This window comes from Kitasatospora sp. MAA19 (assembly GCF_029894125.1).
In the GTDB taxonomy this organism is placed as follows: domain Bacteria; phylum Actinomycetota; class Actinomycetes; order Streptomycetales; family Streptomycetaceae; genus Kitasatospora.
The window spans coordinates 1-57,671 of the sequence record NZ_JARXYZ010000014.1 but is presented as its reverse complement, the minus strand read 5'-3'; the positions used below and the strand labels follow the sequence as shown (position 1 = coordinate 57,671).

47 protein-coding genes and 2 pseudogenes are annotated in these 57,671 nt (G+C 74.3%); 26 read left to right on the top strand and 23 right to left on the bottom strand.

What is annotated here, in order from left to right:
• Window positions 1-82: 82 nt before the first annotated feature.
• The 5 genes from P3T27_RS21850 to P3T27_RS21830 all read left to right on the top strand — a co-directional run bounded on the left by P3T27_RS21850 (window position 83) and on the right by P3T27_RS21830 (window position 5,351).
• Entirely contained in the window at window positions 83-1,351 is a 1,269-nt protein-coding gene (locus P3T27_RS21850) for an acyl-CoA dehydrogenase family protein (protein WP_280681208.1), read from the top strand.
• A gap of 472 nt (window positions 1,352-1,823) precedes the next feature.
• Window positions 1,824-3,911 (top strand): ATP-binding protein, encoded by a 2,088-nt coding sequence (locus P3T27_RS21845; protein WP_280680945.1) that lies wholly within the window; start codon window positions 1,824-1,826, stop codon window positions 3,909-3,911.
• Entirely contained in the window at window positions 3,911-4,342 is a 432-nt protein-coding gene (locus tag P3T27_RS21840; RefSeq protein ID WP_280680943.1) for a roadblock/LC7 domain-containing protein, read from the top strand. The genes P3T27_RS21845 and P3T27_RS21840 overlap by 1 nt, the downstream gene beginning before the upstream one ends.
• Window positions 4,339-4,719, top strand: coding sequence for a DUF742 domain-containing protein (locus tag P3T27_RS21835; RefSeq protein ID WP_280680941.1), 381 nt, complete (start codon window positions 4,339-4,341; stop codon window positions 4,717-4,719). The genes P3T27_RS21840 and P3T27_RS21835 overlap by 4 nt, the downstream gene beginning before the upstream one ends.
• Before the next feature lie 56 nt (window positions 4,720-4,775).
• Complete coding sequence (locus tag P3T27_RS21830; protein WP_280680940.1) at window positions 4,776-5,351, top strand: ATP/GTP-binding protein; 576 nt, start codon at window positions 4,776-4,778, stop codon at window positions 5,349-5,351.
• A 45-nt stretch (window positions 5,352-5,396) separates the two neighbouring features.
• Here P3T27_RS21830 and P3T27_RS21825 read toward each other — a convergent pair whose 3' ends face one another.
• From P3T27_RS21825 to P3T27_RS21785, 9 genes and pseudogenes are all read right to left on the bottom strand, one after another.
• The gene (locus tag P3T27_RS21825; protein ID WP_280680939.1) at window positions 5,397-5,894 is read right to left on the bottom strand and encodes a MarR family transcriptional regulator; all 498 of its coding nucleotides are present in this window, start codon (window positions 5,892-5,894) and stop codon (window positions 5,397-5,399) included.
• A gap of 224 nt (window positions 5,895-6,118) precedes the next feature.
• On the bottom strand, window positions 6,119-8,170 hold the full coding sequence (locus P3T27_RS21820) for a hypothetical protein (RefSeq protein WP_280680938.1): 2,052 nt from the start codon (window positions 8,168-8,170) through the stop codon (window positions 6,119-6,121).
• Complete coding sequence (locus tag P3T27_RS21815) at window positions 8,167-11,949, bottom strand: DUF5682 family protein (RefSeq protein ID WP_280680937.1); 3,783 nt, start codon at window positions 11,947-11,949, stop codon at window positions 8,167-8,169. Before P3T27_RS21815 ends, P3T27_RS21820 begins: the two co-directional genes overlap by 4 nt.
• Before the next feature lie 4 nt (window positions 11,950-11,953).
• On the bottom strand, window positions 11,954-13,117 hold the full coding sequence (locus P3T27_RS21810; protein ID WP_280680935.1) for an AAA family ATPase: 1,164 nt from the start codon (window positions 13,115-13,117) through the stop codon (window positions 11,954-11,956).
• Window positions 13,114-18,360, bottom strand: coding sequence for a hypothetical protein (locus tag P3T27_RS21805; protein ID WP_280680933.1), 5,247 nt, complete (start codon window positions 18,358-18,360; stop codon window positions 13,114-13,116). Before P3T27_RS21805 ends, P3T27_RS21810 begins: the two co-directional genes overlap by 4 nt.
• On the bottom strand, window positions 18,357-19,223 hold the full coding sequence (locus P3T27_RS21800) for a DUF4132 domain-containing protein (RefSeq protein WP_280681206.1): 867 nt from the start codon (window positions 19,221-19,223) through the stop codon (window positions 18,357-18,359). The genes P3T27_RS21805 and P3T27_RS21800 overlap by 4 nt, the downstream gene beginning before the upstream one ends.
• 345 nt (window positions 19,224-19,568) lie before the next feature.
• Window positions 19,569-20,318 (bottom strand): annotated as a pseudogene (locus tag P3T27_RS21795) (ABC transporter ATP-binding protein); the annotation flags it as partial.
• Between the two features lie 28 nt (window positions 20,319-20,346).
• Window positions 20,347-20,619: pseudogene (locus P3T27_RS21790) on the bottom strand (ABC transporter substrate-binding protein); the annotation flags it as partial.
• A 267-nt stretch (window positions 20,620-20,886) separates the two neighbouring features.
• A complete protein-coding gene (locus P3T27_RS21785; protein ID WP_280680931.1) occupies window positions 20,887-22,032 on the bottom strand; it encodes a CapA family protein in 1,146 nt (381 codons plus the stop codon).
• Between the two features lie 347 nt (window positions 22,033-22,379).
• Here P3T27_RS21785 and P3T27_RS41025 point away from each other — a divergent pair, with 347 nt between their 5' ends.
• The 4 genes from P3T27_RS41025 (at window position 22,380) to P3T27_RS21760 (ending at window position 26,214) form a co-directional block, all read left to right on the top strand.
• The gene (locus P3T27_RS41025; RefSeq protein WP_348534121.1) at window positions 22,380-23,123 is read left to right on the top strand and encodes a universal stress protein; all 744 of its coding nucleotides are present in this window, start codon (window positions 22,380-22,382) and stop codon (window positions 23,121-23,123) included.
• A gap of 69 nt (window positions 23,124-23,192) precedes the next feature.
• A complete protein-coding gene (locus P3T27_RS21770) occupies window positions 23,193-24,485 on the top strand; it encodes a M48 family metalloprotease (RefSeq protein WP_280680929.1) in 1,293 nt (430 codons plus the stop codon).
• A gap of 30 nt (window positions 24,486-24,515) precedes the next feature.
• Complete coding sequence (locus P3T27_RS21765) at window positions 24,516-24,938, top strand: MarR family transcriptional regulator (RefSeq protein WP_280680924.1); 423 nt, start codon at window positions 24,516-24,518, stop codon at window positions 24,936-24,938.
• Window positions 24,939-25,029: 91 nt separating this feature from the next.
• On the top strand, window positions 25,030-26,214 hold the full coding sequence (locus tag P3T27_RS21760; protein ID WP_348534120.1) for a PP2C family protein-serine/threonine phosphatase: 1,185 nt from the start codon (window positions 25,030-25,032) through the stop codon (window positions 26,212-26,214).
• A 59-nt stretch (window positions 26,215-26,273) separates the two neighbouring features.
• On the opposite strand, the gene P3T27_RS21755 is transcribed toward P3T27_RS21760, so the two are convergent.
• Window positions 26,274-27,065, bottom strand: a complete 792-nt coding sequence (locus tag P3T27_RS21755) for an SDR family NAD(P)-dependent oxidoreductase (protein ID WP_280680922.1) — start codon at window positions 27,063-27,065, stop codon at window positions 26,274-26,276.
• A gap of 294 nt (window positions 27,066-27,359) precedes the next feature.
• On the opposite strand from P3T27_RS21755, the gene P3T27_RS21750 reads away from it, so the two are divergent.
• Window positions 27,360-27,881, top strand: a complete 522-nt coding sequence (locus P3T27_RS21750; RefSeq protein WP_280680920.1) for an SgcJ/EcaC family oxidoreductase — start codon at window positions 27,360-27,362, stop codon at window positions 27,879-27,881.
• A 207-nt stretch (window positions 27,882-28,088) separates the two neighbouring features.
• Here the strand turns inward: P3T27_RS21750 and P3T27_RS21745 are convergent, their stop codons facing one another.
• Complete coding sequence (locus P3T27_RS21745; protein WP_280680917.1) at window positions 28,089-29,018, bottom strand: NADP-dependent oxidoreductase; 930 nt, start codon at window positions 29,016-29,018, stop codon at window positions 28,089-28,091.
• Window positions 29,019-29,167: 149 nt separating this feature from the next.
• Between P3T27_RS21745 and P3T27_RS21740 the strand changes: the two genes are divergently transcribed.
• The gene (locus P3T27_RS21740) at window positions 29,168-30,565 is read left to right on the top strand and encodes a LuxR C-terminal-related transcriptional regulator (RefSeq protein ID WP_280680915.1); all 1,398 of its coding nucleotides are present in this window, start codon (window positions 29,168-29,170) and stop codon (window positions 30,563-30,565) included.
• Between the two features lie 85 nt (window positions 30,566-30,650).
• Window positions 30,651-31,085 (top strand): protein-tyrosine phosphatase family protein, encoded by a 435-nt coding sequence (locus tag P3T27_RS21735; protein ID WP_280680910.1) that lies wholly within the window; start codon window positions 30,651-30,653, stop codon window positions 31,083-31,085.
• Between the two features lie 244 nt (window positions 31,086-31,329).
• Here P3T27_RS21735 and P3T27_RS21730 read toward each other — a convergent pair whose 3' ends face one another.
• From P3T27_RS21730 to P3T27_RS21695, 8 genes are all read right to left on the bottom strand, one after another.
• Entirely contained in the window at window positions 31,330-32,175 is an 846-nt protein-coding gene (locus tag P3T27_RS21730) for an urease accessory protein UreD (RefSeq protein WP_280681201.1), read from the bottom strand.
• Window positions 32,176-32,366: 191 nt separating this feature from the next.
• On the bottom strand, window positions 32,367-32,987 hold the full coding sequence (gene ureG, locus P3T27_RS21725) for an urease accessory protein UreG (RefSeq protein WP_280680908.1): 621 nt from the start codon (window positions 32,985-32,987) through the stop codon (window positions 32,367-32,369).
• Window positions 32,988-33,148: 161 nt separating this feature from the next.
• Entirely contained in the window at window positions 33,149-33,874 is a 726-nt protein-coding gene (locus P3T27_RS21720) for an urease accessory UreF family protein (RefSeq protein ID WP_280680906.1), read from the bottom strand.
• Complete coding sequence (ureC, locus tag P3T27_RS21715) at window positions 33,871-35,595, bottom strand: urease subunit alpha (RefSeq protein ID WP_280680904.1); 1,725 nt, start codon at window positions 35,593-35,595, stop codon at window positions 33,871-33,873. Before ureC ends, P3T27_RS21720 begins: the two co-directional genes overlap by 4 nt.
• A complete protein-coding gene (locus tag P3T27_RS21710) occupies window positions 35,595-35,993 on the bottom strand; it encodes an urease subunit beta (RefSeq protein WP_280680902.1) in 399 nt (132 codons plus the stop codon). Before P3T27_RS21710 ends, ureC begins: the two co-directional genes overlap by 1 nt.
• Before the next feature lie 24 nt (window positions 35,994-36,017).
• On the bottom strand, window positions 36,018-36,959 hold the full coding sequence (locus P3T27_RS21705; protein WP_280680900.1) for a cobalamin biosynthesis protein CbiX: 942 nt from the start codon (window positions 36,957-36,959) through the stop codon (window positions 36,018-36,020).
• Window positions 36,960-36,962: 3 nt separating this feature from the next.
• Entirely contained in the window at window positions 36,963-37,268 is a 306-nt protein-coding gene (locus tag P3T27_RS21700; protein ID WP_280680898.1) for an urease subunit gamma, read from the bottom strand.
• 122 nt (window positions 37,269-37,390) lie between these two features.
• Window positions 37,391-38,287, bottom strand: a complete 897-nt coding sequence (locus tag P3T27_RS21695) for an urea transporter (protein ID WP_280681199.1) — start codon at window positions 38,285-38,287, stop codon at window positions 37,391-37,393.
• Between the two features lie 802 nt (window positions 38,288-39,089).
• Between P3T27_RS21695 and P3T27_RS21690 the strand changes: the two genes are divergently transcribed.
• A complete protein-coding gene (locus P3T27_RS21690; protein WP_280681197.1) occupies window positions 39,090-40,997 on the top strand; it encodes an MFS transporter in 1,908 nt (635 codons plus the stop codon).
• Window positions 40,994-41,524 carry a MarR family transcriptional regulator gene (locus P3T27_RS21685; RefSeq protein ID WP_280680892.1) on the top strand — a complete coding sequence of 177 codons (531 nt, stop codon included), beginning with the start codon at window positions 40,994-40,996 and terminating at the stop codon, window positions 41,522-41,524. Before P3T27_RS21690 ends, P3T27_RS21685 begins: the two co-directional genes overlap by 4 nt.
• 34 nt (window positions 41,525-41,558) lie before the next feature.
• Here P3T27_RS21685 and P3T27_RS21680 read toward each other — a convergent pair whose 3' ends face one another.
• Window positions 41,559-42,323 carry an alpha/beta hydrolase gene (locus P3T27_RS21680; protein ID WP_280680891.1) on the bottom strand — a complete coding sequence of 255 codons (765 nt, stop codon included), beginning with the start codon at window positions 42,321-42,323 and terminating at the stop codon, window positions 41,559-41,561.
• A 105-nt stretch (window positions 42,324-42,428) separates the two neighbouring features.
• On the opposite strand from P3T27_RS21680, the gene P3T27_RS21675 reads away from it, so the two are divergent.
• Entirely contained in the window at window positions 42,429-42,962 is a 534-nt protein-coding gene (locus P3T27_RS21675) for a SigE family RNA polymerase sigma factor (protein WP_280680890.1), read from the top strand.
• Window positions 42,959-43,906, top strand: a complete 948-nt coding sequence (locus tag P3T27_RS21670) for a hypothetical protein (protein WP_280680889.1) — start codon at window positions 42,959-42,961, stop codon at window positions 43,904-43,906. Before P3T27_RS21675 ends, P3T27_RS21670 begins: the two co-directional genes overlap by 4 nt.
• 207 nt (window positions 43,907-44,113) lie before the next feature.
• Here P3T27_RS21670 and P3T27_RS21665 read toward each other — a convergent pair whose 3' ends face one another.
• The gene (locus P3T27_RS21665; RefSeq protein ID WP_280680888.1) at window positions 44,114-44,920 is read right to left on the bottom strand and encodes a nucleotidyltransferase domain-containing protein; all 807 of its coding nucleotides are present in this window, start codon (window positions 44,918-44,920) and stop codon (window positions 44,114-44,116) included.
• Between the two features lie 219 nt (window positions 44,921-45,139).
• Between P3T27_RS21665 and P3T27_RS21660 the strand changes: the two genes are divergently transcribed.
• The gene (locus P3T27_RS21660; RefSeq protein WP_280680887.1) at window positions 45,140-46,279 is read left to right on the top strand and encodes a hypothetical protein; all 1,140 of its coding nucleotides are present in this window, start codon (window positions 45,140-45,142) and stop codon (window positions 46,277-46,279) included.
• 252 nt (window positions 46,280-46,531) lie between these two features.
• On the opposite strand, the gene P3T27_RS21655 is transcribed toward P3T27_RS21660, so the two are convergent.
• Window positions 46,532-47,092: a hypothetical protein gene (locus tag P3T27_RS21655; protein ID WP_280680884.1), complete on the bottom strand. Its 561-nt coding sequence runs from the start codon at window positions 47,090-47,092 to the stop codon at window positions 46,532-46,534.
• Window positions 47,093-47,350: 258 nt separating this feature from the next.
• On the opposite strand from P3T27_RS21655, the gene P3T27_RS21650 reads away from it, so the two are divergent.
• The 8 genes from P3T27_RS21650 to P3T27_RS21615 all read left to right on the top strand — a co-directional run bounded on the left by P3T27_RS21650 (window position 47,351) and on the right by P3T27_RS21615 (window position 56,127).
• A complete protein-coding gene (locus P3T27_RS21650) occupies window positions 47,351-48,676 on the top strand; it encodes a DUF4157 domain-containing protein (protein WP_280680881.1) in 1,326 nt (441 codons plus the stop codon).
• Between the two features lie 369 nt (window positions 48,677-49,045).
• Window positions 49,046-49,243, top strand: coding sequence for a hypothetical protein (locus P3T27_RS21645; protein ID WP_280680878.1), 198 nt, complete (start codon window positions 49,046-49,048; stop codon window positions 49,241-49,243).
• 207 nt (window positions 49,244-49,450) lie between these two features.
• Window positions 49,451-49,957 (top strand): hypothetical protein, encoded by a 507-nt coding sequence (locus P3T27_RS21640; protein ID WP_280680876.1) that lies wholly within the window; start codon window positions 49,451-49,453, stop codon window positions 49,955-49,957.
• Window positions 49,958-50,592: 635 nt separating this feature from the next.
• Window positions 50,593-53,442 (top strand): ATP-binding protein, encoded by a 2,850-nt coding sequence (locus tag P3T27_RS21635; RefSeq protein ID WP_280680874.1) that lies wholly within the window; start codon window positions 50,593-50,595, stop codon window positions 53,440-53,442.
• Window positions 53,439-53,894, top strand: coding sequence for a roadblock/LC7 domain-containing protein (locus tag P3T27_RS21630; RefSeq protein WP_280680872.1), 456 nt, complete (start codon window positions 53,439-53,441; stop codon window positions 53,892-53,894). The genes P3T27_RS21635 and P3T27_RS21630 overlap by 4 nt, the downstream gene beginning before the upstream one ends.
• A 98-nt stretch (window positions 53,895-53,992) precedes the next feature.
• Window positions 53,993-54,358 carry a DUF742 domain-containing protein gene (locus P3T27_RS21625; protein ID WP_280681195.1) on the top strand — a complete coding sequence of 122 codons (366 nt, stop codon included), beginning with the start codon at window positions 53,993-53,995 and terminating at the stop codon, window positions 54,356-54,358.
• A gap of 3 nt (window positions 54,359-54,361) precedes the next feature.
• Window positions 54,362-54,964: an ATP/GTP-binding protein gene (locus P3T27_RS21620; RefSeq protein ID WP_280680870.1), complete on the top strand. Its 603-nt coding sequence runs from the start codon at window positions 54,362-54,364 to the stop codon at window positions 54,962-54,964.
• 29 nt (window positions 54,965-54,993) lie between these two features.
• Complete coding sequence (locus P3T27_RS21615; RefSeq protein WP_280680867.1) at window positions 54,994-56,127, top strand: FAD-dependent monooxygenase; 1,134 nt, start codon at window positions 54,994-54,996, stop codon at window positions 56,125-56,127.
• 172 nt (window positions 56,128-56,299) lie between these two features.
• Here P3T27_RS21615 and P3T27_RS21610 read toward each other — a convergent pair whose 3' ends face one another.
• Complete coding sequence (locus tag P3T27_RS21610) at window positions 56,300-57,079, bottom strand: class A beta-lactamase-related serine hydrolase (RefSeq protein WP_280680863.1); 780 nt, start codon at window positions 57,077-57,079, stop codon at window positions 56,300-56,302.
• A gap of 287 nt (window positions 57,080-57,366) precedes the next feature.
• Between P3T27_RS21610 and P3T27_RS21605 the strand changes: the two genes are divergently transcribed.
• The coding region (locus tag P3T27_RS21605; RefSeq protein ID WP_280680861.1) for a transposase at window positions 57,367-57,671 on the top strand (305 nt) is incomplete at its 3' end.

Below are 57,671 nucleotides of genomic sequence, written 5' to 3'. Positions count from 1 at the left end.
CCCTCGGGGGCGGCCGAAGCGGCTTCGACGGCGCGGACGGAGGCACGGCACACCCCTGACACGAGAGGACCCCAGCATGGCGATGGACTACTTCACCGACGAGCGCCACGAGAGTCTCCGAGCGGAGGTCCGTGAGTTCGCGGAGAAGGAGGTACGTCCGCACGTGGCCAGGATGGAGGCCGAACGGAACGTCGAGGTCGAACTGTCGAGGGAGATCGCCCGACGGGGATGGATCGGCGTGACCATTCCGCGCGAATTCGGCGGAATGGGACTGGGGCACCTCGCCAAGACCGTCATCGTGGAGGAGCTCGCCCGGGTCAGCGGTGCCATGGGCGCGGTGGCGCAGGCCTCGCAGCTCGGTGTCGCCAAGGTCATCCACTTCGGCTCGAACGCCCAACGGCGGTACTGGCTGCCGAAGTTCGCCTCCGGTGCGGCGCTGCCGACCATCGCCGTCACCGAGCCGGAGTCGGGCGGCCACGTGCTCGGGATGTCCGGCACCGCCCGTCGCGAGGGCGGCGAGTACGTGCTCGACGGCCGCAAGTGGTTCGTCGGCAACTCCCACATCGGCGACGTGCACGGGGTGATCCTCCGCACCGGCGAGGGCAGCCGGGGCCTGTCCGCGTTCCTGGTCGAGAGCGACCGCCCCGGCTTTCGCGCCGGGGAACTCGGTTCGCAGAGCGGCCTGCACGGCTTCAGCTTCGGCGAGATCGTCTTCGAGGACTGCCGCATCCCGGTCGCCAACCGGCTGGGCCTGGAGGGCCAGGGCCTGGACGTCGCCTACTCCTCCTCCACCCTGTACGGCCGGCTCAACCTCGCCGCCGTCGCGCTCGGCATCCACACCGCGATCGTCGCGGACACCGCGCGCTTCGCGGAGGAGCGGGTGCTCTACGGCAAGCCGCTCAACCAACTGCCCAACATCGCCCTGAAACTGGGCGAGATGCAGTCGCGGCTGATGACGGCGAAGCTGGCCGCCTACCACGCCTCGTACCTGCTCGACCACGGCAGGGCCTGCGACGCCGAGCTGATGAACGCCAAGCTCATCAACACCGAGTACGCGCTGGACTCGGCGCGCAACGCCATGGAGATCCACGCCGCCCGGGGCCTGCAGGCCGAGTTCAGCATCGAGCGCTACCTGCGCGACGCCACCCACGTCTACCCGCCGGCCGGGACCTCGGACGTCCAGCGGCTGCGGCTCGGCCAGGTCGCCTGCGGCACCTACGGCAAGCAGTGGTCGGCGGAGCTGTCCGACCTGGCGAGCTGGGCCTGGACCGAACTGGCCCAGCGGGAGGCCGCGGTGGAGTTGCAGGTGGTGGGGGGCGGGCAGGTGGTGCCGATACCGCTGGCGGGTTGAACCGACGTGGCCAACGGGCTGGACCCGCGGCACGTCGGCGCGAACCGGCGCATCGGCAAACCGGCCTGGCGAACCGACGGCCCCGACCGGCCGGACGGCGTCGAAGCCTCCAGCATAAGCGGTTTGACCTGTTCCTGACGGCTCTCCGGGAGACCCCCTGGCCCCCGGAGAGCCGCCTGGGGCGCTCCCCCCGGCCGACCTGAGCTGCGACGATCCGACGGCGGACGCTCCGTCCGCGCATCTCCACCACCGCCATCAACCCCTCACGCATCGTCAGTTGATGTTGCGACGAGGGCGCATGGGGCTGATAGCGTTCCTGCCGTCGGCGGCTGTGCTGCACCTCCGTCCGGACGATGACACCGCGTCACCCCGTCCGGCCACCCCGGCCGTGGCGCCCTGAAGCCCCGGCCGGACCGCGGACAGGCCCAACCGCCGTTCGGCCCAGCGACTCGGCCCTGCAACGAGGAATCAGATGCCAGGCATATCGGCCCACCGCACGGGCCACCGCGCCGGCCGGTCCGGCTCGCTCCGCAGCTCGCTCCTCGCCCTCGTGCTGGTTCCCAGCCTGGGCCTCGCCGCCGCCTGGGGCTACGCCGCCTACCTGCTGCGCGACGCCGGACACCGCACCGCCCTGATCGCCGGCAGCGCCGTCGTGGCCCTGGTCCTGCTGGTCAGCCTGGTCCGCGGCATCCGGGCCGCCCGGGCCCTGTCCGCCCGCCTCTCCGTGCTGCGCACCGACACCCTCGCACTCGCCCAGGACGAGATCCCCGAGGTCGTCGGACGGCTGCGCGCCGGGGAGCCGGTGCCCACACCACCCGCCTGGTCGCCGTCCCGGCGGGCCGGCGACGAGGTCCAGCAGACCGCCGACGGCCTCGCCGCCGTCCGTCAGGCCGCCGTCGCCGCCATCGTCCACCAGGCCCAGGGCCGCGAGGGGACGAAGAAGGTCTTCCTCAACATCGCCCGCCGCACCCAGATCCTGATCCACCGGCAGATCAGCATGCTCGACGCCCTGGAGCGCGAGCACGAGGAACCCGAGCTGCTGCGCGAGCTGTTCGCGGTCGACCACCTCGCCACCCGGATGCGGCGCAACGCCGAGAACCTCGTCATCCTCGGCGGCGCCCTGCCCGCCCGGCGCTGGCGCAACGCCGTGCCCATGGTCAACGTGCTGCGCAGCGCCGTCTCCGAGACCGAGAACTACGCCCGGGTCGTCGTCCAGGGCGTGCCGCGCGCCTCGCTCAGCGGACAGGCCGTCGCCGACGTCATCCACCTGATCGCCGAACTCATCGAGAACGGCACCACCTTCTCCCCGCCGTACACCCAGGTGCAGGTCTCCGCGCAGGAGGTCCCCAAGGGCCTGGCGGTCGAGGTCGAGGACCGCGGCCTCGGCATGACCGAGGAGGAGTACGAGCGGCTCAACGACTACCTGGCCAACCCGCCCGAGCTGGACGTCTCCGCCCTCGGCGACGACCTGCGGCTGGGCCTGTTCGTCGTCGCGCGGCTGGCCGCCCGGCACGCCATCCAGGTCACCCTGCGGCCCTCGCCGTACGGCGGCACCCGGGCCGTGGTGCTGGTGCCGTCCGTGCTGCTGGAGCAGGCCGAGCAGCCGGCCGCAGTCCCCGGGCTGCCGTCCGGCGCGCGGGTCACCCGGACACCGGTCCCCGAGCCGCTGCCGACGGCGGGCGGCGACCTCGGCGGTGCGGACGGGGAGCTGTCGGGCGCGCTGGCCGGGGTACTCGGCGGGCTGTTGGGCGGGGGGCCAGGGGCTCCGGTGCCCGGGGCCGCGCCTGGTGCGGCCGATGGGGCTGGTGCGTCTTCGGTGCCCGGGGTGCCTGGGGTTCCTGCGGGGCCCCGCGTGGGTGACGGTGCGGGTGACGGCGGTGTGATCACCGGTGAGCTGCTCGCCCAGTACTCCCTGGGCGCCGCCCCAGCTCCGACCAACGGCGGTCTGCCGGTCGGCGCCGAGATCCCCGGCCTGCCCGGTGCCGTGGTCGTCCCCCGGCCCGTCCTTCCGCAGCCGTACGACCTCCCGGTCGGCGAGCCGTCGGCGGACGGGCGCACCGTGGACGGACGCGCTGGGGACGGGCGCGCTGGGGACGGGCGCGCGGCGGACTCGGTGGTCGAGCCTGCGGCCGTGCCCCTCGACGGCGCCTGCGCCGACCGCGCCCAGGAGAAGCGCTTGGAGCACGGCCAGGACGGCGAACTGCGCACTCCGCGGGTCCTGCCGCAGCGGGTCCGCAACGCCAGCCTCGCCGAGCAGCTCCGTGAGGCCAACGCCCCCGGCGTCATGCTGCCCCCTGTGGTCGGCCACCCCGCCCAGACCGGGCCCCAGTCCGGCCCCCGGCACGGCGCCCCCGAGGCCGACGACCCGTCACCGCAGCGCTCCCGCGCCACCATGGCCGCCATCCAGCGCGGCACCCGGACCGCCCGCGCGGCCGACCCCGACCCCTACACGCCGATCACGCCCACCGCCCCCCAGGCGCCCGCCGCGCCCCACACCCCGGCCGCGCCTTCCGCCGTCCGGGATGCCTCCGCCGTTCAGGAAGCCAAGGAACAGCAGTGATGACGCAGCACACCGACACCCAGCGCGACCTCAACTGGCTGCTGGACCAGCTGGTGGCCCGGGTACCCGAGACCCGGCACGCCATCGTCCTCTCCGAGGACGGTCTGCTGGTCGGCATGTCCCGGGGCCTGGACCGCGCCGACGCCGAACACCTCTCCGCCGTCGCCTCCGGACTGCAGAGCCTCGCCCGCGGCGCCGGACACCGGTTCAACGGCGGGCGGGTCCGGCAGACCGTGGTCGAGATGGACCAGCTGTTCCTGTTCGTCACCACCGCCGGGCAGGGCGCCCGGCTCGCCGTCCTCACCAGCGAGCAGGTGGACGCCGGTCTGATGGCGTACGAGATCAACGTGCTGGTCAAGCAGGTCGGCCAGTACCTCACCGCGGCGCCACGCAGCGACGCCGGCCAGGTCGGCGCGGGTGGCGGTGCGTGACCGCCGACGCCGACGAGGCCTGGTTCTACGACAAGGACGCAGGCCATCTGGTCCGCCCTTACGCGATCACCAACGGGCGCACCGGCCCGGTCCGTGACGGCTTCGCACTGATCACCCTCGTGGTCACCGCCGACCCGCGCACCGACACCAGCCGGCTCACGCCCGAACCGGCCGCGATCATCGACCTGTGCCGCGAGCGCCCGCTGGCCGTCGCCGAGATCGCGGCCACCCTCGACCTGCCGGTCAGCGTCGTCAAGGTGCTGCTCGACGACCTGGCCGAGGCCCGGCTGATCCTCACCCGCGCCCCGGTCCAACTCGCCGAGGCGCCGGACATCTCGCTGATCCAGGCCGTGATCGAGGGCGTCCGCCGGCTCTGACCCGGCGGGGCCCCCGCCCGCCCCGCATCTCTCAGTCCCACTCCAGGAGACCCGAATTGACGACCCAGAGCCTGGTGCCGGGCGCGGTCAAAATCCTCGTCGCCGGCGGCTTCGGCGTCGGGAAGACCACCATGGTCGGCTCGGTCAGCGAGATCGAACCGCTGCAGACCGAGGAGCGGATGACCCGCGCCAGCATCGGGGTCGACAACCTCGACGGCGTCCAGGGCAAGTCCACCACCACCGTGGCGATGGACTTCGGGCGGATCACCGTCCGCGAGGACCTGGTGCTCTACCTGTTCGGCACGCCCGGGCAGTTCCGGTTCTGGTTCATGTGGGACGACCTCGCCCTCGGCGCCCTCGGCGCGATCGTCCTCGCCGACACCCGGCGGCTCGAATCCAGCTTCGCCGCCGTGGACTTCTTCGAGCAGCGCGGCATCCCGTTCGCGATCGGCGTCAACTGCTTCCACGGCCGCCGCGACGCCAGCCCCGAGGCCGTCCGGCGCGCCCTCGACCTCGGGCCGGACGTCCCGGTCGTGCTCTGCGACGTGCGGGAGCGGGCGTCCAGCAAGGAACTGCTGCTCGCCCTGCTCGACCAGGTGCACCGCAACGCCCTGTCCGCCGGGCGGCGGTGAGGGCGCGGGGTTCGGCCTCCCCGACGGTCTGGCAGGCGCGGACGGTCAGGCGGTGACCGGGGTGCGGTCGGCGCGGTCGGCCGGTTCCGCGCGGTCGGCCGGGTCGTCGAGTCCGGCGAGGGCGTGCACCAGCGGCGCCAGCTCCGGGACCTCCGCGGCCTGCGCCAGGGTCGCCTCCAGGGTGGCGTCGTGCACCGGGCGGGCGGCTGCCAGCAGGGTGCGGCCCTCGGGCGTCAGCTCCGTGTAGATCCCGCGCCGGTCGTCGGCGCAGAGGTAGCGGCTGAGCAGCCCGCGATCCTCCAGGCGGGTCACCAGGCGGGTCGTCGCGCTGCTGCTCAGCGCCGCGGCGCGGGCCAGCTGCTGCATCCGCATGTGCCACCCGTCCTGCCGTGACAGCGCGTCCAGCACCGTGTACTCGACCACCGAGAGCCGGTGCTCCGCCTGCAGCGCCTTCTCCAGCGCCGTGTCGATCAGCCCGTGCAGCGCGGCCAGAGTTCGCCAGCCACGGGCCCGGATCTCGGCCGCGTCGTCGCGGATCCCCATCGCTCGCCTTCCCTTCCGTTTCCCTGCGCGTTCCGCCTTCCCCTGCGCGTCCCGCAATGTCCCTCGTCAGACAAGTATGCCAGTCGGCGCGGATTACCTGTCTGTGCAACTAATTTTCCTTATACCTCCCCGCCGGATCGGCCCGTCCGCCGGGTCGTTCGTATCCGTTGGGAGGTGGCGGCGGCCGTGCTGTGCCAGGTTGGCGGCCGGATCGGCCTCCCCGGCTATCCCTCCTCCCCGGCCCAGGCGGCGGAACAGAGCGCGGTGGCCAGCTCCTCGGTGTAGCTGGCGGCCGCCAGCCAGGCCCCGGCGAAGGCCTCGTGGTCGTCCGGGACGACCCGGCCGAACACGTCGCGGCGCTGGTCGACCGCGGCGGCCCGCAGGGTGTCGAGCAGCTCGGCCGCCGTCGCCAGCCCTGCGACGCGCAGCAGGCTCCGGTCGGCGGCCGCCGTGGCCGCGCCCGGGGCCAGGGCGTGGCGCCCGGTGGTGACCGTCTGCTCGACCCGGCGGCCGAGCACGTGGGCCGGAGGGCCGTACGGCACCGTGGCCGGGAGGCCGGGTGCGGCGTCGGTGGGTGGCACACCGACGGGCGCGGCGGTCCCGGGGCCGGTGGCGGCCGGACCGGTGGTCTGGAGGTCGGCGGTCTGGAGGCGTTCGAGGCCGAGGTTGATCCGGCCGGCCCGGTCGGCGGGGACGACGAGCGCGGGGAGTCCGGCGGGACCGGGGGCTCCGGGGCCGGCGGTCCCGGGGTCCGCCAGGGGCTCCGGGGGTGTGCCGATCGCGAGCAGGCGAAGCTCGGGACGGTCCGAGCGCTCCAGGCGGCCGATCACCCGTAGCCGCAGGCCGGGCGCGGTGGCGAGCAGCGCGAGGTTCGCCCGGAAGGCCAGCCCCGGGTGCTCGTGCCCCGCCCGCAGGGCCACCACCAGAGCGCCGTCGCCACTACCGGCGCCGGTACCGACGCCGCCCGCACAGCGCGCCAGCAGCTGCGGCGCCCCGCCCTGGCCGACCGGGGCCGGGCCCAGCAGGGTGACGTCCAGGAACAGCAGATCGCTCCCGGCCGGTCGGCTCTCGTACGGCAGCGACTCCGCCGCGAGCGCCCGCGCCACCTGGGCGGCCGCCGGTTCGGCCCAGAGCGCGGCCGGTGCCCCCGCCGTCCACGCCGCGCCCGCCGCCCGGACCGCCCGGACGGAGGCGCCGGCGCCCAGCCGCCCGGCGGCGGATCGGGTGGCGCCCTGCACGGCCAGCCCGGCGCGACTGAACTCCCGGTGACTGAGCGGGGCCTCGCCCAGCCGCACCGTCCGGTTGCCCGCCCCGACCGCCTGCGGGGCGGCGGCCGCCGCGTCCCCGTGCGGCATCACCTCGGCCACCGTGCTGAGCCGGCCGTCCGCGTCCACCGCCCAGCTCACCACCCCGGCGTGGGTGGCCGTCAGCACCGGTTCCGCGAACAGCCCGTACAGCCGCAGCCCGCCCTCCTCGCCGTACACCTGGCGGGCGGTGCCGCGCAGTCCGGCGACGGGGCCGAAGCCGGTGGTCAGGGCGGAGGTCAGGGCGGTGGTGAGGTCCAGCAGGTCGCGCAGACCGGCCACCAGGTCCGCCAGTCGGTGGTCCGGCGCCCCTGAACGGGCCGCGCGCACCCGCGTCACCACGGCAACCGCCGCCGCGGCCGGGCGGTACAGCCCCGCCAGCCGCGCCCGGTGGGCCGCCCGCAGCAGCTCGGCCTGCGCGACGGCCCCCGCCCCGCTCACCCCGGCGGCCAGGATCGCGCACCCGGCCCGGTGGAGGTGGCGGGCCGCCGCCAGTTCGAGCGCGGTGAGCGCGGGCTCGGGCTGGTCTGCCTGGTCTAGCTGGTCGGGCTGGTTCGGCTGCTCGGTCGGCTTGGCCGTCTTGGCCGTCTTGGCAGTCTTGGCCGTCTTGGCCGGGCCGATCGGCTCGGCTCGCTCGGGTGGCTCGGCCGTAGCGGTCTCCTCGGCCGGGTCGGCCAGCGGGCAGAGCGTGACCGCGGCGGCCCGGTGCACGCAGGCCGGGGCGAGCAGGCAGCCGCAGCGCACGTCGGATGCCTCCGCGACCACCCCGCCCGGGGCGTGCAGCACGAGCACCGTCTCCTCGTCCACCTCCACCCGCCACTCGTCACCGCTGCGGGTCACCGGCCGCTCCGCCAGCTTCGCCGCCGCGCCGTCCAGCCGCTTCTGCAACCGGGCGCTCAGCCCGGCCACCACCTCGGCGACCACCTCCGGCCGAACCGTCGGCCAGCCGCTCGTCCGCTCCGCCACGCTCATCGCACCTTCTCCCCCACCCAGCGGGCCAGTTCCAGCGGACTCAACGCCGCCACGGGCATGCCGGCCGCGACCAGTTGGCCCGCGACCGCCTTCGAGTAACGGGCCGTCCCCGTGTCGTCCAGCGCCGCACAGCCGAGCAGGTGCACGCCGGAGTCCACCAGCGCCCGGGTCTGGGCCAGCAGCCCGCCCACCGGTCCGCCCTCCTCGAAGTCGCTGATCACCGCGACCAGCGTCCGGGACGGCACCGTCACCAGCTTCCGCGCGTACCGCAGCCCGCTCGCGATGCTGGTGCCGCCGCCGATCCGCACCTCCAACAGCAGGCTCAGCGGATCCTCCACCCGCTCGGTCAGATCGACGATCTCGGTGGAGAACGCCACGAAGTGGGTGCTGAGCGAGGGCACCCCGGCGAGGATCGACGCCGTCAGCGCCGCCCAGACCGTGGACGCCTCCATCGACCCGGAGACGTCCACGACCAGGATCAGCCGCCAGTCGGCCGCCTGCCGGGCCCTGGTCCGGAACACCGGACGCTCCGGCACGATGATCGTGCCGCCGTCCCCCGACGGGCGGGCGGTGGCGAGGTTGGCCCGGATCGTCCGGTCCAGGTCCAGCCCGCCACCCGGTCGACGCGTCGGGCGCGGCACGCTGATCCCGGTCAGCGCCGGGCGCAGCCTGGTCGCCAACTCGCGCGTCAGCTCGTCCACCAGCCGCCGCACCAGCGGACGCAGCCGGGCCACCCGCGCCTCGGGCAGGCCGCCCGCATGCTCAAGCACCGTGCGCAGCAGATCGACCGACGGGCGGACGGCGCCCGGCTCGATCGCCTCCAGGACGTCCGTCCGGCCCCGCGCCACGGCGGCCGCCAGCACCTCCTCCCGAACGCCCGGCCCGAACAGCGCCGACAACTCCTCGGCCCACTCACGCACCCCCGGATAGGGCGCCTCGCGTCCGCCCCGTCCGGTCCGCCCGTCCAGGCCCGGGCCGGAGCCCTCGCCGCGCCCGCTGCCGTACAACTCGTCGAGGGCGGTGGCGAGTCGGGCGCTGCGACCGCTCAGGCCCCCGCTGCCGGGGCGGCCGAGGAGCAACCGCCAGCGCTCGGCCGGGGCCAGGGCGTGCGCCTGCGGGGCGCCGGACGAGGCCGGGAGGGGCCCGCCGCGGTGCGGTGGTTCGGGCGCGCCGGTGGCCGGCTCCGGGACCCCGGCCACCGGCGGCAGCAGACCGCGACGGGCCAGCGCCGCGCGGGCGGCCAGATCGGCGCGGACCCAGCCGGCCAGCACGGCGGGCGGAACCTCCTCGGGCAGGCCGGAGAGCCGGGTGCCCAGGCGTTCCTCGACCAGGACCAGCAACCGGTCCCTGGCCGCCGGGCTGAGCGAGTCGAAGCCCCCGCGCAGTGCCGGCAGCCGGTCCAGAAAGGCGGAGTCCGGCAGCGACGTGACCCGCTCCAGCAGCGGGTCCAGCGCCTCCGGCGCGGTGGCGAACAGCCCCTCCGCCGCCGTCAGCAGACCGACCAGCCCGCGCCCGAGCGCATGCCGCGCCTCCGGGCCGGTCGCGCCGTCCACCCACGAGGCCGTCCGCCCGCCCAGCACCTCCGCCCGCTCCCGGCCCAGCAGCACCCGCACCGCCCCGGCCGCGCCGCGCACCAACGGACTTCCCCGGTCAGCGAGTTCGGCCAGGGCGTGCCCCAACCGCAGTCCACCGTCCAGATCCGCCCGCCGCGCCAACTCCACCAGCGCCCGCGCATCCGCCGGATCGTCCGACCCGCCCAGCCCCTCCAGCTGCCGCACAGCCGCCACGGTCAGCAACTCGCCCACCGCCCCCAGCCGATCCGCACCGTGCCCGACAGCGAGCCCACTACGGGTGGGCGATGGTTCGGGGATGTCGACGGCAGCGGGCGCGGCGAGGTGGTGAGACGTCGGCTCGCCGGGAATGCCCGCCACACCGGGGGCCGCGCCCGGGGCGCCGCCAGGGATGGGGGTGTAGCCCGGGATGTGGCCGGCGGTGAGGCGGTCGAGGAGGGCCAGGGCGTCGAGGAGTTCGGGGAGGGTGCCGGAGGACGGGAGGACGGTGGCGAGTTGGGCGAGGCGGGTGTCGACGAGGCCCGGGAGGCCGCAGGCGGCCGCGTCGGCGAGGCCCTGGAGGACCTCGCGGGCGGTGGGGCCGTCGACCTGCTGTTCGCGGCGGAGGCGTTCACGCAGGGCGCCTTCGGCGGCCTGGGCGGGGGTGACGCCGCGGGTGCCGGCGACGGTGAGCATGGCGGCGGTGGCCGGGGTCCAGTGGAGGCGCCAGCGGGTGCCGAGGGCTTCGGTGCCGCCGGCGCCGGCGGTGGTGACGGGGTCGGCGTAGGGGACGGCGCAGGCCGCGAGGCGTTGGAGGAGGATCTCGCGGCGGCGGTCGAGGGGGGTGCGCAGCGGGTCGAGGCGGAGTTCGCGGGGGCCGGGGTCGGCGGGGTCGGGCAGGCCGAGGTCGGCGAGGAGGGTTTCGGCGGCGGGGGCGAGCCCGCTGCGCGGGGCCGCGGGGGTGGCGCGGCCGGTGCGGGTGCCGATCAGGACGCGTTCGAGGGCGCGGGCGACGGCCCGGCCGCGGCCGAGGGGTTCGCCTTGGGCGAGGACGGTCTGGACGGCTTCGACGAGTTCGCCGCGGCCGGGTGCGGCGTGGCCGCGGAGGCGGGCGAGGTCGCCGGCGAGGCGGACGATCTCGCGGGCGTCGGCCGGGCCGGAGGGGTGGTCCTGGCTGCGCAGAGCCTCGCAGATCCGGACGGCGGTGGTGGTGAGCGCCCGGGTCAGCTGGTCCGGGTCACCGCCCGCGTCGAGGACGGTGTGCTGCCATTCGGGGTCGCGGATGCCCGCCGGGTAGCCGGAGCGGGCGTCGAGCAGCGGGTAGGTGTAGGGGATCAGGGAGAGGACGTGTCCGGGGTGGTCCGGGTGCGGCGGTTCGTCGGTGGCGGCGGGGCCGTCGAGCAGGGCGGGCGCGTGGAAGGCGCCGACGACGGCGGCGACCCGGCGTCCGCCGGCCGCCGCGGCCCGGATCCGGGCGCGCATCCAGGCTTCGCGCCGCAGGTCGTACGGATTGACGCCGGGGCCGGTCTCGGCGTCGCGGCGCAGCGCCCAGCCGACCAGCAGGGCGGCGCGCCGGACGGCGTCGGGGGCGGAGCCGGGGGCGGCGGTCTCGACGAGGCGGTCCCACAGGTCGTCGTCGGAGTCGCGCCCGGTGAGGCGTCGGCGCAGCGCGTCGGCGACGCCGGGGGTGTCGGGGGTGTCGGCGGCGTGCCGGTCTCCGTCGCTGGGCGCGGTGCGGTGGGCGAGCGGGAGGTCGCAGGCGAGCACCTCGACGCCGTTGCGCCGCGCCCAGCGCAGGGCGACCAGTTCCGGGGAGAAGTCGGCGAACGGGTAGAAGGCGAGCCGCCCGGGGCCGGGACCGGGACCGCCGTCCGGGCCGTCGTCGGGACCGGCCGGGGCGGCCGCGAGGGCGACCGGGGCCTCGGTGGCCTCGTCCGCCAGCCAGCCGAGCCAGGGCTGGAACTCGGCGGGGAGTTCGACCAGCACCACCTCGGGCTTGGCGGCGTCGAGCAGCGCGGGGAGGACCGCGCTGAGCGACGGTGCGTGGTGCCGCACGCCGATCAGGTAGGGCCCGGGCCGGTCGGTGCCGGCGGCGGCCAGCCGGTCGATCTCGGCCTGGACGGCCCGGCGCGGGTCGTCCAGGCGCCCGTCGGCCAGGTGCCCGTCGGCCGGGTGCCCGTCGGCCGGGTGGGAGGGGCCCGCCGGGGCGGGCGTCACCGCGCTGCTCATCGCCTCACGCCTCCAGTGCCGGGCGGAGGTCCCACAGGGTGCGCCAGGTGGCGGCGCCCTGTTCGGCACGGCGACGGACCGGGCCGTCCCAGTAGCCGAGCAGCCGGGCCGCGTCGGTCGGGTCGTCCTTGCGGACGACGCCGATGAGCTGGCCGGGGAGGCGGCCGAGCAGGTCTCCTCCGTCGGGCAGGTAGGCGGCGGAGACGCCGAGCGCGGTGGCGACCGAGACGGCTTCGGCGGTGCTCATCACGGTGGACGGGCGCTCGACGTCCCAGCCCTCGGTGGAGCGGCCGGTGCGCAGGTCGCGGAAGGCGGTGACCAGGGCCTCCAGGACGGCGTCGTCCACCGCGTAGGGGGCTCCGGCGCGGGCCACGGCGGCGGTGGACTGGCTGCGGACCAGTTCGACCTCGGCGGCCAGGCTGGCGATCGGGCCGACCGTCTCGAAGTTGAACCGCCGTTTGAGCGCCGCGGACATCTCGCTGACGCCCTTGTCCCGCAGGTTGGCGGTGGCGATCAGGGTGAAGCCGGCGGCGGCGTGCAGCTGCCCGTCCGGGGTGCCGGCCAACTCGGGTACGGCGACCCGCCGTTCGGAGAGCAGGGAGACCAGCGCGTCCTGCACCTCGGGCAGGCAGCGGGTCACCTCCTCGACGCGGGCGACCGCTCCGGTGGTCATCGCGGTGAGCACCGGGGAGGGCACGAGGGCCTCCCGACTGGGCCCCTTGGCGAGCAGGAGGGCGTAGTTCCAGCCGTACTTGAGCTGGTCCTCGGTGGTGCCGGCGGTGCCCTGGACGGTGAGCGCGCTGGTGCCGCAGACGGCGGCGGCGAGCAGCTCGGAGAGCATGGACTTGGCGGTGCCGGGCTCGCCGACCAGCAGCAGGCCGCGCTCCCCGGCGAGGGTGACGACGCAGCGTTCGACGAGGGCGCGCTCGCCGACGAACTTCTGCTCGACGGCGAGGCTCCGGCGGCCGGCCTTGAGCTTCTCGCCGTCGCTGCCCATGACGAAGGTGACGACGGCACGCGGGGTGAGCCGCCAGCCGGGCGGGCGCGGGCCGGTGTCGTGCGCGGCCAGGAACTCCAGCTCGGCGGCGTACTTCTCCTCGGGCGGGATGATCTGCCGGGTCACGGTGGCGGTGTCGGCCCGGTCGGGGGCGGTGGTGGCGGTGCTCATCGGCGGGCCTTCCTGCGCTTGCTGGTCTGGAGCTCTTCGTAGCCGGGGGTGTCGCCGTCGAGGATCCGCTGCCAGGCCCGGACGAACAGCTCCGGGACCGGCAGGTGCGGCAGCGAGGCCTGGTGGGTGGGCAGGTCGTACAGGCCGGCCTTCCAGGTCTCGGCAGGCAGGGCGGGTGACTTGGCCTCCTGCCAGCCGCCGGGCAGGAAGAGGCTGCGGCCGGCCCGGGCGCGTTTGGCCTCCAGCACCAGGGCGGTGGCGGCGAGTTCGGCGCGGGCGCGCTTGAGCCGGGCGGGCTTCCAGCCCGTCCAGCGGGCGACGTTGCGGTCGGTGGGGTCGGGCAGGGCGAGCAGTTGGAGGTAGAGCACGGCGGCGTCCTCGCCGAGGCCGTGCGTCCGGGCCACCTCGATCACCAGGTCGGGGACGGTGTGCTGCGGATGCTGCAGCCAGGCCTGCTCACCGGTGGCCGCGGTGGCGGCATCGGCAGAGTCGGCGTCAGCGTCGGCGTCGGCGTCCGCGGAAGCTGGGATGGAGCCGGAGGCGGCCAGGTGCTCCGCCTCGCCGCGCAGGACGGCCTCGATGGCAGCCCGCTCGGAGGCCAGCCAGTAGCTCTCGCCCAGCCCGCTGAGCAGGTCGAGCACCGGGTCGTCGGGGCCGGTGAGCCCGGCCGGGCGCAGCCAGATCCGCTCGAACTCGGCGTGGTAGGGCGTCAGGACGAGGGCCGGGCCGCAGCGGACCAGTCCGTCCGGGTCGGCTCCGCCCTCGGCCGGCAGGCCGAAGTGGGCGCGCAGCACGGCCGACATCGAGGTGCCCTTGGCGGTGTGGATGAGGTGGAAGTCGAGCAGCAGGCCGGGGTCGGCGAGGCGGCCGCGCAGCGCGGCGGCGGCCGAGGGCAGCAACGGGCGCAGCGGGCTGTCGGCGGGCAGGTGGTAGGCGAGCCAGCGCAGGGCGTCGAGGGTGCGCCCGAGGTCGCCGGAGTCGGGTGCCGCGGCCGGGTCCTCGGCGACCAGCTGGGCCGTGGCCCGGCCGTCGTCGGTGAGCCGGAAGGCGGTGGTGCCGGTCAGCCAGGGGGTCTGTGCCGGGTTGAGCACCGCCTCGATGTTCTCGATCCGCACGCCCTTGACGGTGGCCTGGGCGGCCTCGGGGAGGGTGACGAGCCGTCCGAAGTGCCGGATCCAGGCGGCGGCCCCGGCGTCGAGGTCGGGGCCCTCGGTCCAGAGGGCCTTCGGGTCGGCAGGCAGCAGGGCGCTCCAGACGGCGGCGAGGGCAGCCCGGTCGTGTCCGCGCAGCCAGTCGCGGGCGGCCTTGGCCTCGGCGGACTTGAGGCCGTACTCGGCGAGCCGGTCGGCGGGCAGGACGGTGCCGTACCACTCGAAGAGCGTGGGCGGCGGGCTGAGCAGCAGGGCGGCGCGGGCGGCGCCGATCCCGGTGAGTTCGCCGAAGGCGGCGGCGCGGGCGGGCTCCCAGTGGACGCTGCCGCGCAACGCGGCCACCCGCCGGAACTCGGCGACCCAGGCGGCGCTGATCCGCTCCTCGGTGCCGCGCTCCTCGACGGTGGTGAAGTGGGCGACGGGGCCGAACTCACCGCTCGGGTCGTGGTCGACGGCGAGCCACTGCTCCGTGTCGTCGCGGTGCTTCCGGTGGCCGAGGATGACGACGGTGCGGTCGCCGTGACGCAGCACCTGGCCCTGACGCTGGACGGCGGGCTGGTTGTGGTTGGCCCGGGCGGCGGGTTCGGCGAGGACGATCTCGCGCAGGGTGGCGCCGCGGTCGGCCAGGACGCCCTTGGTCAGTTCGCCGAGGAGGAGGACCAGGCTGGAGCGGTGGGCCGGTTCGGTGAGCGGGGCGGCCACGCCGTAGGCGAGGGTGTCCAGGCGGCCGAGCAGGTGGAGCCAGCCGTGGTGGTCGGCCTCGCCCTGCAGGGTGGCAGTGGCCGGGCTGCTCCAGCCGTCGCCGGTGCCGGCGGGCGGCTGGGCGAGGACGGCGGTGACGGTGCGCAGGTTGTTGAGCACCCGCCACCGGTCGGCGGTGCCCCAGCCGGGCCCGAAGCCGTCGACGTCGGGCAGCAGGGTGTCGACGGCGTCGCGCAGTTCGTGGTCGCGGCCGTGCTCGGGCCGGTGTTCGGCGGCCTCGGCCCCGGAGCGCTTCTCGGCCTCCGGCTGCGGGAGGAACCGGGCGATCCGGGCCAGCAGGTCGGCGGCGCCACGGGCGAGCCCGGCGACCCCGGCGAGCAGCAGCGGGTGGCTGATGCCGGGCAGGACGGCGCCGACCGCCTGGAGCGGCAGGGTACGGGCGGCGCCGGACCGGGCGAGCGGGCGCCGGACGCCCTGGACGGTGATCCAGCGCTGCTCCTCCTCGGGCACCGGCCGGCTGTCGCCCGGCCAGGCGGCGTCGATCAGGCGGGCGGCCTGCTCGGTGCCGACGGTGCGCAGGACGCGGGAGCCGGCCTCGTCGCGGGGCCGCAGGGCGTGCCAGTGGTCGAGCGGCGGGACGAGCGCGGTGCCGGCGGCGGAGAGGTCTCCGGCGCGGCAGGGCCGCAGGTCGGTGGTGCGGTCGGTGTCGGCGGCCAGGTCGGGCAGCGTGAGGGCGAGGCCGTCGCGGCGCGCCTCGGTGACGACCGGACGGGCCTGGCCGGGGAGGGTGAGTCGGCCGATCGGGACGCTGTCCGGGTGGCGGCCGGTGATCGGCAGGACGATGGTCGACCCGTCGGCGGTGCCGGTGGTGACGGTGCGTCCGGGGTCGACCCGGACCCAGCTGCCGAGCACGGTGCCGTCGGTGCCGAGCGGCGTCTGCTCCAGGCCGGGCTGCAGCGGCAGCAGCCTGCTGCGGCCCGGGTCCAGCGGGCCGGCGGCCGCGGTGGCGGCGATCACCGGCGGTTCGGCGGCGCGGCCGAGGGTGCCGGTGTGCGGGTCGAGTTCGCGCAGGGCGGCGCCGCCCTGGCCGTGGCGCAGCGTCCAGTAGCCGGTGCCGTCGCCGAGGACGCGGTGCTCGGCGGGCATCCGGGTGTCGCCGGGGTGCAGCGGCCGTTCGCCGGTGGTGCGGCCGCCGCCGGGCAGCGGGAGGGAGGGGACCTCCGGGTCCCGTTCGCCGTAGTGGTAGCCGGCGATGCGCTGGCCGCCGAGTTCGACGACCTCGTCGGGACGGCTGGACCAGTAGGCCTGCTGCTTTCCGTCCTGGTACCAGACGACGAGGAGTTCGCCGTCGACGAAGCGCAGCCGGGGCCGGTTCCAGCTCTCCAGCGCGGGCAGGCGCAGGGTGTGCTCCAGCACGACGCCCTGCGGGCCGACGACGACGACCCGGTCGTGGCGGGCGAGGATCAGGTGCGGCCAGGCGTCCTCGACGCTCAGGCCGGTGAGGCGTGCGGCGCCGAGGCCGGGTGCGTCGTTCGCCCCGGAGGCCGGATCGGTGCCCGGGTCGGCGTCCGGATCGACGGCGGCAGCGGGCGCAGCGGGAAGGGCGGACACGGCGGCGGCGTCCGGCGGGGCCGCCGGGTCGGCGAGCTCGGCCAGGGCCTGCTCCAGGGCGGGCCAGCCGAGTTCGTCGAGGATGCCGGCGCCGAGCGCCCCGGCGAGCAGGGCGGCCACGTCGAGGCCGGCGATCCGCTCCGCGGCGGCCGGGGCGACGGCCCGGATGGCGGCGCGGTACGGGGTCAGCGCGCCCACCAGGTCGGCGGCGCCGGCCAGGCCACGGGCGGCGGTCAGCTCCTCGGCCCGCAGCTCGGCCCACTCCTCGAACAGCCGGCGCAGCAGCGGCAGGGCGGGCACCCCCCGCTTGACGGCGGTGTCCCAGGCGGGCGGGGTCGCGGCACGCAGGGCGGGCCGGAAGCGCGGGTCGGCGGCGACGGCGGCGAGGCCTGCGCCGTCGGGGCCGCACTGGTCGACCCAGCCGGTGAGGTCGAACGTGTGGGTGGCCGACGGGTCGGCGACGGGCACGCCGTCGGCGAGCAGTCGGTCCAGCAGGTCGAGTTGGGTCAGGCTGCGGCGGGCACCGGTGTACAGGTCCACCGGGACGCCGTCGGCCCGCAGCCGCTCGGCCATCCGGCCGGCCAGGGCGACGGTGGCGGCGCAGCTGGGCCGGGAGCGCCAGCCGCGCCCCAGGTGGTGGCACCACCGCTGGAGCCACGCGGCGGCGGGCTCGGCGCCCTCGGCGCGCGGGCCGGTGAGCAGCTGCTCGGCCCCGGTCTCGGCGAGCAGGCCGAGCCAGGCGGTGTCGTTCGGGGCGACGTCGGAGCCGGCCGGATCGGGCGTGAGCTCCAGCAGGCGGGCCCGGACCGACGCGTCGCGCTTGCCGAGCTCGGTCAGCGGGCCCTGCCAGGACTTCCAGAACGCGGCCGGCGCCCGGTTGACGCCCGGGGCGGCCAGCAGTTCGGCGAGCAGCGCCTGCTCGTGCTCGGTGCGGTCCAGCCCGGCGGCCTTGATCAGCGCGCGGGCGTCCTCGGCGACCCCGGCGTAGGGGGCCATGCCGGCGGCGGAGCGCTCGGTGCAGAGCTGGCGGAAGCGCTGCCAGGCGGTCAGCGGGTCGAGCCGCCCGGCGAGCTCCTTGACGTACTGGCGCAGGGACTTGACGGTGAGTGCGCCCGCGAGGGCGAACTCCAGGAAGACGGCGCGCAGCCGCTCCTCGTCGACCGCCAGGCCGTGGGTGCGCTCGGCCTCGCGGGCCTTGCCGAACCAGGCGGCGGCGTAGGTCTGGTTGCCGTGGGCGAGGAAGATCCGGCCGACCTCCTCGCAGAAGGTGGGCAGGAAGTGCGGCACGGCGCGGCCGAGCCGGGCGGCGAGCGCGTCGAAGCCGTCCTTGGCGGCGCCGGGCTTGGACCGGGCCTGGCGGGCGAGCCGTTCCATCTCCTTGACCAGGGCGAGTGCGTGGTGCCCGTTGGCCGGGTCGTGGATCAGGGCCCAGGCGGGGAAGCCGAGCGCCTCCTGGCGCACCTGGCCGACCTCGGCGGGCGCGCCGTCCGGGGCCAGCCCGAGGAACTCGACGGCGAGGTCCTCGGCGGGGCCGAGCGCGCCGGGGACCAGCCGGACGATCCGGCGCCCGTCGAGCGCGGGGTGGGTGTAGGCGCGGGCGGTGAGCACGTCGGCGGCGCTGTCGGGGCGGCCCGCACCGGGCAGGGTGCCGGGCGGGAGCACGGCCCCGGCGTCGAGCAGGCTCTCGTGACGCTCGGCGCCGTCGGGCCGCTCGGTGCTCGTCGGCTGTGCGGTGCTCGTGTGCGGTGCGGTGCTCGCCTGCTGTGCGGTGGCGGTCATGCCGCGTCCTCCCCTTCGATCGTGCGGCCTGCGTACAGTGCGGCGGCCATCCGCATGCCCTCGGACCAGGCGACCGGGCCGACCTCGGCGAGCGGCAGAGCCCGGCCGTCGGGGCCCGCCCAGCTGAGCGCGCCGGTCTCGCAGGCGTCGTACTCGTAGTAGTCGCCCACCCAGACGCGGGCCTCGACGGTGTGCCCGTCCTCCACCACCGGCTGGACGGCGGAGCCGCCGCGCACCCGGTGGCCGAGTCGGGCGCAGCGCCCGAGCAGTTCACGCAGTTCCCGGTAGCGACCGCCGGCGTAGGTCGTGACCTCGGTGCCGGACGAGGACTCGGTGCCGGACGAGGGCGAGTCCGGCCGGTGCCAGACCTCGCGGTAGAGCTGCTGGACGCGCTGGGAGACGCCGAGTTCGACGGCGAACTCGCGCAGGTCGTCGAGGTCCGGGAGCAGCACGGGGTGGGGTATCAGGATCTCGCCGTCGGTCAGGCGCACGGTGTCGCCGTCCAGGTCCACCAGGCCGAGCCCGCGCTCGGCGTCCGCACCGCGCAGGAAGCCGGTGACGGCGCCGTCCGCCCCGGTGACCACGAGGTCGCGCAGGACGGCCTGCCAGGCCTCGTCCGCCCAGACCGCGGTGAGCACGGCGGCGGGCACCGGCAGCGAGCGCACCATCCAGCGCTCGACGTCCTCCTGGCAGCGCCGCTCGTGGGCGGCCAGCCACTCGGTGAGCTGCCGGAGCTGGGCGACCACCGGGTCGTCACCGAGCTTCGACGGAAGGGACTTGAGCTCGCGGCCCGCCGCGTTGCGGCACACCACCTTGCCCTCCCCGTCGAGTGCGACGCGGTAGCCTCCCGCGTCTGTCTCCACCCATGCCACGGACGTACTCCTCACCTGTCGGTCAGCGATGGGAGGAACGTAGCGAGGGGCACTGACAAAACGACGGCCGGGGCGGCCGCTCCGCGGACCCCGGAGCCCAAACCAGTCGAACGAGTGAACGGGGCCCGCTGCCAAGGGAAGCGGACCCTCAGGGCGGCCACCCCGCGGAGCCTGCTTCCACCCCGGAGGGCGCAGCCGGGGCGGGCGAGCGCAGCACAGCGGGCGCGACGACCCGCCACCCCGCCGCCGAAAACCCACCGCCGAAGACCCACCGCCGAAAACCCGCCGTCGAAGACCCGCCGTCAGCGCGACGGCGCCCGCGGGACGATCACGGGCCGCGCCGTCGCCCGGGGCGGCGAGCACGTGGCTGTCGATGTCGTACCGCGCGCGCACGAGCGGCGCGTCGACCACCTCGCGCGGCGGCCCGCTGGCGACCACCACGCCGCCGCGCAGGGCGACGACCAGGTCGGCGTAGCGGGCCGCCGCCGCGAGGTCGTGCAGCACCATGACCACCGTCCGCCCGCCCGCCGCGACCTCCCGGACCAGCTCCAGCACCTCGACGGCGTGGCCGAGATCGAGCGCGCCGGTCGGCTCGTCGAGCAGGACGACGGGCGCGTCCTGGGCGAGCACCATGGCGAGCCAGCAGCGCTGGCGCTGGCCGCCGGAGAGGCGGTCCAGCCGGCGGCCGGCGAGTTCCTCGACGCCGGTGGCGCGCAGCGCCCGCGCGGTGAGCCGCTCGTCGTCGGCCGACCACTGCCGGAACAGCCCCTGGTGCGGGTGGCGGCCGTAGCGGACGAGTCCGGCGACGGTGACCGCCTCGGGAGCCTGCGGGCTCTGCGGGAGCAGCGCGACCCGGTGCGCGGCCTGGCGCGGCCGCAGCCGCCAGATGTCCTCACCGCCGACCAGCACCCGCCCGCCGTCCGGCCGGTGGAGGCGGGCGGCGGCCCGCAGCAGGGTGGACTTCCCGCAGCCGTTCGGGCCGACGACGGCGACCACCTGCCCCGCCGGGACGGTGAGGTCGACGCCGCCGAGCACCGGGCGGCCGGGGCCGTAGCCTGCGGCGAGGCCATGGATCGTCAACTCCATGACGGTTCCCTCGCGTTGGGGTGGGCGGTCAGGAGGAGGCGAGCGCCTTGCCGAGGTCCCCGATGACGACGTCGGCGGCGAGCGGGCCGCCGCGGGTGGACCAGACCGAGCCGTCCACGGTGACGGCGTGGTTGTTCTTGACCGCGTTCAGCTCCTGGTAGGCGGGCTTGGTCTGGACGTCCTTGAGCGCGGACTTGCCGTCGTCGGTGAGGGTGGAGAGGAACAGCCAGCCGCCGTCGATCTCGGCAAGCTTCTCCAGGCTGAGCGCCGGGCTGTGGGCGTTGCCGTCCTTGTCCTGCGCCACCGTCAACTCGCCACCACCCCGGCCGACTCCGACCCGACCGCCCCCAGTTCCGAGGCCTGAGCCAGTACGAGACGTATCGTCTCGCCGATCACGCGGAGCACCGACCTCCTCACGCCGCGCACAGCACGGACGCCCCACGCCCGAACCCACCTCGACCTGCGGCGCCCTGACCACCCCCGCCAAGGAACCGGCGCCCGGCACGCTCCAACTCGTGGGCGAGGAAGGGAAAGAAGAGGGAGGGAGAGAGAGCGCTGCGCGCCCGCGTCAGTGCTGCGCGGCCGCCGGGGCCGGGGTGAGGCCGGTGCAGCCGCGAAGGGCGTCGCGGCGCTTGAGAGCCGCCTCGGCGGTGGCGCCCGCGACCGGGACGGGGACGCCCTTGTCGTCGATGGTCGCCGGGGTGAAGGCCTCGCCGGTGACCTTGCCGTCGCCGGTGAGGGTGAGGGTGGTGACGCCGGTCTCGTTGGAGAAGGCGTAGTTGGAGGTGCCGTACCAGAGGAAGTTGCCGAAGCCGTAGCCGATGTACGTGGTGCCGAGCATGCCCGAGCCGACCATGGTGTGCGCGTGGGTGCCGACCACGGCGGTGGCGCCGGCGGTGGCGAGCTTCTTGGCGATGGCGGTCTGCGGGCCGGTCGGGCAGGACTTCCCCTCGTCGCCCCAGTGCAGGTAGACGAGGACGACGGGCGCCTGCCGCTTGGCCGCCTCGACCGCCTTGACCAGCGCGGGGGCGTCGAGCGCGGAGGCGATGCCCGGCTTGTCGGCGCCGGCCCGCCACTTCTGGTTGGTGAGGTCCTCGACCTGGCTGGCGGCGACGACGGCGACCTTCACACCGCGCACGGTGGTGACGTACGGGGCGTACGCCTCCTTGGCGTTGCGCCCGACGCCGACGACCGGGATCGGCGAGGAGTCCTTGGCGGCGAGGGTGTCGGTGAGGCCGTCGGCGCCGAAGTCCACGGCGTGGTTGTTGGCCATCGAGACGACGTCGACGCCGGAGTCCTTGAGCACCGAGAGCGCCTTGGGCGAGGTGCGGAAGGTGTAGGTCTTCGGCTCCGGGGCGCCGCGCCCGGTGATCGCGGTCTCCAGGTTGAGGACGGACAGGTCCGCTTCGCCGAGCGTCCTGGAGAGCGGGCCGAGGGCCTGTTCGGGCGACGGGACGGCGAGCCGGGCCTCGGTGCGGCCCTCGAAGTGGACGTCCCCGGCGAAGGCGACGGTGATGCTGCCGTCGGGCCGGGGCGCGGCGTTCTTGCCGGCGCCGGTGCCGGACGGCGCCGCGCCCGGGGTGGTGGGCGTGCCGGCGGGGGCCGTCGTCGTGCCGGGCGCGGCGGCCGGCGCCGGGGCGGGGCCGTCGGGCCCGCAGGCGGCGACGGCGGTCAGCCCGACGAACAGCGCGACGACGGCCGCGGCACGGCGCATGAGTGATCCCCCCGAGGTCGATTCAGAAGCGGTCAGCCTACGGCACGGCTTCAGCACTCATCCGCCCCGGATCCGCACCATTGCGAACACCACACGGCACCGGAACCAGCGACGCGTCCGCCATCAGGACGTCCCGTCCCAACCGCCCCACCCGACCCGGCCATCCCGTCCCTGGCGCACCGGGCGCGCACGCGCGCAGCGTGGTGGAGGGGGCGTCACACGGACATCACCCGGGCCCGGCCTCACACGGGCAGCACACCGGGGCGGCACACCGGCCCGGGGCAACACAGCGGGGACAACGACACGGAAGCCTGCCGCACGCAGGCTCCCGCCGGAGGTGGTAGGCCATGGGCAGCAACGAACCCGCCCCCGGCCGGGCGCGCCGGATCGTGGTCGGGATCGACGGTTCACAGCCCTCGAAGGCGGCCCTGCGCTGGGCGGTCGGGCAGGCCGTCCTCACCGGGGCGACGGTGCACGCCGTGGCGGCCTGGGAGTACCCGTCGCTGTACGGCTGGTTCGCACCGATGGTGGACGACGGCTTCGAGCAGGCCGCCCGCCGCACCCTGACCGTCGAGGTGGACGAGGTGGTGGGCCCGAACCGCCCGGTGGAGGTCCGGGAGAGCCTGGTGCTCGGTTACGCCGCCGAGGTGCTGCTGGAGGCGGCCGAGGGCGCGGACCTGCTGGTGCTGGGCAGCCGCGGCCGCGGGACCTTCGCCCGCACGCTGCTCGGCTCGGTCAGCACCCGCTGCGCGGTGCACGGGGTCTGCCCGGTGGTGATCGTCCGCGCCGACGGGACGGCCTCCGCGCCGCGGCGGCCCACCGGGGAGGAGGCCGCCGTCGACGCCGTCCGCACCAAGGACTGGCAGCTCAGCCTGCACGTCGTGGAGGACCGCGACACCACCCGGGTGCACGCCGTACTGGACACCGACGGCGGCGTCCTGCACAGCGACGCCCTCGCCCGCCGCAATCCGCTGGACGCCCCGACACCCGCCGTCGGGGACGAGTTCGCCGTCGGCCGCGCCCTGGTCGACCTGGGTCACCAGCTGTTGCGCGCCGGCGTGCACGGCGCCACCGGACCGGCCGAGGACTGAGCACCGCCCCGGCGCGGTAGGAGATGCTGAACCGCCACGTCCGCCAGAGCCTGGAGCCGCACGCACCCCATGGACGACACCGAGACCACCGCCCCCGCCGGGAGCGCCCCTCCCGGCCGCGAACCCGCCTACCGTGAACCCGTCGGCCGTGAACCCACGGGGAGCACCTCCGCCGGCCTCGAACCCCCGGACTTCACCCCCGCCGAGCGCGCCCGCGGCCGCGCCCTGCGCCGCGCCCAGCTGCCCTGGGCACTGGGCGGCCGACTGGCAGGCCTGGCCCTGACCCTGCTGCTCGGCCTCACCCCGGTCGGCGCCGGCCTGGTCTCCGCCGTCGGCGGCTGGTTCGGCGGTTCCCGGACGGCCGAGGTGCTGGCGGGCGCGGCCGCCCTGGTGGTGCTCGGCCAGGCGCTGGGGTTGCCGTTCGGCGCCCGGGTGCGGGCCGTCCGGGCCCGGTACGGGCTGGTGACGCAGGGCTGGGCCGGCTGGGCCGTGGACGCGCTGCGCGGCCTGGGACTGACCCTGGTGCTCGTCCTGCCGCTCGCCCTCGGACTGTTCGCGCTGACCGCCTGGTCGCCGCGGCACTGGTGGCTCCCGGCGGCGGGCGCGGCGGCGGTGCTGACAGCGGCGCTGTCCTTCCTGCACCCGCTGCTGATCGAGCCGGTGTTCAACCGCTTCACCCCGATGCCGCCGGGCCCGCTGCGCACCGACCTGCTGGCGCTGGCCGAGCGGGCCGGCGTGCGGGTGCGGGACGTCCTGGTGGCGGACGCCTCGCGGCGCACCACCGCCCTCAACGCGTACGTCTCGGGGCTGGGCACGACCCGCCGGATCGTCGCCTACGACACGCTGCTGTCGGCGGCCGAGCCGCGCGAGGTGGAGCTGGTGGTGGCGCACGAGTTGGGCCATGTGAAGCACCGGGACGTGCCGACCGGGACGGCGCTGGGCGCGGTGGGCGCGGCCGCGGCGGTGGCCGTGCTGGGCCTGCTGGGCGCCTGGCGACCGCTGCTGTCGGCGGCCGGGGCGGCGGATGCGGCCGATCCGCGGGCGCTGCCGCTGCTGGCGGCGTGCGCGGCGCTGCTGGGGGTGCTGTCGGGGCCGGCGCAGTGCGCGGTGAGCCGCCGGATCGAGGCCAGGGCGGACCGGCACGCACTCGAACTCACCTCGGACGCCGAGCAGTTCGTCGCCATGCAACGTCGGCTGGCGCTGGTGAACGTGTCCGATGTCGACCCGCCGAGGCTGCTTGAGCTACTGTTCGCCACTCACCCGAGTGCGACCCGCCGGATCGCCGCTGCCCGCGCCTGGCAGGCCACCCAGGGGCGGGCCGCCCCGGAGCGGCGCGCGAACCCGGGCGATTCCGTTGTATAGTGCAACAAATATCGAGGAGGTAGGAACGCCGTGCCCGGCCGCCAGTCGTCCATCGACGCCATTCAGCGCGAGCTGACCGCCTTCGCCCGCCGTGCCCGGCACAAGGCCTCCCAGCTGCACCCCGACCTCTCCCTGGTCACCTACAGCATCCTCGACCTGATCACCGAGCGCGGCGGCTGCCGGGCCGCCGACGTGGCCACCCACTTCATGCTCGACAAGTCCACCGTCAGCCGCCAGGTCACCGCCCTGGAGAAGCTCGGCCTGCTGCGGCGCGAGGCCGACCCGGACGACCAGCGCGGCCAGATCCTGCGCGCCACCGAGGCCGGGCTGGCCCTGCTGCGGGACGCCAACGAGCAGCGCCGGCTGGCCTTCACCGCCCGCTTCACCGACTGGTCCGACGAGGACGTCGCCCGCTTCGCCGGCTACCTGGCCCGCTACGGCGAAGAGGGCTGACGCTACCCAGCGCGACCGGTCCCCGGGGCCGGCCGAAGCCGGGGCGCGCCCGGGGATGCGCCGCACCGCCCCGACGGTGTACAGAGGAAATGTGCCACTTCGGCAGCGTCCCTGCGACCCGCGCCCCCGCGACCGCCCGCGCGACCGCCGCCGCTCCCGGCGGCCCGACCATGGCGTGCTGACGGGGCTGTCGCTCGCGCTGATCCTCGTGATCACCGTCGTCGACATCCTCTCCCCGCCCCAGGTCCACCTCGGCCCGCTGCTGATCGTCGCCCCCGCCCTCACCGCCTCCTTCGCCGGCGCCCGGGCCACCGCCGGCATCGCCGTGCTGGCTCTCGCCGCGCTCACCGTCATCGGCGCCATCCGGGAAGGCCTCACCAGCGCCAACATCGAGACCCAGCTGAGCGCCCAACTCGTCGTCTCCGCCCTGATCGTCGGGCTGCGAGTGCTGCGCGAACGGTACGAGCGCGAGCTGGCCCAGGTCCGCTCGGTGTCCGAGGCCGCCCAGCGGGTGCTGCTGCGCCCACTGCCGGCCCGGATCGGGCCGCTGCACCTGGCCTCCGTCTACCTGGCCGCCGAGGCCGAGGCCCAGGTCGGCGGCGACCTGTACGCGGCCGCCCGTACCGCCACCGGCACCCGGCTGCTGGTCGGCGACGTCCGTGGCAAGGGCCTGTCCTCGCTCGGCGACGCGGCCCTGCTGCTCGGCGCCTTCCGCGCCGCCGCCCACCTGCACGCCGACCTGCCCGGGCTCGCCGCCTACCTGGACGGCAGCGTCTGCTGGGACCTCGCCCAGCTCGGCGAACAGACCCGCCGGCGCCGCCTGCGCGGCGAGGAGCCGGACGGGACGCCCCTGCCGGAGGACAGCGGCGAGTCCTTCATCACCGCCGTGCTGCTCGACATCCCCGACGACGGCACGGCGGTCCGGCTGATCGACTGCGGCCACCCGCCCCCGCTGCTGCTGCGCCCCGACGGCATCACCGCCGTGGCCGCCCGCCACCCCGCGCCGCCGCTGGGCCTGGGCGACCTCGCCCCGCTCCACTACGAGGTGGAGACCTTCCCGTTCCGCCCCGGCGACCGGCTGCTGATCTACACCGACGGCGTGATCGAGGCCCGGGACGCCCGCCGGCGCTTCTACCCGCTCACCGAACGCGTCACCGCCTGGCAGGACGAGCGCCCGACCGCCCTGCTGCACCACCTGCGCCGCGACCTCCTCGCCCACGTCGGCGGGCGGCTGGACGACGACGCGGCGATGGTCCTCGTCGAGCGCCTGCCCTGACGGCCGATGGCCGGTGACCGGTGACCGGTGGCTGACGGCTGACGGCTGACGGCTGACGGCTACTGCGCGAGGTACCCGCCGTCGACGGGCAGCACCACGCCGGTGATGAAGGAGGCCTCGTCGGAGGCGAGGAACAGGACGGCGGCCGCGACCTCCGCCGGAGCACCGAGGCGGCCCATGGGGTGGAGCTTCTCCATCGCGGCGAGGTACTCGGGCCCACCGGGTTCGTCGTACAGGCGGGCGACGCGTTCGGTGGTGATGGTGCCGGGCGCGACGGCGTTGACCCGGATGCCGCGGTCGGCCCATTCGACGGCGAGGTGCTTGGTGAGGCCGGAGGCCACGAACTTGGCGGGCCCGTACACCGCCTGGCCACGCTGGCCGGCCTCGCCGGAGATGGACGACACGCACACGACGGCACCTCCTGGCCGCTCCTGCGCGGTCATCGCCTGGATGGCGTACTTGCAGGTGAGGAACATCCCACGGCCGTCGACGGCCATGACGTGATCCCAGTCCTCGGCGGTGGCCTCGGTGAGCTCCATGAGCGGGATCACCCCGGCATTGGCCACCAGGACGTCGATCCGGCCGTGCCGCTCGACCGCGGCCTCGACCATCCGCCGCGCGTCCTCGTCCCGGGCCACGTCACCGACCACCGTACTGACGGCGTCCGGGAGTTGCTCCGCCAACCGGCGCAGCCCCACCGCATCGACATCGGCGGCCACCACCAACGCCCCCTCCCGGACGAAGCGTTCGGCAACGGCCCGCCCGATCCCACTGGCCGCCCCCGTCACCACACAGACCCGCCCGGCCAACCGCCCGGCCCCGACGCTCTCCGCTGCGCTCGCTGTCACCATGCCGGCGACTCTACCGACCGCGCACCATCCGACGCTGTCCCCAGCCGGCCGATTCCATGGGGCGAACGCCCAAGGCGACGCCCGTGGGACGCCGGCTATCCGCGCGACCGCTTGCTCAGGTCACTCCCGGCGCCCAGCCGGCGCTGCTCCCCCGGACTCGCGCGTCCCGGTGTCCAACCCCGAGGTGGAACGTCGGAATCGACGCTCGGTCGCCTCGACATGCCGGATCGCCTGTGCCGGGGGGAAGCTGGAATTGTCCCACAGACTGACCAGCGACAGCGCAGGAGGTACTCCATGAGGCGCACATACTCCGCCGGGGTCCTGGTCGCCGCCGCCGCCGTTCTGTTCACCGGAACCGGAGCGACGTACGCGGCCGGAACCCCCGCCCAACTCTCCGCCCAGCGCAGTGCTGTCACGAGCACCGCCCAGCTTCCCACCGAGGGGCAGATCAAGGCCTTGTTCGACCGGTGGAACGCGGCTTTGGCCACCGGCGACGCGAACCGGGTCGCGGACCTCTACGCCCCTGGTGCCGTGCTGCTACCGACGGTCTCCGCCGAAGTCCGCACCACCCGGGCCGGGATAGTCGACTACTTCAAGCACTTCCTGGAAAGCAAGCCCGTCGGCCACATCCAGGAGCAGTTCATCAACATCCTGGACCGCACCAGTGCCATCGACACCGGCCTCTACCAGTTCACGCTGACCAACAAGGACGGCAGCAAGACCAAGGTTGACGCGCGTTTCACCTTCGTCTACGAGCTGCGCGGAAGCCAATGGCTCATCGTCAACCACCATTCCTCGGAGCTGCCCACGGGCTGACGCCCGTCCGTCCGGCCCGTACGCCTGGCCTCCTGACCGTTGCGGCGGGCGGCCCGCTGCCGCCCGTACCCGGCCAACCCCGGACAACCGTTCGGGTGAGCGCATGTCGGCCGAACGGCGGATGGGCGTGACCACCGCGCTTCACCCGTCGCATTACTCCGCACGGGTGAGAGCGGGTGACGGCGGGTGACAGCGGGCACGGCCAGGTCAGACGGTGAGCACGATCTTGCCGCGCAGGTGGCCCTGCTCGCTGAGCCGTTGCGCCTCGGCCGCCTCCGCCAGCGGCAGCACCCGGTGCAGCGGCAGCCGCAGGGTGCCCGCCTCGTGCAGTGCGAGCACGGCGGCGTAGGCGCGCTGGTGGTAGGACTCCACCCCGTCCGCGCCGCCGCTGAAGCGGATCCCGTGCTCGGCGGCGCCCACGAAGTCGGCGATCGTCAGCACCCGGTCCGCGGCGCCGGTCAGCTCGACCGAGAGCGGCAGCACCCCGCCCTTGCCGACCGCGTCCAGCGCCCGGTCCACCCCGCCCGGCGCGGCGGCCCGCACCCGCTCCGCCAGGCCGTCGCCGTAGGCCACCGGGATCGCGCCCAGCTCGCGCAGGTGCTCGTGGTTGGCCTCGCTCGCGGTGCCGACCACGGTGACCCCGCGCGCCCGGGCCAGCTGCAGCAGCACGGTGCCGACCCCGCCGGCCGCGCCGTGCACCAGCAGCGTCTCGCCCGCCCGCACGCCCAGGACGTCCAGCGCCCGCTCGGCGGTCTCGGCCGCGGTCGGGATCGCCGCGGCCTCCTCCCAGCTCAGCGAGGCGGGCTTGCGGCCCAGGTGCCCGGCGTCGACGAGCGCCTGCTCGGCGTACGCGCCGCCCATGAGGGCGCCGAACACCTCGTCGCCGGGCGCCCACCCGGTCACGTCGGGGCCGACGGCCTCCACCACACCGGCCAGCTCGTAGCCGCCGACGTGCGGGAAGGCGACGGGGAACATCGCGGCCATCGAGCCGCTGCGCACCTTGTGGTCGAGCGGGTTGACGCCCACCGCCCGGACCGCGACCCGCACCTGGCCGGGGCCCGGGGCGGGCACCTCGATGTCGGTCGGGCGCAGCACGTCCACATCGCCGTACTCGGAGAAGGCGATCGCCTTGGTCATGGAAGGAATCCTTGCCGTTCAGGGGAGTTGGTTCTTCCGACGCCTCCATTCTGGGCCCCGGAGGGCGCCCGCCGAGCCCGCCGTTCGGCCGGTTGGACCTGTCCGAACGGCCAGGCGTCCGCCCCGGTCCCCGGGCTAGGCTGAACGGCATGGGTGACGCGGACGACAACGTGGCCGACGACTCGGCCGGCACCGCGACCGGGCGGGCGGGCGGGACCACGGACGAGCGCTGGCGCCGCCACTGGGGACGCCCCGAGGACGCATTGGCGCACGCCGTCGAGGTGCTGCGCACACCACGGCCGGGCCTGATGACCCGGCTCTCCGAGGTGATCGCCACCCTCGTCCCGCACGTGGCGATCGCCCAGCTCAGCGGCATCTGCACGTACTCCCCCACGATCGCCTTCGGCCTGCCCGAACCGGCCGGGGCCGTCAGCGGCCTGGAGCTCGCCCGGCTGGCCGAGGTGACGGCCGGTGCGACGGCGAACGGCCGGCCCTGGCAGGGCGAGACGAAGCTGGCCGGGCAGGTCCGGTCCGTCGTGGTGGTCGCGGCGTCACCGACGGACGCCAACACCGCGGTGCTGGTGCTGGTCCGGGGCGGCTCCGACGCGGTGGCGGCGGAGGCGCTCGCCGTCCTCCAACAGCTGTGGGACCTGCTCGTCGCCCACTCGCACCACCGCGCCACCGACGCCGGCCCCCACCACGCGGCGGCCTCCCGCGCCTCCGCAGGCTCCCGGGCCCGGGCGATCGCCGAGTTCACCGGCCTGCACAGCGCGGCGCTCACCGGGATCCTCTCGCCACTGCGGTCCGCCGCCCTGGACGACGCCACCGCGCGCCGCGCCGCCACCGAGCTGGCGGTGACGGCCCTGCTCGACCTGCGCCGGGGCGCGGACCTGGACCGGACGCTGAGCGAGGAACCCGCCGACGCCGCGTTCGCCCGGCTCGACCGGGAGCTGCGCCCGCTGCTGCGGCACACCCGGGTGCGGCTGGACGTGGCGCCGCCGGCGGAGGCCGCCCGGTCCGTACCGGCGGACACCGCGCACACCGCCCGGGACGCCGTCCGGGCGGCCGTCCTCCTCATGCTGGAGCAGGACGGCCTGACCAGGCTGCACGTGAGCTGGCAGTTCACCGGCGACACGCTGCGGGCGGTGGTGCGGGACGACGGCCCCGGCCTGCTGGCCGCCGACGCGCTCACCGTCCACCGCACCGCCGACCGGATCGCCGCCCTCGGCGGGCGCGGCACCATCGAAGCCGTCCCCGGCTGGGGCACCACGGTGACCGTCGACCTGCCGCTCACCCTGCCCGAACCGCCTCGCGTGACCGACCCGTTGGACGGGCTCCAGCCGCGCGAGCTGGAGGTGCTCGACCAGCTGGCGCAGGGCCGGCGCAACCGGGACATCGCCGAGGCGCTGCACATCAGCGAGTCCACGGTGAAGTTCCACGTCGCCAACATCCTGGCCAAGCTCGGCGTCGCCTCCCGCGGCGAGGCCGCGGCCCTGGCCCACCGGGCGGGCATGCCGGGCACGGCGGCCCTGCACGTGGCGTCCTGAACACCCGCCGACCCACCCGACCAATCCGACCCACCCGACCGCCCGACCGCCCGCGAGCAGTGAGGCGACCATCCTGAGGAGCGACGTGACCGATCCGACGACCTGGGACCCGACCGCCCCCGGCGTCCTGCGCCTGCCCTCCGGGCGACTGCTGCGCGGGCGCGGCCTCAGCCGCCCGCTGCCGCCCGGCCCGCAACCCTCCTTCGGGCTCTACCTGTTGGGCCACCCGCCGAGGCAGTTCGGCTGGGAGAGCCGGTGGGTGCGCTGGCCCGACTTCCGGCTCCCCGCCGACCGCGCCGACGCGGCCGACGCCTTCCGCGAGGCCTGGCGGCGATCGGCGACCGAACGCGTCGAACTCGCCTGCGCCGGCGGCCGCGGCCGCACCGGCACCGCCCTCGCCGCCCTCGCCATCCTGGACGGCGTCCCCGCCACCGAGGCGGTCGCCTACGTACGGGCGCACTACGACCGGCACGCGGTGGAGACCCCGTGGCAACGCCGGTTCGTCGCCCGGCTGGGCTGAGGCCTGGGGCACGTCCGCAGGTGTGCCGCCGCGCACACGGAGTACCGCACCGGGGTACCGCCGGGCGACGAACTGATCCGACTGCTCAACAGCTACCGCGCCCCAGCGCGACGTGACCTCGGCGTCGCCGAGTCCGCCGGCGCCCCAGCGGTGATCGGGCGGTAGGGAGCGGGCCGGTCGGAACCGGACGCGCTGAAGCCCGGCGAGGACGCCGGCCGGACCGGCCGGCCGGCGCCCCGGCGGGTCAGGTCTTGCGCAGCGCCGGGGCCGGGACGCCGATCAGCAGTCGGCGCACGGCGTCCCAGGCGGCCCGCTGGGCGGCGGCGCAGGCCCGGGTGTCGGAGCCGAGCAGGCGCAGCCAGGCGCCGCTGTCGTGCGGCAGGACGCTGACCCCGTACAGCAGGCCGCAGTCGGCCAGCGCCCCGTGCAGGGTGTCGGCGACGAGCGCCGCCGGGGCGAGCGGGGTGACGACGTAGAGGCTGGCCATGACGTCGTGGCCGGCCAGCACCGCCGGGCCGGTGACGCCGGCCGCCGACGGCTCCAGCCTGACGGTGTCAAGGGCCGTCAACTCGCCGTCCGGACGCCGGATTTCGAGGTCGGAGGCGAACACCTGGTAGGCGTTGCGCTCGCCCCGGGCGAGGCGGCCGGCCAGCACGGTCTCGCCGGCCAGCACGGTGGCGGTGGGGTCGACGGTGAGCACCGTGCGCTGGTAGAAGCGCGAGTCGACGAAGGGGATCACCGGCTCCGGCAGGTACTCGACGTAGGCGCGGGGCCCGGCGTCGAGGTTGACCAGCTGCGTCGCGTAGTCGAACTCCATCCGGTAGACCTTGGTGGCCGCCTGGGTGGTGAGGTGGGTGGCGGTGTCGGCGCCGCAGCGCAGGTCGGTCCGGAGCCGGTCGGCCTGGAGGATGCCGCCGCCGGTGGACATCAGGAAGGTGACGGCGAGGTCGGGGCGGGCCGGGTCGAAGTAGAGCGGGCGCATGATCTGCAGCGGCGACTTCTGGTAGTGGCCGGTGAGTTCGGTGCGCTCGCCGATCCGCTCGAAGGCGAGCTCCAGCAGGCCGACCTTTCCGGGGCGCCCGACGCCCAGGGTGTCGGGCGTCCCGGCGTGTCGGCGGACGACGTACGGGACGCGGGCCGGCTCGTAGTGCCGCGGGTCCAGGCGTGGCACGGCGGCGCCCGCTTCGGCGGTGGCTGCTTCGGCGGTGGCCACGACCGACGGGTCCGGGGCCACCGAGGCCTCGGCAGCGGTGTCCGGGGCAGGTGCGGCCGCGGTGACGGTCACGCGGGGACCTTGCGGAAGGTCTCCAGGAAGGTGGCGATCTCGTCCAGCCCGTGCCCGGTGAGGCAGTTGGTGAGCACGACCGGTCCGCCCTCGCGCACGCGGTGGGCGTCGGACTCCATGATGCCCAGGTCCGCGCGGACGTACTGGGCGATGTCGATCTTGTTGATGACCAGCAGGTCGGACTCGGTGATGCCCGGACCGCGCTTGCGGGGCATCTTCTCGCCCTCGGCGGTGTCCAGGACGAAGAGGAAGAGGTCGACCAGGACCGGGCTGAAGGTCAGCGTGAGGTTGTCGCCGCCGGACTCGAACAGCAGGGTGTCGACGTCGGGGAAGCGCTCCAGCATCTCGGCACCGGCCGCGAGGTTCATCGTCGGATCGTCCCGGACGGCGGTGTGCGGGCACGCGCCGGTCTCGACGCCGACGACCCGCTCGGGGTCGAGCACCCCGGCCAGGGTGCGGCGCACGTGCTGCGCGTCCTCCTGGGTGTAGATGTCGTTGGTGATGACCGCCGGGCGGTGGCCGCGTGCGATCAGCACCGGCACGAGGGCCTCGATGAGCGCCGTCTTGCCGGAGCCGACGGGCCCGCCGATGCCCACGCGGAGCACGTTCTCGGTCATGCTGTCTCCTCTGATGCGGTTCTGATGTGATTCCGGTGCGGTTCCGGTGCTGCCGGTACGGCGAGCACGGGCAGTGCGGTTGGTGCGGGTCACGCGGTCGGTGCGGGGTCACCCGGCCCGGCGCCGACGGGGGGTGCGCCACGGCGCACCCCCCGGACGGCTCAGCTGGCGAACAGCCGGGCCTCGGCCCGCTCGTGCCGTCCGGACATCGCGTCCGCCACCGGCACGCACCCGCCCAGGTCGTCCAACTCCCGGGCGAGGGCGGCCCGTACGGTCTCCTCGATCACCGGTGCCATCGCCCGCAGCACCACCTGCGCCTTGCGGTGGTCGGTCAGCCGCAACCGCAGGGCGGCGCCGACGAAGCTGGTGCAGAAGGCGAACAGGTCGCCGGCGGCGGCCTGTTCGACGGGCACGCCGGCCGAGGCGTAGGCGACCCCGGCGGCCACCGCCTGGGAGCCGGGGGCCTGCTTGGCGGCGACCAGTTCGGCGTACCGGTCCAGCGGCTCGCCGCCGACCGACTCCCGTGCGATGTCGAGGAGTTGGCGCCCGGTACGGGTGGAGGCCAGGCGCAGCTCGCGGTTGAGCTTGGTGGCGTGCAGCCGCTGGTCCACCTCGACCAGCAGGCCCCAGTCGCCGGCCCGGGCGGCGCGGTGCGCGAGGGCGAGCGCGGTCGCGTCGGACGGGCCGACGCTGTGGCGCAGCAGGTCGGCGAGCAGCTCGGGCACGGTGTCCGGGGTGACCGCCTTGGCCTGCGCATAGCCCTCCAGGCCGTGCGAGAGGGTGTAGAAGCCGCTGGGGAAGGCGGAGTCGGTCAGCTGGAGGCTGACCAGCAGGGCGTCAAGGCCTCCCGTGGACGCGGCGGCGGTCCGCTCCGCGACGCCGGTCACGCGAGGTAGAACAGGTGGTTGAGCGGGAGTTCGCGGGCGGGCTCGATGGTGGCCGGCTCGCCGTCCAGGGTGACCTTGTACGTCTCCGGGTCGACCGCGATCTTCGGCAGCGCGTCGTTGCGGACCATGTGCTGCTTGCCGACCGAGCGGCAGTGCCGCACGGGCAGGACGCGGCTGTCCAGGCCGAGTCGGGCCGGGACGCCGAGGTCGACGGCGGCCTGGGACATGAAGGAGACCCGGGTGGCCTGCTTGGCCCGTCCGAGCGCGCCGTACATCGGGCGGTAGTAGACCGGCTGCGGGGTGGGCAGCGAGGCGTTCGGGTCGCCCATCAGGGCCCAGTTGATGACACCGCCCTTGATGACCATCTTGGGCTTGGCGCCGAAGGAGTTGATCGGCCACAGCACGATGTCGGCGAGCTTGCCGCTCTCCAGCGAGCCGATGTGGTCGGCGGTGCCGGAGGCGATGGCCGGGTTGATGGTCAGCTTGGCGAGGTAGCGCAGGACGCGGAAGTTGTCGTTGCGCTCGGTGTCGCCGTCGAGCTTGCCGCGCTGGTCCTTGCAGTGGTGCGCGGTCTGGAAGGCGCGGGTGAAGGACTCCCCGATCCGGCCCATCGCCTGCGAGTCCGAGGAGAAGATCGAGATGACGCCCTCGTCGTGCAGGACGGTCTCGGCGGCGATCGTCTCGGCGCGCACCCGGGAGTCGGCGAAGGAGACGTCCTCGGGGATGTCGTGGCTGAGGTGGTGGCAGACCATCACCATGTCCAGCAGCTCGTCCACCGAGTTGACGGTGTAGGGCAGCGTGGGGTTGGTGGAGGACGGCAGGACGTTGGCCTCACCGGCGATCCGCATGATGTCGGGGGCATGGCCGCCGCCCGCGCCCTCGGTGTGGAAGGTGTGGATGGTGCGGCCGTCGATGGCGGAGAGGGTGTCCTCGAAGAACCCGCCCTCGTTGAGGGTGTCCGTGTGGATGGCCACCTGGACGTCGTACTCGTCGGCGACGCTGAGCGCGCTGTCGATCGCGGCCGGGGTGCTGCCCCAGTCCTCGTGCACCTTGAGGCCGCAGACGCCGGCCTCGACCTGCTCTCGCAGGGCGCCCGGCAGCGAGCCGTTGCCCTTGCCGAGGAGGCCGACGTTGACCGGGAGGTCCTCGACCGCCTGGTACATCCGCCCGATGTTCCACGGGCCGGGGGTGCAGGTGGTGCCGTTGGTGCCGTCGGAGGGGCCGGTGCCGCCGCCGATGAGGGTGGTGATGCCGTTGCTCAGCGCCTCCTGCACCTGCTGCGGGGCGATGAAGTGGATGTGGGTGTCGATGCCGCCGGCGGTGGCGATCAGGTGCTCGCCGGAGATCACCTCGGTGCCGGGGCCGATCACCAGCTTGGGGTGCACGCCGCTCTGGGTGTGCGGGTTGCCGGCCTTGCCGACGGCGGTGATGAAGCCGTCCTTGACGCCGATGTCGCCCTTGACCACGCCGAGGATCGGGTCCATCACGACGACGTTGGTGATCACCAGGTCCAGGGCGCCCTGGGCGGAGGTGGCGGCCGGGTCCTGGGCCATGCCGTCGCGGATGCCCTTGCCGCCGCCGTAGACGGCCTCGTCGCCGTAGTGGCCCTGGTTGAAGTCCTTCTCGATCTCGACGACGAGGTTGGTGTCGGCGAGGTGGAAGCGGTCACCGACGGTGGGCCCGAAGAGATCGGTGTACTGCTTGCGGGACAGCGTGGCCATCAGCGGTCGCCTTCCTTGTGGTCGAGGTTGGTGCCCTTGAACCCGAGCGCGATCGCCCGGTCGATCGCCCGGGCGCGGGTGTCGGCCGACCTGATGCCGCCGTCGACGAGGTTGCTGAAGCCGACCAGGCGGCCGTGGCCGCCGAACTCGGCGAGCGTGACGTCCTTGGTGTCGCCCGGCTCGAAGCGGACGGCGGTGCCGGCCGGGATGTCCAGGTGCTTGCCGTAGGCGGCGTTGCGGTCGAAGTCGAGGGCGCGGTTGGCCTCGAAGAAGTGGTAGTGCGAGCCGACCTGGATCGCCCGGTCGCCCGTGTTGCTGACCGTGATGGTGACCTGGGCGCGGCCGGCGTTGATCTCCACCGGGTCGTCGCCGTACAGGTACGTGGCGCCACCAGACATGGCTGGCCCTTCCTCTCTGTCGGTTCAGTGTTGTGTGTGGCCGTGCCCTTGGCCGTGGGAGTGCGAGTGCGAGTGGCCGTGGTTGTCCCCGTGGCCGTGGCTGTCGCCGTGTCCGTGGCCGTGCCCGTGACCATGCGTGTGGTCCCCGCCCGGGCCGTGGCTGTGGGCGTATCCGTGCCCGTGCTCGGCGTCGAGGCCGGCCAGGATGCCGTCCTCGCCGTGGCCGAGCAGGTGCAGGGCCGCCGCCGTACGGGCCGCGACCACGCCGGCGATCGCGGCCGGCCGCAGCAGCGGCCCGCCGTCCCGCACCCCGGGCAGTTCGGTGCGCAGGGCCGGTCCGAACGAGGCCGGGACGGCGGTCACTTCGCGGGCGCCGAGCAGCCGGCAGCGTTCGGCGCCCTCGGCCGGGTCGGGGTCGCCGCCCGCGAAGGCCACCTCCACCCAGCGGTGGTTCCCGTACTGGCGGACCAGCCGGGCGATCCGGAACAGGTCCGCGTCCTCGAACGGGCCGGCCGCCGGGGCGGTGACCAGGACGGCGCCGTCGCGCTGGGGGCCGGCGGAGGCCGCGGCCCGCAACCAGCCGACGAGGTGGTCCTTGCCGCCGAACGGCTCGGTCAGGGCGAGTCGGCCCCGGCCCTCCCCGGCGGCCAGCCAGCGCAGCGCCCGGGCGGTGTCGGCCACCAGCTTCGGGTCGCGCCCCAGCGTCATCGGCACGACGCACACCGGGCCGTCGGTGGCGGCCAGCGCCGAGCGGACGGCCTCGCCGAGCGCCCGGCCGGCGGCGGCCGCGGCGTGGACGGCGGGCTCGCGCTCCACCAGGGCGGCCAGGTCCCGGCCGCCGTCGCTCTCGTGCCCACCGGCCAGCACCACCGCGGTGGTGGACACCGGGGCGGTCGGGGCGGACACCGGGGCGGCCGCAGACAGCTGCGCCGGCGCGGGCGCCGCCTCCGCCTGAGGTGCGGTCATGGCTCAGGCACCCACCGGGTCGTGGCAGGAGACCAGTTTGGTGCCGTCCAGGAACGCGGCCTCCACCTGGAGCAGCGGCAGCATCTCGCGGACGCCGGGCATGACGTCCTCGCCGCTGACGGCCTGCTTGCCGATCTCCATGCACTCGGCGACGGTGCGCCCGTCCCGGGCGCCCTCCATGATCGCCTCGCTGATCAGCGCGCAGGCCTCGCTGTAGTTCAGCTTCACGCCGCGGTCGCGGCGCTTGCGGGCCAGATCGGCTACGACGTAGATGTACAGCTTGTCCATCTCACGCGGTGCGAGATTCACGGGAATCACTCTTCCTTTCCGAATGACCGAATGACCGAATGTCCACATGTCCGAACGGACGCGTGGGGCACTCGAAAGCGTCCGACGCGAACGGGGATCGAGATCCGACGCCGGCGATCCCGTCAGATTCTGCGAAGTCGGGGAATGGCCGGCACGGCCGCCAGGAACAGCATGGTCGTCAGGACGAACGGCCAGGTGAAGGCGTGGCCGCCGAACGGCGCGGTGACGGCACCCAGCGCGGGGGTCAGGACGGTGGCGGCGGCCGCGCCGAGCACGGCGTAGGCCGCGCTCCAGCCGTCGGCGGCGACGAACACCCCGCACAGCGCCATCGCGACGAGCACCCCGCTGTAGCCGAGCAGCCCCTGGCCGACGGCGGCGGCGGGCGCGCCGAGCGCCCAGGCGGTGAGCAGCCCGGTCGCACTGCCCGCGCAGGCCAGCAGGCCCGCCGGGCGGCTGGCCGCGAAGATGCCGGCCAGGAACAGCAGGCCGACGTACCACTGGGGCATGAAGAAGATCTGGCCGATGTTGGCGAAGAACCCGTGCCACAGCTGGTCCCAGGTCAGCCCGGTCGGACCTGCGGCCGGCGCGGCCAGGGCCGCCGGGGCCCCGGCGCCGTGCCACAGCTGCCGGAAGCCGGGCGCGGCGACGGTCGTGGCGGTGGCGACCAGGCAGAACGGCGCGGTGAGCGCCGGGAGTTTCCAGGTGTCGAGCACCGCACCGAGGCCCGCGGTGACCACCACGGCGACGGCGACGCCGAGCACGGCCACCGCGACGGTGGCGGGGTGGCCGGGGCCGAGGAACACCGCGCACCCCAGCGCCACCAGGCAGCCGTTGTACCCGTGCAGCCCGGCCTCGACGGCGCCGCGCGCCAGCCGCAGGCCGGACGCGACGGCGGTGCCGAGGGCGCTGCCGAGCAGGCCGTAGACGCCGTACGGCCAGCCGGCCGCGAACAGTGCCGCCACGAAGAACAGCCCGCAGACGGCGGACGGCATGAAATCCACCTGCGCGACGCCGCGCAGGACTTCGACGACTAACGTGAGGGATATCGGGCGGGCAACCTCGGAGTCCCCCGACCCACCCTTTTTCTGACCCATACGTCACACCAATTCCCGCTACGAATTTCCACGGCATGGCGAATAATCCGCAAGGCCGCTCGACTTACTCGCGAGCACGCCCGGCGATTCCTCCGGAACCGTACTCCTGCGGAATGTCGCCCGGAACGGACACGACCGGTTACACCCGTACAGCGAAGGGTGATCATCATGGCCCTGAGCTGCAACAATATGTTGATTCTGCAGGTCAGAACCCCTCCCAGGGAGAGGCATTCTTTGCGAAGTTTTACGTTCGGTGGACGATAATAAGAAAGTGGTCATGTCAAGTAATTCGACACGAAGCCATCCCGGCCGGGCAATTCGGACAGCCTGTGCGGCGAAATGACGGCGGCCCACGGCAACAATGTGGCGGGAATGTGTACGCGCTGCGTCGGGAAGCAGGCGATCGAGCCGGGACCGCCGCCCCGGCGGGCGGCCAACCGGCACTCCCCTCCTACGGGTACGAGCTCACCGGCAGCCGGCGGTACCGCACCACGGAGGCGATCACCGTCCGGGACGGGCTCATCCGGGCGGTCCAGGACCTACGACAGAGCCCGACCACGGGGCTTGCGGCGCCTTCCCAAGGCCCCCGCCCCTCGTTCACGCCCCCCGTGCACCTGTCGCAAGAAGGACGATCCGACTATCGTTAGTTAACGAAAGCTATCGACACTCTCTCCCCGCCTGACGGCCACGGCCGACCATGCACCAGGAGGCAACGGTGGCGACACACATGTCGAGCGGTGGCAGGGCCGGGCGCGTGCGCGCGCTCCACGGGGGTGTGGAGCCGGACCATCCGCGGTACAAGTGGGTCGCGCTCTCCAACACCACGCTCGGCACCCTGATCGCCACCATCAACGCCTCCATCGTCCTGATCTCGCTGCCCTCGATCTTCAACGGCATCGGCCTGGACCCGCTGCAACCCGGCAACGTCAGCTACCTGTTGTGGATGCTGATGGGCTACATGCTGGTCACCGCGGTCCTGGTGGTCACGCTCGGCAGGCTGGGCGACATCCACGGCCGGGTGCGGATCTACAACGCCGGCTTCCTGATCTTCACCGTCACCTCGGTGGCCCTCTCCCTCGACCCGCTGCACGGCGGGCCGGGCGCCCTGTGGCTGATCGTCTGGCGGGTGGTGCAGGCGGTCGGCGGTTCGATGCTGATGGCCAACTCGGCGGCGATCATCACCGACGCGTTCCCGGCCCACCGCCGCGGCATGGCGCTGGGGGTGAACATCGTCGCGGGCATCGCCGGCTCGTTCATCGGCCTGGTCCTGGGCGGGCTGTTGGCCGAGTGGAACTGGCGGTCGATCTTCTGGGTCAACGTGCCGATCGGCATCCTCGGCACGGTCTGGGCCTACCGGTCGCTGCGCGAGACCGGAGCGCGCCGGCCGGCCCGGATCGACTGGTGGGGCAACGTCACCTTCGGCGTCGGCCTGACCGCCCTGCTCGCCGCGATCACCTACGGCATCCAACCCTACGGCGGCCACACCATGGGCTGGACCAACCCCTGGGTGCTGGCCGGGCTGTTCGGCGGGGTGGCGCTGCTGATCGTCTTCTGCCGGGTCGAGTCCAGGGTCGCCGAACCGATGTTCCCGCTGGCCCTGTTCCGCGACCCGGTCTTCGCCGGCGGCAACGCGGCCACCCTGCTGGGCTCGATCGCCCGCGGCGGCCTCCAGTTCATGCTGATCATCTGGCTGCAGGGCATCTGGCTGCCGCTGCACGGCTACGACTACGCCGACACCCCGCTGTGGGCCGGCATCTACCTGGTCCCGCTGACCGTCGGCTTCCTCGCCGCCGGACCGCTCTCCGGGTACCTCTCGGACCGCGCCGGGGCCAGGCTCTTCGCCTCCGGCGGGCTGGTGGTGATGGCCCTGTCCTTCGCCGGGCTGCTGATGCTGCCGACCGACTTCGGGTACCCGTGGTTCGCCGTCCTGGTGTTCCTCAACGGCCTGGGCGGCGGCCTGTTCGCGGCCCCCAACACCTCGCTGATCATGTCGAGCGTGCCGGCCGAGGCCCGGGGCGCCGCCTCCGGCATGCGGGCCACCTTCCAGAACGCCGGCATGGTGCTCTCGATCGGCGTGTTCTTCTCGCTGATGGTGGCCGGGCTGGCCGGGTCGCTCCCGCACACGCTCAGCTCCGGACTGACCGCACAGGGCGTGTCCGCCGGCGACGCGAGCGCCATCGCCGCGCTGCCGCCGGTCGGCACGCTCTTCGCCGCGTTCCTCGGGTACAACCCGATCCAGCAGCTGCTGGGCCCGCACGTGCTCGGGCAGCTCCCGGCGGCCAACGCGCAGACGCTGACCGGGCGGGAGTTCTTCCCGCAGCTGATCTCGGGGCCCTTCCACGACGGCCTGGTCGTGGTGTTCTGGCTGGCGATCGCCATGTCGCTGGTCGCCGCGGCCGCCTCGCTCGTCCGTGAACGGCCTCGGCCCGACAACCCCCGCTCCGACAGTCCTCGGTCCGACAGTTCCGGGTCCGACAGTTCCCGGCCCAACAGTTCCCGGCCCGACAGTCCCCGGCCCGACAGTCCTCGCCCGGCCAGTCCCCGATCCGGCAGCCCCCGACCGGACCGGGACGCGCCCGGCGGACGCCCCGGGACGGACCGGGACGCGCCGCGGGGGAAGGCCGACCGGCCGTGACCGGCGCCGGCGGCGAGGCCGCGAGCGCGAGCCGGCCCGGCGGCGACGGCCTCTCCGCCGACGCCGTCGTCCGGCTCCGCCTGGTGATCGGCCGGCTCAACCGGCAGATGTCCCGCGCCTCCGGCGGCCAGGACCTCACCGTCGCCCAACTCTCCGCGCTGGTCCGGGTGGAGCAGCACGGCCCGCTGCGGCTCGGTGAACTCGCCGCGCGGGAGGCGGTGGCCGTCCCGTCCATGGTGCGGACGATCGCGCCGCTGACCGCCGACGGGCTGATCGCCAAGAGCCCCGACCCGACGGACGGCCGGTCGCAGCTGCTCGAACTCACCCCGGCGGGCCTGGAGACGATCACCCGGATCCGCCGCGAGCGTTCCGCGCTGCTGGCCCACCGCAGCGCACGGCTCACCGCGCAGCAGTGCCGGGACCTGGAGGCGGCTCTCCCCCTGCTGGAACTGCTGCTGGACGAGCCCGAGGCGGCCTGCCCGTCCGCCGTCCCGCCGCCCCGGGACCGGGACGCCTCCGGCAGCTGAGCCCGCGCTGCCGGTGCTGCCCGCGCTGCCGGGTCTACCGGGGCTGCGGCGCCGCCGCCTCGTCCAGGAACCCCGTGAGCAGTGCGAAGGCCTCCTCGGGCCGTTCCAGGCCGGGGAAGTGGCCGGCCCACGGCAGTTCGACGTGGCGGGCGTTCGGGATCACCGTCGGCAGGAAGGCGCCGATCTGCCGGAAGTCCTCCACGTCGTGGCCGCCCGACACGACCAGGCAGGGCGCCGTGATCCGCCCGAGGTCGGCGCCGTCGTCGGTCGGGCCGAACCGGGCGTCCGCCTGCACCTCGAAGGCGTGCCGCTGCATCCGGCGCACGTGCGCGCGCGTCTCGTCGTCCGCCTCCGGCCCCAGCCAGGTCTCGACGTTGAGCTCGACGGCCGCCGCGAGGTCGCCGTCCGTGAGCAGTTCCCGTTCCTTCGCGGCGAAGGCCCGCAGGGCCGGGCCCGGTGTGCGCCCGGACGCGCCGGGACACAGCAGGGCCAGCGCGGTCACCGCCGCCGGGCGCAGCGCCGCCACGTCCGTGGCGATCTTCCCGCCGTGCGAGGATCCGATCAGCGCGGCGGACTCGATGCCCAGGTGGTCGAGGAGGGCGAGGACGTCCTGTGCGTCGCTGTACGGGCCGTCCGCGAGCGGGGTGTCGCCGAAGCCCCGGAAGTCGCACCGGACCACCCGGTATCCGGCGTCGACGAGACCTTGCCACTGCGGGTCCCACATGCGCCGGTCGCACACGGACGAGTGGAGGAGCACCAGCGCGGGACCGGTCCCTGATACGTCATGAGAGAGGATCATCCGCCTGATCGTAGTGACGCCCCCTGGGGACGCCCACCGATTAACGATCAACGGGAGTAAGCGCTTCGGCGGGCCGCTGGGCTCTAGGTGGGTGAGGAGGTGCTCATGGGAGAAACGAAGACCGACCGGGACGCGGAGTTCCAGGCGTTCATCGTCGGAGCCTGGCCACGGCTGCTGCGGACGGCGTACCTGCTGGCCGGGGAGCAGTACGCGGCGGAGGACCTGGTGCAGTCCGCCGCGGAGAAGGCCTGCGCGGCGTGGACCAAGGTGCGACGGGCCGGCGATCCGCACAGCTACGTGCGGCGGATCCTGGTGAACGAGCACGCCCGCCGCTGGCGCCGCCGCGCGCCGGAGCTGCTGGTGGACGCCGTACCGGACGCGGCCGGGCCCGAGGACGGCTACGCCCGCTCCGACCAGCGCGGTGCGCTGCTGGCCGCGCTGGCCACCCTGCCGGCCCGCCAGCGCGAGGCCGTGGTGCTGCGGCACTGGGAGGACCTGAGCGACAGCCAGGCGGCGGTGGCCATGGGCTGCTCGGTGGGAGCCGTGCGCAGCCACGCGGCCAAGGGGATAGCGAAGCTGCGGGAGGCCGCGGCGCTGAGAGAACTCAAGGGCATGACACCCATCGGAGGTGCGGTATGAGCGCGAACGGCAACGGCGGGACGGTCGGTACGGGCGCGGCGGACGACGACGCGGACGTGTGGGTCGGGCTCGGCCTGGCGGAGGCGGCGGCCGGGGCGAAGGTCGGCTCGGTGCCGGTGGCGGACATCATGGCGGGCGGCCGCCGGATCCGGCGCCGCCGCCGGTCGATGGTCGGCGCGCTCGCGCTGGCCACCACGGTGGTGCTGGCGGGCGGGGCGATGGCCGGTCTGCACGGCGCCCCCGCGAACAGCCCCACCGCACAGGCGCTGGTCCCGGCCGACGGCGGTCCCGGCGGCGGCACCGGGGGCGGTCCCGCCGCCGAGCCGACCGGTACGGGCTCGACCGCCGCGAAGGACCCGTTCACCCCGCTCCGGGTGGTGATCGGGCAGGGCACCGTCGACGGCAAGGAGTGGAAGCTGTGGGAGGCGCTCTGGCCGACCGCCCCGAAGGAGCGGGCGTTCGAGCAGGCGATGGCGGTCTGGAGGGAGCGCAACGCCGTCGACCCCTCGGTCGAGAAGCCGACCGAGGCGTTCGTCCAGCATTACTGGCGGGACACCGAGGACGTGGTGAACACCTACGTCACGTTGGACGGGGTGCGCCAGAAGGACGACTCCGCGGGCAGCGTCCCCAACGCGAGCAACTTCGACCCGAGGGACGGCACCTACCTCGGCGGCGGCGTCATCGGCCCCCACGCCAAGGCGGGTACCCCCGGCCCGCTCCCAATCAGGCTGGCAACGATGTCCATCGGCCCCGACGTCGCCAAGGTCGTGGTGAACTGGACGGACGGCACGAAGCTCGAACCGCAGCTCGTCACCGTGGGGGACTCCCCCTACCGCCACCTCGTGGTGGCCGAGCAGCCGGGCAAGAAGGTGACGTCCTGGCAGTTCTTCGACAGGAACGGCACCAAGCTCCCGGACTCCGGCATGAAGATGCTGTCCGAGTAACGGTGGCCACGGCCGCCTGACCGAGCCGAGGGGCCGACCCCGCCCCCCGTCGGGCCGACCCCGCTCCCGTGCCCCCGTCGGGCCGACCCCGTTCTCGCGCCCCCCGGAAGCCCACCGGGAACCGCGCGCGCCGCTGTTCCCCCCTCAACTCGCCGAGCCCGTCGTCGGGTTGCGCTCCGGCGGGCGGTGGGGGGGAACACGGGTCCCTCAGGTCCGGGGCGCCTTCTCGCCGTGGACGGCGGCGTACTCGGCCGCCAGCCAGGGGCCGAGGTCGTCGATCAACACGTCGAGTGCGGGCAGGTCGGCCGTCGGGGTCCGGGCGATGGCTGCGGCCCGCCGCATCTGCGCGGCACGTTCGGGGTAGTAGTGGCCGAAGACCTCCGCGGATCGGGTGAGGTCACTGGTCCAGCCGCCCCAGCGGGGCATCACCAGGGTGAGGCCGGTCCGCACGATCCGGCGGGAGACGATGCGGCTGAGCGCCTCGCGCTCGGCGTCCGTCCCGCCGGCGGCCCGCCGCTCGCGCCACTGCGGGAGCGCGAGCCCCAGATCTCCGTTGGTCTCGCGGGCGAGCAGGGCCGTGGGGCGGTAGCGGGGCAGGTCGGTGGCGAGGTCGTCGCCGAGCAGCGGGGTGCAGAGGCAGGCGAGGAACCAGCCGAGGTCGTGGCGTTCGAGGTCGCTCAGCAGGGTGCTCGTGCTGAAGAGGAGGATCCCGACGCCGTTGACCTGAGGGAAGGAGGCGTCCAGCGCGGCTTCGAGCGCGTCGGCGTCGGACCGGTCGGTGCCGGTGGGCTCGCGACGAAGGGCGAGCAGCAGGTCGAGGTCGGACACGGCGGGGGTCGCGGTGCCGCGCGGGATGCTGCCGTAGAGGTAGGCACTGTGCAGCCGGTCACGGTCGAAGGTCTCGGCGATCAGCGCGCGAGCGGAGTCGACCACCGGCGCGAACTCCTGCCGCACCCGCCCCAGGGAGCCCTCGCGGGCGATGAAACCGTCGTCGTCCAGTCCTTCAGCAGCCATGGAGGTACTCTGCCGCGCCTCCTCACCTGCGGGCGAACGGATTTCCCCGGCGCGACCGGGCAGGCTGACCGTTACGCAGCGTGATCAACCTTTGGCGGATGTTGCCGTGCGCGCAGGGGTGGCCAAACCTAACGTGACGTCTTGGGGGTCACTCTGCGCCATGTTCGCGGGCCACGTCACTGTCCTGGCCACGCCGGCGCCACCTGCAGGAGGCAGTACATGAGATTTCGGGCAAGTTCGAGCGCGCTGGCTGCGGCAGCCCTGGTCGTCGGCCTGACGGCCGCCGCGACTCCGGCCGGGGCCACGGGTGCCGAAGGCGGCCGGGAGCCGTTCCTGAACCGCCTGAACACGGTGTCGTTCGTTGCGTCCACCGTCCCGGCCAACGGCGACCAGAACCCGTACGGCACGTTCGTGATCCGGGAGAACACCGGCGATCTGCATCGGGGCAACGTCCTGGTCAGCAACTTCAACAACTCGGTGCCGCCGAGTGGCCAGCAGGGCAGGGGCACCACCCTGGTCCAGATCAGCCCGGGCGGGGCGATGACCACGTTCGCCACGATCGACCCGAACACGCTGCCGGGCCCGTGCCCGGGCGGGGTCGGGCTGACCACCGCGCTCACGGTCCTGCGCGGCGGCTGGGTCGTGGTCGGCAGCCTGCCCACCGCGGACGGCACCTCGGACACGGCCCAGGCCGGCTGCCTGCTGGTGCTCGACAGCCACGGCACGGTACGCGAGACCATCGCGGGCGACGGCATCAACGGCCCGTGGGACATGACCGCCGTCAGCCACGACGACAAGAGCGAACTGTTCGTGACCAATGTGCTCAACGGCACGGTCGCCGGCGGCGGCAACGAGGTCGACCAGGGGACGGTGCTGCGGATCACCCTGTGCCATGAGGGCGACGCCCCGCCGCGGCGGGTGGCCACCACCGTGATCGGCTCCGGCTTCCCCGAGCGGACCGACCCGGCGGCCCTGGTGGTCGGCCCGACCGGCGTCGCCCTCGACCGTGCCGGGACGCTCTTCGTCGCGGACACCGTCCTGAGCCGGATCACGGCCATCCCGCACGCGCTGGACCGGAAGGACAGCGACGGCATCGGGCGCGTCATCAGCGCGGGCGGCAACCTGAACGGACCGCTCGGCATGGCCCTCGCACCCGGCGGCGACATCCTGACGGTGAACGCCGGGGACGGCAACATCGTGGAGACCACGCCCCACGGGGACCAGGTGGCGGTCAAGCAGATCAACTCCAGCGGCAGCCCGGCGGGCGCGGGTGCGCTCTTCGGCCTCGCGGTGGACCTGGACCGCGACGAGGTCTTCTTCGTCAACGACGCGACCAACGAACTCGACGTCCTGCACTGACGAGCGGCGGTCCGAGGAAGGCGGCGCACCGGCTCGGTGCACCGCCTTCCTTAAGCAGCGGTTCGTCAGGCCCTGAGGGCAGGGCCGGCCCAGGGGACCCACTGCCCTGAGTCCTCGATCCGTTGGAGGCGACATGGGCGTCCAGGAGGATCAGCTCCACGCCCGCGATGTCCACGCCCCGGAAACCCGCCGGGAACCGCGCGCGCTCGCGCTCCTCCCAGACCTCGTACTGAGCTTGTGACGGCGAGCCGGTCAATGCGGCCAGGCGGTCTCCGCCTGCCATTCATCGAACTTCCAGGCCGAATGGCAGGTGCTCAGGTACGGCAGGTGCCCGTCCCACTCGACGGCTGTCAGCGCCTTGGCGGGCCGGAAAGTGATGTGGCCGGTCGCATCGATGTCGAACCCCCAGGAAAAGCCGACCACCGGCAGGACCTGCCGTTGGGCCCGGTCCAAAGGTGTCCACGCCAGGAAGCTGTGAGCGAGCCAGGCCATGGGCGGGCGCCCGGATCGTGACGGCGCGTCAAACAGAGTGGGGTTGACACCGAAGAAGGCGTAGGGGGACGGCGCATCCTCGAACAGGGCGAAAGGATCCATCTCGAAGTCGACACCGCTGGACGAGTTGTCTGTCGACCGGACCAGCTGGACCCAGCCGAACAGGGACCGATACCCCCTGCTGGGATAGTCCACGACAGCCGTACAGCATGGAAACCCGCGCGTGTCAGGGTGCTTGCCGACCGTCAACGGCTCATCGACCTGTTCAAGGTCCACCGTCACACGGCCGGTCTCACCATCGCGGGTGAAGGGAAGGATCACGGCATCATCCTTCCCATGGCGCGCCGTCAGCCACAAGAGCCGAAAGGAACACGAACGCCGCCAGAACCCCGACGTCGGCTCGATCGATGGCATGTCGCCGCCACGGCGCGGCCTCCCCCAACCTGGTGCGCCGCATCGGCGTCGGGGCACCGTGCAGTGCATCTTCAGGCAGCAGGGACTGCCCGTACGAACCTGGCGTCACCGCTGGGGTCACGGATATCCAGGAGAGGGTTGAACTTTCGAGCCGAAAGAAGGAAGATGCGCGCCCAAGACAACGCCAAGGATGTCGACGCCGGCAAGGTCCGTTCCTCAGCCCGCACGCCGGACGCGGCGACGGGGAGCCCGGGCCGGGCACAGGCCGCCCCTCAGGCGCTCCTCGCCCTGCAGAGCAGCCGCGGCAACGCGGCCGTCGTGCAGATGCTCCGCGCGGCCGGTCACCCGGGCGCCCGGGAGCAGCACCACCACAGTGACAGCTGCGGCCACTTGGGGACCGAGGACCCCTCCGTGCAGCGTTCCGCCGTCCACGACGTCCTGCGCTCGCCGGGCCGGCCTCTCGAAGAGGCGACCCGCACCGACATGGAGGGCCGTTTCGGCGTCGACTTCTCCGACGTCCGCATCCACGACAACACCGCGGCGAAGGCCTCCGCCGCCGAGGTCGGAGCCCGCGCGTACACCTCCGGCAACCATGTCGTCATCGGTCACGGCGGCGCCGACAAGCACACGCTCGCCCACGAGTTGACGCACGTGCTCCAGCAACGGCAGGGCCCCGTGGCCGGCACCGACAACGGTTCGGGGCTCAAGGTCTCCGACCCCTCCGACCGCTTCGAACGCGAGGCGGAGGCCAACGCGACGAGGGTCATGTCACGCGGCCCGGCCTTGCAGCGCGCCGAGTCGGAGGCGTCCGCGGTCCCGCGGGTCGGCGAGGCCGCGATCCAGCGTGCGCCCGAGCAGAACCGGCCCGCGATCACCCACAACAACCCGGACGACGACTGGGTGGCCGACAACACCGCGCCGGCGCGCGCGGACGGTCTCGTCCTCAGCGGTCACGGCGCCTGGCATGCCGCGAACGGTCAGTTCCGGGTGCCGGCGGGAACGCGAGTGCACTTCTACACGCAGCACGGAATGGTCCTCCCGGACGACCTGGGCGGGAACGTGGAGCAGGGCGCCAACCAGCGCGGCAACGTGGAACAGGGCCAACGCGCCGGCGCCTCACGCAGCTTCGGGGGCGGGCGGACCGTACAGAACTACACCATCTCCTACCCCAGCGGCCTCACCATTCGAGGAAACCCCGCAATCGCCACCCCGGTGGCCGGCGGGTACAGCGTCGAACTCGATCCGGAGACTCCGCAAGCCGCCGTCATCAACGTCGCCTCGCTGACCGATCCCCAACTCGCCGGCCACTCCATCGTCTTCGACGGCGACGTGCTGCTGAGCGACATCCTGCAACCCGGCATGGGCGACGTGCACTTCGCCGCCTGCCGCTTCGTCGAGACCGGTAGGCCCGGAACCCGGAACCAGGGCCGCCCCCAGAACCACAACTACCAAGGCGACCCCGGCGAGGACGGCGGCCTCTTCAACCCCTGACCCGCCCGGGTGCGCGGTCCTGGCCGATGAGGCGGGCCCCGAGGATCGTCCTCGGGGCCCGCCTGCTCGTCGGTTCGGCCTTCGGCCTTCGGCCTTTCCGCCTACCGAGTGAGGAGCGCGCTCGCCTCCTCCCCGGCGCCGGGCAGCTCCCCCAGGCCGCCGAGGAAGTCGTCTGCCCGACGCTCGCCGTCGGGGCGGCGTCACGGGCTGATGCGACAGGGAACCCCGGCCGGGGGCGGATGACCTCTGGGAGGATCCGCCGATGGGCCGGCCCGGGTGGGGCTGGTTAGAGTCGCCGCAATCTGACGGACGGCCGGGCGGGCGCCTGCTGATCGGCTTCATGTCGCAATGGTCGAAGGGGATTCGCCCGTGAGCGCACAGCAGTACGACGAGATCGGTGAGGCGTTCGAGGGCTTCAAGTCCCTGCCACTGGCGAAGCACGCGGAGGACGCCGCCGCCATGGAGCGGATGTGCCGCAACGTCCACCGGAGCCTGGCACCCGGCGCGGAGTACTGGTCGGACTTCCACGCCAACCCCCCACTGCAGATGCTCCGCTGCCGCGCCTGACCACCACTCCGGGGGCCCTGCCGCCGACCGCGAAAGCGCGGCACCCGGTAGGCTGCTGCTCCGACACCTGCTTGAATCAGGGGAGTTCAGCTGATGCGGCGATCCGACGGGCTCCCAGGAGCAGCGGGCCTCCTTGCCGCTGCCGCACTCCTGGCCGCATGCACCGGCGGTGAAGCACCGTCCCAGCGAGAGGATGCCGCCTGGGCGTTGGACGGACTGGCCGCCACCTCGGCAGCCCCTGCCGTCCAGCGCAGCATCGACGCCCTTCCCGCCCGGGGCACGGCCAAGATCCTGGGCATCGCCGAGGTTTCAGGCATCGACGTGGTCCTCGCCATCAGAAACGGCACCTGCCAGGTGTCGCTTCTACCGGACGGGTTGGCCGAGCCGACCAGCACCGCCCCCGATTTCCTCGGATCGCAGCGCCCGACGGTCGGCGGCGGTTTCTCGGACGCCCACCGGGACTTCCCGGGCAGCGTTCTCGCCGGGACATACACCCAGGCGTCCGCCGAGATGACGCCCTTCACCTTCGTGACCGTCGGCTGCTCCGAGAAGGCGATGGCGGTCAGGATCGAGGGGGCCAAGGATTCCGCGGAGGCGCGGAAGAAGTCCGGTGATTCGCTGCGATCGTGGCGCGACGGCCCCAACACGCTGCTGGCCGTCGGAGCCCCCGAAGCGATCCATCGGTCCGCGCCGGACTCCGGCACCGGCTCCTGAGAGCGTGACGTTCGGATGAAGGCGCCCTCAGGGGCGACCCCGAGGAGGCCGGGCGGGTCCTGGCGGCCGAGCTGGAGGCCACCCGGTCGCGCCTGCCGGCCGACTAGGACCCGAGCAGGGCGGACACCCCCGAGAGCGACGCAGAGCCCGGAACGGCCGGCCGACCGATCGACCGGCCGGATATCCGGAGCGCGGGCACACAGTTTTCACACGGCGGCCACCACGGCACCCGCGCCCGGCCCCGACACTCCGTCAACCCGCCCCGAACCTGGATGCTTCGGACACGTACAATCAACCATCAGATGACATTGTGTCCGGAGCGTGTGTGAGCACGGTCCAGGCGGCGAACGCACTTTCACTCCAATCACACGGTATGACTAGTATCGCCTCGTCAAAGCCCGTGCCCCGGACGGCCCGCCCCGATCAGGCCGGCCGCCATTCCCAAGGAGTCTGTTCTGCGCGCGCGTGCGAATCGGCGGCCCCCGACGCCGAAGGCCCCCCGCAGGCGTCCGCGCCTGTCACTGCGGACGGCGCTGCTCGTCCTCGCCGTCGTCCCCAGCATCGCCCTCGCCGTACTGTGGGCGGTCACCAGCGGCGAAACCGTCTTCGACTTCCAGCGCCAGGCCGCACAGGGCATGCTCGCCCAGAAGGCCGGCCAGCCGTCCAACATCGTCTACTACAACCTCCAGGAGGAGCGCCGGCTCAGCGCCGAGGCGCTCGCCCGGCCCGGTGCCAACGCCGACCAGCTGCGCCGCCAGCGGCAGCAGACCGACGACGCGGTGCGCCAGTTCCAGGCCCTCTCCGGCGAGACCGCCGACAACGCCCCCGACGACGTCCGCACCGCCGTCGCCGAGGCCCGCCAGGCGATGGGCAAGCTGGCCGAACAGCGCGCCGCCGTCGACCACGGCTCGATCGACCAGCAGTCCCTCTACGCGTACTACACCGACCTGATCGCCGTCGACCTGCGGCTGTTCACCGCGCTCAGCCACGTCGACACCGGCGAGGTCACCTGGGTCTCCAAGACCCTGGTGAACGCCTTCTGGGCCAAGGAGATGCTCGCCCGCGAGGACGCCATCCTGGCCCGCGGCTGGTCCACCGGGCGGCTCACCGTCAGCGACTACCAGCAGGTCCAGCAGGCCATCGGGGCGCAGGAGCACCTGTTCACCGTCCAGGTCGTCCCGTACATCCCGGACGGCGAGGCCGCCGCCTGGCACGACCTGATGAACAGCCCCGCCTGGCAGGCCAAGGCCGCCGTCGAGCAGTCGCTCACCAAGCCCACCGCCGCCGAGGCCAACGGCACCGTCAAGCTCCCCGCCGCGCAGGACCAGTGGCGCCAGGCCCTCGACCAGCTCAACCCGCCGCTGGTCAAGGCCATCGAGACCCGCACCAGCGGCATCGTCGACGTCGGCAAGGGCGCCATCCTCTCGCTGCTCACCAAGGTCGTCCTGACCACCGTCGTCGGCCTGATCACGGTCGTCGCGGTGATCATCGCCTCCTGGCGGCTCAGCCGCTCGCTGCGCCGGCGCATCAAGGAACTGCAGACCCAGGCCGAGGAGATGGAGCGCACCCTCCCCGAGGTCGTCGAGCGCCTCGGCCGCGGCGAGCAGGTCGACGTCGAGGCCGACAGCCGCAGCATCACCGCCGGCCCGAACGGCAACGGCACCGACGAGATCGCCCGCCTCGGCCAGGCCCTCAACCTGGCCCGCGCCTCCGCCGTGGAGGCCGCCGTCAAGCAGGCCGAGCAGCACCGCGGCTTCGAGCGCCTGCTCCAGCGCATCGCCCGCCGCACCCAGCTGCTGATCGGCCGCCAGCTGCGCAAGCTCGACGAGCTGGAGCGCAAGCACGAGGACCCGGAGGTCCTGGAGGGCCTGTTCGACCTCGACCACCTCACCGCCCGCCTGCGCCGCTACGAGGAGAACCTCGTCATCATGGCCGGCGGCCAGCCCCAGCGGCGCTGGCGCAAGCCCGTCCCGCTGCTGGACGTGCTGCGCGCCGCGCAGGGCGAGGTGCAGGACTACCGCCGGATCATGATCGACGTCGAGGGCCACCCGTGGCTGTCCGAACGCGCCGTCGGCCCGGTCGCACACGTGCTCGCCGAGCTGATGGAGAACGCGACCACCTTCTCCAAGCCGCCCACCCCGGTCGAGGTCCGGGCCGCCATGGTCGGCCGCGGGCTCGCCGTCGAGATCGAGGACCGCGGCCTCGGCATGGACCCCGAGCAGTACGACGCGGCCAACGAACTGATGAGCCGCCCGCCCCGCACCGACGTGCTGGCCCGGGCGGACGACATCCGCCTCGGCTTCTTCGTCGTCGCCCGGCTGGCCGCGCACAGCGGGCTGAAGGTCGAGTTCCGGCCGTCCGCCTTCGGCGGCACCCGGGTGGTCGTCCTGGTCCCGGACGAGCTCGTCATCGACGGCGACGCCGGGCTGCCCGACGCCGTCCCCGCCGAACCGATCCCGCTCGTGCGGCGCTCCCGCAAGGCGCTGCTCACCGCCTCCAACGAGGCGCCGGAGCCGGAGCCGGCGGCGCCGCCGGTCGCGCCGGTGGACTCCTTCCCCGACTCCTTCCCGCCCGCGGACCCCTTCACGGCGGTGGAGGCGTTCGGGCCGGCGGAGGCCTTCGGGCAGGTCCAGCAGGTGGCGCAGCCCGCGTACATCGAGCCGCTCGGACAGCCCGGGCCGGACCCGCTGGCCGGGCCGGACCCGCTGCCCGGACCCGATCCGCTGCTCGGGCAGCTGCCGCAGGACCGGCAGGCCGAACCCGTCCAGGCCTTCGGGCACGTCGAGTACGTCCCGCCCATGCCCGCGCCCGAGCCCGAGCCCGCGCCGTTCCCCGTCGGGTACGCCGAGCAGCCGATCGAGCACAGCTCCCCGGCCCCCGACGCCCCGGCCGACCAGGCGCCCTCGCACGACGCGCCCGCCTACCCGGACATCGCCTACGCCCGGGTCACCGACGCCGAGGCCCCGTACGCCGACGAGCAGTACCGCCCGGCCGACCACTACCGGCTGGCCGAACGGCGCCGGCGCCGCGAGTACGCCTCCGCGGTGCCGCTCAGCCCCGCCGAGGACGAACAGCCTCCGCTGCCGCAGCGCGTCCGGCAGGCCAGCCTGGCCGCCGAACTGCGCGTCCCGCCGCCGCCCCGGCAGCCGTGGGCCGACCCCGCCGGCGGGCACCGCGCCGACACCGACCCCCGGGCCACCAGGCCCACCGGCGCCGCCGGAGCCACCCCCCAGGCCACCGGACCGGCCGGCGGCCCGTTCCAGCGCCCGACGAAGCGCTCCGGCGCGACCATCGGCGCCTTCCAGCGCCAGTCCCGCGCCGCCCGCGCCCAGGACAGCGGTGAACACCCGCTGCCCCCGGGCCTGACCGCCCTGCCGGCTCCCCCCACCGCCCCCGCCGGCTCCCCGACGCCCGCGCCCGACCCGTCCCCCTGGGCCCTGCCGGCCGCGGACCCCCGAACCACACGAACGGATGACCAGTCATGAACCGCACGATCGCCACCCACCAGGACCTGGACTGGCTGCTGGACGGACTCGTCGACTCGGTGCCCGAGACCAGGAACGCCGTCCTGCTCTCCGATGACGGCCTGGTCGTCAGCCACTCCCGCACCATCGAACGGGCCGACGCCGAGCGCCTCGCCGCCATCGCCACCGGCCAGCAGAGCCTCGCCCGCGGCGTCGGCCAGCTCTTCGACGGCGGGGCGGTCCACCAGGTGATCGTCGAACTGGCCGAGTGCTGGCTGTTCATCATCGCCGCCGCCCAGGGCACCCACCTGGCCGTCGTCGCCTCCCAGGAGGTCGACGCCGAGGTCATGGCGGTCGCGATGCACACCCTGGTGCAGCAGGTCGGCCAGAAGATGACCACCCCGGTGCGCGGCGAGACCGGCTCCGCCTCCCCCGCCGGCTTCGACGCCTTCGCCGCCCGGAACCGGGGCTGACGCCGGTGGGCCCGTACGGGAACGGGGGCTGGCAGCGCGGCGACACTCCGCACTGGAGCGAACTGCCGGACGAGGACGCGGAGGACGACGCGGGTGTCATGGTGCGCCCGTACACCATCACCCGCGGCCGCACCGCCCCCGAACGCGACGACCTCACCCTGATCACCGTGCTCACCACCGTCGAGGACGAGGCCGACCGGGCCCTGGCGCGGGGCAGCCGCGCCGGTGCCCGCGGCCTCCAGCCCGAGCACCGGATGATCCTCGACCGCTGCCGGCGCCCGGCAGCCGTCGCCGAGGTGTCGGCCGGCCTGGACCTCCCGGTCTCGGTCACCAAGATCCTGTTGGGCGACCTGGTCGCCCAGGGCCTGCTGCGGGCCCGGGCGCCGCTCTCGGTGGCCCGGGCCGCCGGAGGCGTGGACCTCGGCCTGCTCACGGCCGTTCGCGAAGGACTCCGGAGACTCTGAACCATGGCAACACCCCACCCCAGCAGTGCCGTCGACGCCGCCACGCCCACCGCGCCGGCCGCCGTCAAGATCCTCATCGCGGGCGGCTTCGGCGTCGGCAAGACCACCCTCGTCGGCTCGGTCAGCGAGGTCACCCCGCTGCGCACCGAGGAGTACCTGACCCGGGCCAGCGTCGGCGTGGACGACCTGTCCGGCGTCGACCAGAAGGACACCACCACCGTCGCCCTCGACTTCGGCCGGATCACCGTCAGCCCGGACCTCGTCGTCTACCTGTTCGGCACCCCCGGGCAGGAGCGCTTCTGGTTCATGTGGAACGACCTCGTCAACGGCGCCCTCGGCGGCATCGTCATCGCCGACACCCGGCGGCTCGACACCAGCTTCGCCTCCATCGACTTCTTCGAGAGCCGGGGCATCCCCTTCGTCGTCGCCATCAACTGCTTCCACAGCCACAACACCCGCACCCCCGACGAGATCCGGGCCGCACTCGACCTCGACCCGCAGGTGCCGATGCTGCTCGGCGACGTCCGCGAACGCGCCTTCGGACGCGACCTGCTGCTCGCGCTGGTCGACCACCTGATGGACCTCGCCGCCGCCCCCGTCGGCTGACCCGCACCCCGATCCCTGGAGCACCCCGCATGACCCCTCCCCTGCGCGTCCTGATCCACGGCGGCGGCATCGGCGGCCTCACCCTCGCCACCGCCCTCGCCCGGCGCGGCCACCACGTCGACGTCGCCGAGCTCCGCGACCAGCCGGAGGCACTCGGCGTCGGCATCATCCAGCCCTCCAACGCCCTGCACGTGATGCGCGAGATCGGCGCCCTGGACGCCTGCCTCGCCGCCGGTTTCGCGTGGGAGGTGCTGACCATCTGCGACCCGACCGGCGCCGTCCTCGCCAAGATCCCGCAGCCCCGCATGGGCGACGCCCCCGCCAACAACGGCATCCCCCGCCCCGCCCTCGCCCGGATCCTGGCCACCGCCGCCACCGATGCCGACGCGAACCTGCGCTTCGGCACCACCATCGCCGAACTCGCCGAGGACGCCGACGGCGTCGACGCCGCGCTCACCGACGGGCACGGCGGCCGCTACGACCTCGTCGTCGGCTTCGACGGCATCGGCTCGCCGCTGCGCAAGCGCCGCTACGGCGAGAAGTACCCGCCCGAGTACACCGGCTTCGCCAACTGGCGCGTCACGCTGCCGCGTTCGCCCGAGGTCCAGGGCGTGGTGATGTCCACCGGCAACCTCCAGGCCAAGGCGCTGCTCACCCCGATCAGCGACGACCTGATGTACCTGGGCTCGGTGTTCGCCGAGGCCGAGGACTTCCGGCCCGACCCCGAGCACGCCCACGAGCAGCTCGCCGAACGCCTGGCCGGCTTCGGCGGCCCGATCGCCGAGGCCCTCGCCCAGGTCACCGACCCGGCCGCGGTGGTCTACTCGCGGATATCCCAGGTGAGCGTCGAGGAGCCCTGGCACGTCGGCCGGATCGCGCTCGCCGGCGACGCCGCCCACGCCTCCACCCCGCACCTCGCCCAGGGCGCCGCGATGGCCGTCGAGGACGCGCTCGTCCTCGCCCTGAGCCTGGACGCCGCCGACACCGTCCCCGCCGCGCTCGCCGCCTGGGAGGAGCGCCGCCGCCCCCGCGCCCTGTGGGTCCAGGCCCTCTCCCGGGCCGTCCTCAAGCAGGAGACCGGCACGCCCACCACCCCGGAGGAGGACGAGCTGCTCAAGGTCGGCATCCCCGGCGCCGCCCACGTCCTGGTCCGGCCGTACTAGGGTCTCGCCGATCGGACTTCTCCGTTCCCCCCGGTCAACGGCCTGCTTCCGACCCTGCCAGCCGGTGCGCGCGGGGTCGACGGCTCCGATCCGTCACCTTCGTGCCAGGCGGGGTACGGGCGGGCCGGGGGCGGCTGCCGTCAGGAGGCCGGTACGGCGAGCCTTCGGGCGCTCAGCCGATCTCGCCGCCGATCTCGCCGCTGATCTGACCGCGACGCTCCCACACCGCCGCCGAGACCCGGGCCAGCAGCCGGGCCGCCGGGTCCGTACGGTCCTCGCCCGAGGCCAGCGGGCCGGTGTAGCAGACGGCGATCAGGTACGGCGGGCAGTCCTCCGGGTGCACCAGGCCCACACTGTGCCGGGCGCCCGGCACCCAGCCGTTCTTGAAGGCGATCCGGGTGCCCGGCGGCAGCCCCGCCGCCAGGTCCACCCGGAACGCGTTGCGCTCCAGCAGCGCCAGCAACTCCGGCTCCCCGCCCAGGGAGTGCAGCAGCCGCACCAGATCCCGCGCGCTCACCCGGTTGTGGACGCCCGCGTCGCGCGCCGCGTAGTCCTCGATCCCGCGCGGGCTCGCGCTGCGCGTCGCCCCGGCCCGCAGCCATGCCTCGGCCACCGTCGCCCGGTCGATCTGCGCCAGGCACAGGTTGGTGGCCAGGTTGGAGGAGTGCGTGATCATCCGCTCGGCCAGCAGCCGCAGCGGCGCCGCCGTGCCGACCAGCTCCCAGGGCAGCGGATCGCTGTCCCACGCCGGGTCGTTGCCGAACTCCCCGCCCACGACCGACGCGAAGCGGTTCACCACCGGCACCTCGGCGTCCAGCTCCACCCCGCTGCGGTACAGCGCCGCCAGCACCGCCACCTTCATCGTGCTCGCCGCATCGTGCAGCTCGTCCGGCTCCCGCACGAACACCGGCTCCGCCTCGCCCGCCCAGGGGGCCACCACCACAGACAGCATGGCCGAAGCCTAGGGCGTCGCAGGGTCGTTCGTCAGCGGTTCCTTCCGTGCCCTGCCGCCCAGCAGGGCGAGGAAGGACGAGCCGGGCCGGGCGGATCAGAGCATCACTCAGAATCGCTCCACCCCCGGCCTGAAGGCCGGAGCACTGCCATTAGCTCTAGGGCCTGTGTGATGTCGTGATCAATATTGCGGTTTCGTGCTTGCCCGAAAGCGGGATCTGAGGTTCCCCCGAGGTGCGGAAGGTTGCCGGACATGACCTGATGGGTCGTGAGAAGGGAGCCTCTGCCATGGCTGCACCGATGAAGTATCCGCCCGAGTTGCGGCGGCGAGCCGTTGCCGCGTACCGGGCCGCCGACCCGAAGCCGGTGATCCGGCAGATGGCCCGGGACCTGGGCGTGCACCACGAGGCCCTGCGCAACTGGATCCGCCAGGACGAGACCGACCGCGGCGAGCGCGACGACCGGCTGACCACAGCCGAGAAGGAGGAACTGGCCGCTCTGCGCAAGGAGAACGCCGAACTCCGCCGGTCCTGCGAGATCCTCAAGGCCGCCTCGGCTTTTTTCGCCCAGGAGCTCGACCCGACCCGGCGACG

Bases quoted from the DNA above. Each gene is read 5' to 3' on its own strand.
- ureC (WP_280680904.1), bottom strand. From the start codon at position 35,595: ATGGCCACGCTGTCCCGCAAGCAGTACACCGATCTCTTCGGGCCCACC.
- P3T27_RS21785 (WP_280680931.1), bottom strand. From the start codon at position 22,032: ATGCGCCGTGCCGCGGCCGTCGTCGCGCTGTTCGTCGGGCTGACCGCC.
- P3T27_RS21710 (WP_280680902.1), bottom strand. From the start codon at position 35,993: ATGTCTGGTGGCGCCACGTACCTGTACGGCGACGACCCGGTGGAGATC.
- P3T27_RS21845 (WP_280680945.1), top strand. From the start codon at position 1,824: ATGCCAGGCATATCGGCCCACCGCACGGGCCACCGCGCCGGCCGGTCC.
- P3T27_RS21690 (WP_280681197.1), top strand. From the start codon at position 39,090: ATGTCGAGCGGTGGCAGGGCCGGGCGCGTGCGCGCGCTCCACGGGGGT.
- P3T27_RS21620 (WP_280680870.1), top strand. From the start codon at position 54,362: ATGGCAACACCCCACCCCAGCAGTGCCGTCGACGCCGCCACGCCCACC.
- P3T27_RS21825 (WP_280680939.1), bottom strand. From the start codon at position 5,894: ATGGGGATCCGCGACGACGCGGCCGAGATCCGGGCCCGTGGCTGGCGA.
- P3T27_RS21850 (WP_280681208.1), top strand. From the start codon at position 83: ATGGACTACTTCACCGACGAGCGCCACGAGAGTCTCCGAGCGGAGGTC.
- P3T27_RS21810 (WP_280680935.1), bottom strand. From the start codon at position 13,117: ATGAGCACCGCCACCACCGCCCCCGACCGGGCCGACACCGCCACCGTG.
- P3T27_RS21610 (WP_280680863.1), bottom strand. From the start codon at position 57,079: ATGCTGTCTGTGGTGGTGGCCCCCTGGGCGGGCGAGGCGGAGCCGGTG.
- P3T27_RS21615 (WP_280680867.1), top strand. From the start codon at position 54,994: ATGACCCCTCCCCTGCGCGTCCTGATCCACGGCGGCGGCATCGGCGGC.
- P3T27_RS21630 (WP_280680872.1), top strand. From the start codon at position 53,439: ATGAACCGCACGATCGCCACCCACCAGGACCTGGACTGGCTGCTGGAC.
- P3T27_RS21665 (WP_280680888.1), bottom strand. From the start codon at position 44,920: ATGGCTGCTGAAGGACTGGACGACGACGGTTTCATCGCCCGCGAGGGC.
- P3T27_RS21670 (WP_280680889.1), top strand. From the start codon at position 42,959: ATGAGCGCGAACGGCAACGGCGGGACGGTCGGTACGGGCGCGGCGGAC.
- P3T27_RS21625 (WP_280681195.1), top strand. From the start codon at position 53,993: ATGGTGCGCCCGTACACCATCACCCGCGGCCGCACCGCCCCCGAACGC.
- P3T27_RS21680 (WP_280680891.1), bottom strand. From the start codon at position 42,323: ATGATCCTCTCTCATGACGTATCAGGGACCGGTCCCGCGCTGGTGCTC.
- P3T27_RS21840 (WP_280680943.1), top strand. From the start codon at position 3,911: ATGACGCAGCACACCGACACCCAGCGCGACCTCAACTGGCTGCTGGAC.
- P3T27_RS21675 (WP_280680890.1), top strand. From the start codon at position 42,429: ATGGGAGAAACGAAGACCGACCGGGACGCGGAGTTCCAGGCGTTCATC.
- P3T27_RS21660 (WP_280680887.1), top strand. From the start codon at position 45,140: ATGAGATTTCGGGCAAGTTCGAGCGCGCTGGCTGCGGCAGCCCTGGTC.
- P3T27_RS21750 (WP_280680920.1), top strand. From the start codon at position 27,360: ATGAGGCGCACATACTCCGCCGGGGTCCTGGTCGCCGCCGCCGCCGTT.
- P3T27_RS21815 (WP_280680937.1), bottom strand. From the start codon at position 11,949: ATGAGCAGCGCGGTGACGCCCGCCCCGGCGGGCCCCTCCCACCCGGCC.
- P3T27_RS21755 (WP_280680922.1), bottom strand. From the start codon at position 27,065: ATGGTGACAGCGAGCGCAGCGGAGAGCGTCGGGGCCGGGCGGTTGGCC.
- P3T27_RS21745 (WP_280680917.1), bottom strand. From the start codon at position 29,018: ATGACCAAGGCGATCGCCTTCTCCGAGTACGGCGATGTGGACGTGCTG.
- P3T27_RS21635 (WP_280680874.1), top strand. From the start codon at position 50,593: ATGCTCGCCCAGAAGGCCGGCCAGCCGTCCAACATCGTCTACTACAAC.
- ureG (WP_280680908.1), bottom strand. From the start codon at position 32,987: ATGACCGAGAACGTGCTCCGCGTGGGCATCGGCGGGCCCGTCGGCTCC.
- P3T27_RS41025 (WP_348534121.1), top strand. From the start codon at position 22,380: ATGGGCAGCAACGAACCCGCCCCCGGCCGGGCGCGCCGGATCGTGGTC.
- P3T27_RS21650 (WP_280680881.1), top strand. From the start codon at position 47,351: ATGCGCGCCCAAGACAACGCCAAGGATGTCGACGCCGGCAAGGTCCGT.
- P3T27_RS21740 (WP_280680915.1), top strand. From the start codon at position 29,168: ATGGGTGACGCGGACGACAACGTGGCCGACGACTCGGCCGGCACCGCG.
- P3T27_RS21805 (WP_280680933.1), bottom strand. From the start codon at position 18,360: ATGACCGCCACCGCACAGCAGGCGAGCACCGCACCGCACACGAGCACC.
- P3T27_RS21770 (WP_280680929.1), top strand. From the start codon at position 23,193: ATGGACGACACCGAGACCACCGCCCCCGCCGGGAGCGCCCCTCCCGGC.
- P3T27_RS21705 (WP_280680900.1), bottom strand. From the start codon at position 36,959: ATGACCGCACCTCAGGCGGAGGCGGCGCCCGCGCCGGCGCAGCTGTCT.
- P3T27_RS21820 (WP_280680938.1), bottom strand. From the start codon at position 8,170: ATGAGCGTGGCGGAGCGGACGAGCGGCTGGCCGACGGTTCGGCCGGAG.